The sequence below is a fragment of the Paenibacillus sp. URB8-2 genome (assembly GCF_013393385.1).
Taxonomy (GTDB): Bacteria; Bacillota; Bacilli; order Paenibacillales; family Paenibacillaceae; genus Paenibacillus_AQ.
Genome location: NZ_AP023239.1, coordinates 749730 through 807400 on the forward strand (window position 1 = coordinate 749730; position 57671 = coordinate 807400).

Sequence of the window (57671 nt, forward strand, 5' to 3'; positions counted from 1 at the left end):
CGTGTGGGGCAATATCGCTATTATAGCTGCCGTACTTTTGGCCGGGGTGTACTCGTTCCGCAAAGACAAAAAGGATCTGTCCAAGTCCTTCTTCATCGGTTTGGTTTTGATTGTGGTCATGTTTGTGGTCGGGACCAAAATGCATGAACGGTATATGTTCCCGGCGCTGGCCTTAAGCTTGTTCACCTTTATGGAGACCAGGGACCGGAGGCTGCTAACGCTGTTCTTCGGCCTGAGCTTGACCCAGTACATCAATGTGGCGTATGTGCTGCTGCATCTGAATGCGGGGCAGAATCCCGGCTCGGACGGCATCGTCCTCGTTACATCAATCACCAACATCGGGCTGCTGCTGTTTATGCTGTACATCGGGTGGGATATTTACTTTAGGGGAAAAGTTCTCCCGTTGGCTCCTCCGTATACCGAGGGGCAGCTTCGGGAAACCGACCTGGCGCTCGCCGGGGAACTCCGTCCCTTAAATCATATCCGCCCGGGCGGCATGATCCCACGTCTGGTGCGGAAGGATTGGCTATGGATGGGGGCTATTACCCTGCTCTATGGGGTGCTTTCTCTGGTCAATCTCGGCTCGACCTCTTCGCCGGAAACGGTTTGGGCGCCTTCGGCCTCAGGGGAGAGCTTCTATGTGGATTTGGGAGCCGCGAAGCAGCTGGACAAGGTAAGAATATTCGGAGGCGTGGGCACAGGTGAGTTTACGCTGGATTTTGGCGGCGACACTCCGCAAAGCTGGTCCGGACCCGTCAAGATTAACGAGGATGTCGGCAACGTCTTTATCTGGAAAAGCCAGCAGCTTAACGCCACGGCGAGGTACGTCAGAGTTTTTGTGAATAACCCGGGCTTCTATCTGCAGGAGATCGCCTTTTACGAGAAAGGAAACACCTCGCCGCTGGCCATTGCCGGAGTGTCACCCGATACGGGAGGAACTCCCAAAAAAGGCGAACCGGCCAACCTGTTCGACGAACAGCAGCTCATTCCGGCGGGCTCGGGCTTTATGAACAGCACCTATTTTGATGAGATTTATCATGCCCGCACCGCTTATGAATACGCCCATGGCATCGTTCCTTACGAGAATACGCATCCGCCGCTGGGCAAGCTGCTCATTTCAGTCGGAATGGCGCTGTTCGGCGTCAATCCGTTCGGTTGGCGGATCGTCGGCACGGTATTTGGAATCGCCATGCTGCCTGTCCTCTATATGATGGCGCTGAAGCTGTTCGGACGGACGCGCTATGCGGCGCTTGCGGCAGGGCTGTTCGCCCTGGACTTTATGCATTTCACGCAGACCCGGATTGCCACTATTGATGTGTACGGCGTCTTCTTCATCATGCTGATGTTCTATTTCATGCAGCGTTATACCGTCATGAATTTCTACCGCGATCCGCTGCGCAAGACGCTGTGGCCGCTCTTTTGGGCGGGTCTGTTTTTCGGCATCGGCGTCGCCTCCAAATGGATTGTGCTCTATGGAGGGGCGGGCCTAGCGATTATGCTCGGCATTTCCCTCTTTGACCGGTTCCGGCAGCACCGGGCGGCCCGTCGCCTGCTTGCCGACGGAAAGAGCGTAGACCAGGAACTGTCCGCCGCCTGCCAGAGAGCCGCTCGAACGTTCTGGAGCAAAACCGTCATCACGCTGGCGTGCTGCCTTGTCTTTTTTGTAGTCATCCCGGCCGTGATTTACAGTCTGTCGTTTATTCCCGTCCTATCCGTCACACCGGAAGGCTATACGCTCAAAGGGCTGCTCGAGGCGCAAAAGGACATGTATGATTATCACAGCCAGCTTGTTGCCACCCATCCGTTCTCTTCCCAGTGGTGGCAATGGCCGTTTATGAAGCGCCCGGTATGGTTTTTCAGCGGCGGAGAAGGGCTGCCGGCAGGCCAGGTTAGCAGCATCGTGACGATGGGCAATCCGCTGATCTGGTGGACCGGAGTTTTTGCCATCCTCGCCGTGCTTTGGCTGACGCTGAAGCGCCGGGAGAAGCCGCAATACGTCATTTGGATCGGCTATTTTTCACAATATGTTCCGTGGATGCTCGTACCGCGCGAGACCTTCCTTTACCATTATTTTGCCATGGTGCCGTTCTTGATTCTGGCGCTTGTCTACATGTTGAAGCTGTCGGACAGCCTATTCCCGGAATCCCGGTCCAGAGTCATCCGTTATGTGTTTGTCTCGGGAGCGGCGCTGCTCTTTGTTATGTTCTATCCCGTCTTGTCGGGGCTGCAGGTTAGCGGGGATTATGTGACGGGCGTCCTGCGCTGGTTCCCGACTTGGGTCTTCTAGAGTCAGGCCTGTCCACAATTTAGGAGGAAAAGAAATGAAAGCCAGATACAGCGTGATCGTCCCGATGTATAATGAAGAAGAGGTAATCTCCCATACGTATAAGCGTCTGAAAGAAGTAATGGACCGCAGCGGAGATGCGTACGAGCTGATTTTCGTGAACGACGGCAGCCGGGACCGCTCAGCCGAGATGATCCGGGAGATCGCGGACCGGGACGGACATGTGAAGCTGATCGATTTCTCGCGGAACTTCGGCCATCAGGTCGCGATTACCGCCGGCATGGACTATGCCCGGGGCGAAGCGGTCGTTGTTATCGACGCCGATCTTCAGGACCCGCCGGAAGTCATTCTTGAGCTGATTGCCAAATGGAAGCAGGGGTATGAGGTGGTGTATGCCAAACGGCTGAAGCGCCATGGCGAAACCTTCTTCAAAAAAATAACCGCCAAAATCTTTTACCGCCTGCTCAGCAGCATGACCAGCGTGGATATCCCGACCGATACGGGCGACTTTCGCCTGATCGACCGCAAGGTGTGCGATGTTTTGCGCGATCTGAAGGAGAAGAACCGCTATGTCAGAGGACTTGTAAGCTGGGTCGGCTTCCGCCAGACCATGGTGGAGTACGTACGAGAGGAGCGTTTTGCCGGGGAAACCAAGTATCCGCTCAAAAAAATGATCCGGTTCGCGCTCGACGGCATCACATCCTTTTCGCACAAACCGCTAAAGATTGCGTCTTACCTCGGTTTTTTGCTCTCGTTTTCCAGCTTTATTTTTTTGTTCTTCGTCTTGATGCAAAAATGGTTCACTTCCCGCACAGTGCCCGGCTGGGCTTCCATTGTAGGTGTGAATCTGCTGTTTAACGGAATTGTGCTTATGATACTCGGGGTAATCGGGGAATACATCGGCCGGATCTACGACGAATCGAAGGATCGGCCGCTATATATTGTCCGCCGGACCGTGGGCTACGGAAATCTGAAGGAAGAGGAAGCCGAGCTCCTTCGCGAGGAAGCCGGACTGCCGCGGAAGGGTGTGCCCTATGAATGACAAAAATTTGCGCGGCGATATCATCCAGTTCGTCAAATTTAATATTGTCGGTCTGCTGAATACGCTGGTTGATATGGCCGTGTTCGCGCTGCTGAATTCGCTCGGACTGTTCTATGTCGTGGCCCAGATTATCTCCTACGGTGCGGGAACGGCGAACAGCTTCGTTTTAAATAGCAATATAACGTTCAAGGACCGGAAGCGTTCCAAGGAGGAAGGCTTCGATCATAGGCAGCTGCTACGGTTTATTATTTTAAATTTGGTCGTACTGGGCATATCTTTGCTGCTGATGAGCCTTCTCATCGACCGCCTGGGACTGCAGGAACTGGTATCGAAGGTGTTGGCTACATTTGTTACGGTCATCATCAATTTTTTCGGCAGCAGAAAATGGGTGTTCGTGGACCCGAAGCAGCCCCTGCCCGTTTCAGGCGAGGTGGTCTCCGGAGGGGATGCGGACCAACGTTAGAGGGTGAGATGATTGCGCAAGCTGTCTTATATCATTATTATCGCAGGCGTTCTGCTGCTGCTGTACCCGAAGACCAGCGAATGGTTTGAGGACTGGCAGCAGCAGAAACTGCTGAAGGAAGCGGAACAGAACTTCGAACAAGGAACGGATACGGCTCAGACCTCCGCCGATCTCGATTTGCGGCTCAAATACGCCAAAGTGACACAACTGCTTGCGGAAGAATCGGCACTGGGCGACCAGGCCGGGCTCCCGGATGATAAAGGCAATTCAGACGCCGGCGAGAAGGCGATCGGGCTGATTGAGATCGGCACAATCGGTGTAAAGCTTCCCGTGCTTGAAGGAGCTACCAAAGCGAATATGAGGCATTCAGCCGTGCATTTGACGGAGACTGTTCCACTCGGGGAAGTTGGCAATGCGGCCATCGCCGCCCACCGCGCCCATACAAAGGGAAGACTGTTCAACCGTCTGAACGAGGTGAAGATCGGAGACACGATTACTGTTAGGACCAAAGGTCAGGTCTATAACTATACCGTCTATGATATTTTGATCGTTGATCCGACCGACGTATCTGTGCTGGAAGGCAATAACAAAGACCGGATTCTGACGCTCATTACGTGTGATCCGCTGATCAATCCTACACATAGGCTTATTATTCATGCAAAACTTCCGTGACCTTGGTGTATAAATGAAAAAAGAGGCCAATGAGCAGGTACAATTTCCTATTGTTCTATTGATGTTTCAGATGAATATGGTAAAATATATGAGAAAAGCTAAACACGATAACGGCAAACCTATCGAAAGGTAGGGACGCAAAGCTAAAGGGCCTTCCCATAAGGATGGCAGCCAGCTACCGAATGAAGAGGCTTTTTTATTTGGTTTTAAATATAAATTATGTCATTTATACTAGTTTTTATAATAGATAAAGCTTGTGCGACAAAGGCAAACCTGTCGAAAGGCAGGGACGCAAAGCTAAAGGGCCTTCCCGCGAGGATGGCAGCCAGCTACCGAAAGGAGTTTTATCCGTGAAGAAGTTTTATTTGTTGATCCTCACTTTATTTGTGATAACCGCTTCCGTTCAAGCTACCCCCGCAGCCGCAGCGAGCGCCGGTTCCGAATGGCTGGATGCCTCGGATTTAAGCCAAGGCGTTGTCGGCATTCAATATAATGCTCCCCAGAACAAACGCACCAAGCTGATGATCACCAAGAATGGCAGCAGCTATACCTACAACCTGTTCACATCGGAGCCTAATGAATCGTTCCCTCTTCAGCAAGGTGATGGCACCTACAAAATCTCCATTCTTGAGAACACCAGCGGCAACAAATACAAAGTGGTTTATACCGACTCTGTCGATCTCTCGCTGAGCGATCCCAACGCCGTATACCTGAGCTCCGTGCAGAACATTAATTGGAACCCGTCCGATAAAGCTATTCAAAAAGCGAAACAACTGACCCTGAATGCCGCCACCAACAAAGAAAAGGTAACCGCCATCTATAACTATATCGTTTCCAATGTGAAATACGACTACGCTTTGGCAGCTAACGTATCCAATGATTACGTACCGGACATCGACAATACGCTAGCCAGCAAAAAAGGAATCTGCTATGACTATGCTTCCCTCTTCGCCGCTATGCTTCGCAGCGTGAACGTTCCCGCCAAGCTTGTAATGGGGGAAAGCAGTTATGTAGCTCAATACCACGCATGGAATGAAGTTCTTATCGACGGCAAGTGGGTGACTATTGATACGACAGTTGATGCCGGATTAGGCAAGAGCAACAAAACAGCTACCCTGATTAAAAGTTCAAGTAAATACACAGGCGTGAAGTATTACTAACTCTATTGAGTTAAAAGGTTAAGATAGTGAATGGACAATCCGCTTAAATAATAAGTGGATTGTTTTTTTGTATTTTGGGGTTGAAATATTTGCTGAGAAGAGGTACTATAGGTGAGTCGCTCTCGGGAGACAACAAGCTGTTACAGACAAGTTAAAATAAACTTTTAAAAAAAGCTTGCGTTCCTGAAGAGTACATGATATATTATAAAAGTTGCTGCTGAGACATTAAGTTGAACGGCGGCAAACAAGTTTGATCTTTGAAAACTGAACAACGAGTGAGTGGGAATTCGCTTTAGCGAGTTCCAAAATGAAGAGAATGCAAATTCTCGTCAGATGTTTCAAAATGAGCGAATCGCTCTATCGATAAACTTTTCGGATGGTTATTTTCTCGGAGTGATTCGGGTGGTAATCGCACGAAAAAACCTTATTGGAGAGTTTGATCCTGGCTCAGGACGAACGCTGGCGGCGTGCCTAATACATGCAAGTCGAGCGGAGTCCTTTTGAGAGCTTGCTCTCAAAAGGACTTAGCGGCGGACGGGTGAGTAACACGTAGGCAACCTGCCCCTTGGACTGGGATAACTACCGGAAACGGTAGCTAATACCGGATAAGACCTTCTGGTGCATACCGGAAGGCGGAAAGGCGGAGCAATCTGCTACCAGGGGATGGGCCTGCGGCGCATTAGCTAGTTGGTGGGGTAACGGCTCACCAAGGCGACGATGCGTAGCCGACCTGAGAGGGTGAACGGCCACACTGGGACTGAGACACGGCCCAGACTCCTACGGGAGGCAGCAGTAGGGAATCTTCCGCAATGGGCGAAAGCCTGACGGAGCAACGCCGCGTGAGTGATGAAGGTTTTCGGATCGTAAAGCTCTGTTGCCAGGGAAGAACGTCTTGTAGAGTAACTGCTACAAGAGTGACGGTACCTGAGAAGAAAGCCCCGGCTAACTACGTGCCAGCAGCCGCGGTAATACGTAGGGGGCAAGCGTTGTCCGGAATTATTGGGCGTAAAGCGCGCGCAGGCGGCTGTTTAAGTCTGGTGTTTAAACCATGGGCTCAACCTGTGGTCGCACTGGAAACTGGGCAGCTTGAGTGCAGAAGAGGAAAGTGGAATTCCACGTGTAGCGGTGAAATGCGTAGAGATGTGGAGGAACACCAGTGGCGAAGGCGACTTTCTGGGCTGTAACTGACGCTGAGGCGCGAAAGCGTGGGGAGCAAACAGGATTAGATACCCTGGTAGTCCACGCCGTAAACGATGAGTGCTAGGTGTTAGGGGTTTCGATACCCTTGGTGCCGAAGTTAACACAGTAAGCACTCCGCCTGGGGAGTACGGTCGCAAGACTGAAACTCAAAGGAATTGACGGGGACCCGCACAAGCAGTGGAGTATGTGGTTTAATTCGAAGCAACGCGAAGAACCTTACCAGGTCTTGACATCCCTCTGAATCGTCTAGAGATAGGCGCGGCCTTCGGGACAGAGGAGACAGGTGGTGCATGGTTGTCGTCAGCTCGTGTCGTGAGATGTTGGGTTAAGTCCCGCAACGAGCGCAACCCTTGACTTTAGTTGCCAGCAGGTGAAGCTGGGCACTCTAGAGTGACTGCCGGTGACAAACCGGAGGAAGGTGGGGATGACGTCAAATCATCATGCCCCTTATGACCTGGGCTACACACGTACTACAATGGCCGGTACAACGGGAAGCGAAACCGCGAGGTGGAGCCAATCTTATAAAGCCGGTCTCAGTTCGGATTGCAGGCTGCAACTCGCCTGCATGAAGTCGGAATTGCTAGTAATCGCGGATCAGCATGCCGCGGTGAATACGTTCCCGGGTCTTGTACACACCGCCCGTCACACCACGAGAGTTTACAACACCCGAAGTCGGTGGGGTAACCCGCAAGGGAGCCAGCCGCCGAAGGTGGGGTAGATGATTGGGGTGAAGTCGTAACAAGGTAGCCGTATCGGAAGGTGCGGCTGGATCACCTCCTTTCTATGGAGAATCGTTTCCCGAGCGGAAACATTCAAATCGGAAGCTAAGCTTCCAAAACTCAGGTTTAGGCCTGTTGCTCACTCGTTGCTCAGTTTTGAGAGCTCAAACTCTCAATCTTGATCCTTGAAAACTGGATACCGAAACGAAAATTGCGTTTTAGAACATCTTTTAGCTGAACTTGTGTCAAGCGATTGATCAAGTGAAGTGAATAGTGGTTCATGATTTTCCCTAACGGGAAAACATGTGGTTAAGCTACTAAGAGCACACGGAGGATGCCTAGGCGCCAGGAGCCGATGAAGGACGTGGCGAACAACGAAAATGCCTCGGGGAGCTGTAAGCAAGCGTTGATCCGGGGGTGTCCGAATGGGGAAACCCGGCTGTGGTAATGCACAGTCACTCCTACCTGAATTCATAGGGTAGGTGGAGGCAGACCAGGGGAACTGAAACATCTAAGTACCCTGAGGAAGAGAAAACAAGAGTGATTCCGTCAGTAGCGGCGAGCGAACGCGGAACAGCCTAAACCAGGGAGCTTGCTCCCTGGGGTTGTGGGACGTCTCACATGGAGTTACAAAGGAACAAGATAGGTGAAGAGGTCTGGAAAGGCCCGCGATAGAGGTAAAAGCCCTGTAGCCCAAATTTGGTTCCCTCCGAGACGGATCCCGAGTAGTGCGGGGCACGTGAAACCCCGTATGAATCCGGCAGGACCATCTGCCAAGGCTAAATACTCCCTGGCGACCGATAGTGAAACAGTACCGTGAGGGAAAGGTGAAAAGCACCCCGGAAGGGGAGTGAAATAGTACCTGAAACCGTGTGCTTACAAGAAGTCAGAGCCCGTTATAGGGGTGATGGCGTGCCTTTTGTAGAATGAACCGGCGAGTTACGTTTAACGTGCAAGGTTAAGGCGAGAAGCCGGAGCCGCAGCGAAAGCGAGTCTGAATAGGGCGACTTAAGTACGTGGGCGTAGACCCGAAACCGTGTGATCTACCCCTGTCCAGGGTGAAGGTGCGGTAACACGCACTGGAGGCCCGAACCCACGCACGTTGAAAAGTGCGGGGATGAGGTGGGGGTAGCGGAGAAATTCCAATCGAACTCGGAGATAGCTGGTTCTCCCCGAAATAGCTTTAGGGCTAGCCTCGGTGATTAACAGTACTGGAGGTAGAGCACTGATTGGGTGCGGGGCCCGCAAGGGTTACCAAGCTCAGTCAAACTCCGAATGCCAGCTACTGATGCACCGGGAGTCAGACAGTGAGTGCTAAGATCCATTGTCAAAAGGGAAACAGCCCAGACCATCAGCTAAGGTCCCCAAGTGTGTGTTAAGTGGGAAAGGATGTGGAGTTGCACAGACAACCAGGATGTTGGCTTAGAAGCAGCCACCATTGAAAGAGTGCGTAATAGCTCACTGGTCGAGTGACTCTGCGCCGAAAATGTAACGGGGCTAAACACACCACCGAAGCTATGGCTTGATGCGTATGCATCAGGGGTAGGGGAGCGTTGTATGTGGGTTGAAGGTTGACTGTAAGGACAGCTGGACAGCATACAAGTGAGAATGCCGGTATGAGTAACGAAAAGATCAGTGAGAATCTGATCCGCCGAAAGCCCAAGGTTTCCTGAGGAAGGCTCGTCCGCTCAGGGTAAGTCGGGACCTAAGGCGAGGCCGACAGGCGTAGTCGAAGGACAACAGGTTGATATTCCTGTACCACCGTAATCCGCTATGAGCGATGGGGGGACGCAGGAGGGTAGTGACGCGGACTGATGGATGTCCGTCCAAGCAGCGAGGCTGGTGTATAGGCAAATCCGTACACCATTAAGGCTGGGCTGTGATGGGGAGCGAAAATTACAGTAGCGAAGGTCATGATCTCACACTGCCAAGAAAAGCCTCTAGCCAGGAGAAGGTGCCCGTACCGCAAACCGACACAGGTAGGCGAGAAGAGAATTCTAAGGCGCGCGGAAGAACTCTCGTTAAGGAACTCGGCAAAATGACCCCGTAACTTCGGGAGAAGGGGTGCCTCGGTAGGGTGAATAGCCCGAGGGGGCCGCAGTGAAAAGGCCCAAGCGACTGTTTAGCAAAAACACAGGTCTGTGCGAAGCCGCAAGGCGAAGTATACGGGCTGACGCCTGCCCGGTGCTGGAAGGTTAAGGGGAGCGGTTAGGGGTTAAACCCGAAGCTGTGAACCGAAGCCCCAGTAAACGGCGGCCGTAACTATAACGGTCCTAAGGTAGCGAAATTCCTTGTCAGGTAAATTCTGACCCGCACGAATGGCGTAACGACTTGGGCGCTGTCTCAACGAGAGATCCGGTGAAATTTTAATACCTGTGAAGATGCAGGTTACCCGCGACAAGACGGAAAGACCCCATGGAGCTTTACTGCAGCTTGATATTGAACTTGGGTACGATCTGTACAGGATAGGTGGGAGCCTTAGAAGCCGGAGCGCCAGCTTCGGTGGAGGCGCCGTTGGGATACCACCCTGATCGTATCTAGGTTCTAACCTGGCACCCTAAACGGGTGCGGGGACCGTGTCAGGCGGGCAGTTTGACTGGGGCGGTCGCCTCCTAAAGCGTAACGGAGGCGTCCCAAGGTTCCCTCAGAATGGTTGGAAATCATTCGAAGAGTGCAAAGGCAGAAGGGAGCTTGACTGCGAGACCAACAAGTCGAGCAGGGACGAAAGTCGGGCTTAGTGATCCGGTGGTACCGCATGGAAGGGCCATCGCTCAACGGATAAAAGCTACCCTGGGGATAACAGGCTTATCTCCCCCAAGAGTCCACATCGACGGGGAGGTTTGGCACCTCGATGTCGGCTCATCGCATCCTGGGGCTGAAGTAGGTCCCAAGGGTTGGGCTGTTCGCCCATTAAAGCGGTACGCGAGCTGGGTTCAGAACGTCGTGAGACAGTTCGGTCCCTATCTGTCGTGGGCGTAGGAAATTTGAGAGGAGCTGTCCTTAGTACGAGAGGACCGGGATGGACGTACCGCTGGTGCACCAGTTGTTCCGCCAGGAGCATGGCTGGGTAGCTACGTACGGACGGGATAAGCGCTGAAAGCATCTAAGCGTGAAGCCCCCCTCAAGATGAGATTTCCCAATTAGTAAGACCCCTTGAAGACGACGAGGTAGATAGGTTGGAGGTGGAAGTGCAGCAATGCATGGAGCTGACCAATACTAATCGGTCGAGGGCTTATCCAAAAATAAACGCAAGATTCGTTTCGGTTCCAGTTTTCAGGGAGCAAGGATTCTGTTGAATGCAGCTCTAGTAGTTGCGGTAAACAGAAGTTGCTATCAGCATTTGGCGATGCTGAAAACCTGATGTATGCATTTGTTCAAGCAAATGCCCGTTTGGTGGCGATGGCGGAGGGGTTCCACGCGTACCCATCCCGAACACGACCGTTAAGCCCTCCAGCGCCGATGGTACTTGGACCGAAGGGTCCTGGGAGAGTAGGACGCCGCCAAGCACATGAACCACTGCTGAATTTCAGCAGTGGTTTTTTGTGTTTTTAAGAGGAGAAGCTCTGAATTTTAACGGCGGATTTCATAAAACCTTCAGTAGATTCATAGTAATGATATGAGGCGGATCGTAACGATTAATCAGACAGGAGGATGATCATGATGGCGGCGACGATCGAAGAGGTATTGCAGCAGGAGAGTGATATGGAGCTTGATTCGTTCTCGGCGGCGGATGCCTTTACGTTGGGAATGAATGTACTGGAAATTGCCGGCGAACAAAGCAGTGGTCTCGTCGTTTCGGTCAGGCGCAATGGAAAGCTGTTATTTTACAAAGCCGGAACGAATACGGTTATTAATCAAGATGATTGTATTAGGCAAAAGACGAATGTCGTTAACCTGCATGGACACAGCTCGCTGTACCTTTTTCTAAAGTATGACGGTGATGAACAAGCCTACTGCCAAGTCAACGGCGTTAGTTCCGGGGATTATGCCCTTAATGGGGGCTGCTTTCCTATTAAGCTGCGAAATGCCGGAATGATCGGAACGGTGGCGGTTAGCGGGCTGACTTCGGAGGAAGAACATCTGCTATGCCTGAATGCCATTTCCCTCCTTAAGCGGCAGCAATACGAAGGAGAAGCATCATCCGTCAAATGATTACGCTGCGGGGATATACGCTCATACCAGCCGGCAGCTCCGGAATCGGAGTTTGACCGGTTTTTGTTATGTGCCCCATTTCCGTCTGCAATTGAGAGTTGCTTTTTAACCGGATGGGGCTATACAGTATAAAAAGACTGGATTTTTATTGAAATAAACATGGAATTATAATTTTCGTATATGGAACAGGGGTATGTTATGGACAAGTCAACTGCTCTCTTATGGGAGGAAAGTCAAAAGGTCTATGCCAGCGACACGGATTTTCGGGCGGGAGGCAAGCTTTCTTTTATCCTGGATATGATGCAGCATGCAGCCGATTCGGCCGTAGCCGGTATGGGAGTCAGTCTGGCAGAGATGCTGCGGATGAATATGGGATGGATGCTGATGACGTTGGATGTACAGATTGGGAGCCTTCCCCGGCAAGGAGATCAATTAGCGGTTCGTACTTGGTGTAAAGGAACTAAGGGGCCGTTGTGGCAGAGGGATTACCGCATTTATAATGGTCAGGGTCATGAGGCGGTGTCGGCAAGGTCAGTATGGGCGCTCGTTGATACCACGAAACGGAAGATTTTGCGGCCGAGCGCATTCCCTGCTGAAGTTCAGTTCTATACCGGCGATTCAGTGGGGGATATTCCCGAAAAAGTCGTCATTCCCCAAGAGATTGTGCTAACCGAGGCTTACCGGTATCAGGTCAGGTACAGCGGGCTGGATAATTACGGACATTTGAATAATGCGCGTTATGGGGATTTGTGCTGTGATGCGCTTCCGCTGACGGCTTTTGAAACGAAACAACTGCGGCGCTTCCGGATTACCTATTTGCAGGAGGCAACCTTTGGGGAGGAAATGGTTATTCAGGCGTCGGCTGAAACAAGTGAAGGCTTTTATGTGCGGGGCGTTCGGGAAAGTAAGGTGTATTTTGAAGCGAGTCTGGATTTCGATTCCGAATAGCGAGTGTCAATAAGGGCGGCTTATTCTTACCGGCGAGTGAGAGGAAGTCGTTTTTTTATGATAGCGGAAAGGAAGATGCTCCGATACCGGTGGATCGATAGACCTTCAAGCGGGCGTGCTTGTACCCGTCCCTCCGCGTAATGGTATAATAGTCCGGTATATGGAAAGGAGCGAGCTATGAAAGTATTGGTACTAGCGGAAAAGCCGTCGGTGGCGCGCGAAATTGCGCGGGTGATGGGCTGCCGGGAGAAGCAGAAGAGTTATATGGAAGGACCGGGGTATATAGTGACCTGGGCGCTCGGCCATTTAGTGGGTCTGGCGGAGCCCGAGGATTATGATCATAAATTTGCGACATGGGCGCTGGAGGATCTGCCGATCCTGCCGGACCGGATGAAGCTGAAGGTGCTACGGGAGACGGGCGGACAGTTTAAGGCGGTTCAGCATCTGATGAAGCGCCAGGATGTCGGAGAGCTCATTATTGCGACGGACGCGGCGCGGGAAGGGGAACTGCTGGCGCGGTGGATCATGTCCATGGCCCAGTGGAAAAAGCCGTTCCGGCGGCTGTGGATCTCTTCCCAGACGGACAAAGCGATTAAGGAAGGCTTTGCGTCGCTTAAGCCGGGCCGGGAGTTCGACCGGCTGTACGAGTCGGCGCGCTGCCGCGCCGAGGCCGACTGGATGGTCGGCCTTAATGTGACGCGGGCGCTGACCACAAAGTTCGGCGCGCCGCTCTCGGCGGGACGCGTGCAGACGCCGACGCTTGGCATGATCATGGACCGTGAACGGGAAATCATGAATTTCCGGTCCCAGGAATTCGACACGCTGATCGCGGACTTTGGGAATTTCCAGGCGCAGTGGAGAGCGGGCGGCGGGGATGGCCGGATTTTTGACAAGGACAAAAGCGCCGCGCTGGCTAAGCAGCTTGAGGGACGGAACGGTACGCTGACAAAGGTGCAAAAAAGCGAGAAGAGCGAGCCTCATCCGCTCGCTTACGATTTGACGGAGCTGCAGCGGGATGCGAACCGCAAATTCGGATTCTCGGCGAAGCAGACGTCGAGCGTGCTTCAGCGACTCTATGAGCAGCACAAGCTGGTCACGTACCCCCGGACGGACAGCCGGTATTTGACGGCGGATATGACGGGTACCTTGAAGGAACGACTGGATAGTGTAGCGGTCGGTCCTTATGCGGCGCTTGCCCGTCCGCTGCTGCGCAAGCCGCTGAATATTACGAAGCGGATCGTCGACGACAGCAAGGTGAGCGACCATCATGCGATTATTCCGACGGAGCAAACGGTCCTGCTGAATCAGCTCAGCACGGAGGAGCGGAAGCTGTACGACTTGATCGTGCGCCGGTTCATCAGCCTGTTCTATCCGCCGGCCCGTTACGATGCGGTAGCCGTAACGGTTACGGTGGACGGGGAAACCTTCACGGCCAAGGGTACGACCGTCAAGGACGCCGGCTGGCGCGAAGTCTACGGCGGCGACCTCAGTACGGACGATGACGAGGAGTCGGAGTCCGGGGGAGGCGAGGCGGAAGGGCGCGGCGTGACGCTGCCGGAGGTGCGGCAGGGCGATACGGTACCGATCCGCCGCTGCATGCTGCGCGGCGGCCGAACGCAGCCGCCGGGACGCTACAACGAGGCGGCGCTGCTGACGCAGATGGAGAAGCATGGCCTTGGTACGCCGGCGACCCGGGCGGACATTATTGAGAAGCTCGTATCATCGGATACAATCGAGCGGCAGGGCAATGTCCTGAATCCGACCGGCAAGGGCAAGCAGTTGATCGAACTGGTTTCACCGCAGCTCCGCACGCCGGACCTGACGGCCCGCTGGGAGGCCGAGCTGGAGCGGATTGCCCGCGGCCAAGGGAAGCCGGAGCCGTTCCTGCAGGGCATCCGCGGCATGGCCAAGGAACTCGTCGCCGAAGTCAAGAGCAGCGGCGCGGAGTACAAGCCGCATAATGTCTCCAGCAGTCACTGTCCACAGTGCGGCACGCGGCTTCTGGAGAAGAAGTCGAAGCGCGGCATGCTGCTCGTCTGCCCGGCAGACGACTGCGGTTATACCCGGGCAGGGGAGAAGCGGTTATCGAACCGCCGCTGCCCGCAGTGCCACAAGAAGATGGAGCTGAAAGAAGGCAAAGCGGGCTTGTTCGTTCAATGTCTCGGCTGCGGAATTACGGAGACCGTGAATAAGGACAGCAAGCATATGAACAAGCGGGAACAGCAGAAGCTCGTGCAGCAGTACAGCAAGCCGGAGAGCATCGGAACAAGCCTCGGAGATCTGCTGAAAGCTGCAATGGAAGGCAATAAAGAGGGGAAATAAGGGCGCGATAAGCGGATAAATGCCATAATACAAGTGAAAAAACTTCAGGATCTATCAGAAAAGGCCATGGACGGGAAACGTTCGTGGCTTTTTTGAAATATCAGAAAGGATAAGCTTCGCGCTTATCCTTAGCCTGATATTTTTACGAGAAACGGATGCCTTCCTCTTCCAGAGGACGGCGAAGCCGTTTCTTCTTAAATAGGCAAGCTGGCGGAATGGTATAATCCGCATGTTCCGTTCTATGTCGGCGCGGCATTTGTAACGGTTGCGGTAGGCGTCGTCCGAATGGGACGAGTGTTCCTGCGTTATGTGGACGCATCGTCCGGCAGACATTAAGCGGAATAAACCCGGGCACCCGCAGAGAACCGTCAATCGCGAATCAGAAAACTCCCGCAAAGCGGGTGGGATCGCCCACAGCCTTGACGGGAGTTTTTTGCAAGCTGGAAGGTTCTTGTCTGAGTACCCTCAAGCCGATCTATTCAAAATGCTCCAATACGATCTTCCCAACCGTCCGGCCCGTTTCGATCATGACATGCGCTTGGCGAAGATTTGCGGCGTTGATCGGTTCCAGTTTGTCGGTCAGGGTGGTACGGATCACTCCGGAGTCGATCAGGCGGGCGGTTTCATTCAGCAGCTCATGCTGCTTGACCATATCCGCGGTTTGGTACAGCGAACGGGTGAACATGAATTCCCACACGAAAGCTGCGCTTTTATTTTTGAGAAGATCCAGATCAAGCGGCTCGTCGGTTTCGACAATCGAGCAGATTTTGCCTTGTGGAGCAATGGCTTCGGACATATGCCCCCAGTGCTGCACAGTGGCGTTCAGGCACAAAATATAATCGGCATGCGAAAGTCCCGAGGCTTTCATTTGGGCAAGGAAAGGCTCGTAGTGGCTAATGATATAATCAGCCCCGAGGCCTTTGGCCCATTCGGAAGATTCGGAGCGGGACGCGGTGCCGATCACGGTCAAGCCAACATATTTGGCCAACTGAATCGCAATGGAGCCAACGCCGCCGGCGGCGCCGATAATGAGCAGCGTTTTGCCGGCATTATCCTCTTTGGACATCGAGACGCCCAGTCGATCGAACAGTCCCTCCCATGCGGTAATTGTCGTTAGCGGGAGCGCGGCCGCTTGGGCAAAATCGAGAGAAACGGGCTTTTGTCCAACGATCCGTTCATCGACAAGATGATATTCACTGTTCCCGCCCGGACGGTCGATGGCGCCTGCGTAATACACCTCGTCCTCCGGCTGAAACAGCGTGCAATCCGGCCCCGTCTGCTCTACAATGCCCGCGATATCCCAGCCCAGCACCTTCGGCGACGTTTCCGTCTTCGCTTTGGGAGCGCGAACTTTGACGTCGACCGGGTTGACGGATATGGCGTTGACTTTGACGAGCAGATCCCTGCCGGCGGGAACCGGCTTTTCGATGTCCAGATCGATCAGGCTTTCGGGATCGGCAATCTCAAGATACTTGTAAAGTCCTACGGCTTTCATCGTTTGCTTACTGCTGTTCATATGCTCTCCAACTCCTCGGTAAATTTTTTGTATGCAAAAGCTCAAAAAGGTTCTATGTTTATATTAAACAAATGGTATTAAAATAATAAGTACGCACATTTATGTTATGTAGTATCCAAATTGATACTAAGGAGGATTTGTATGCGAAACCGAAAAAACGGATATGGCGAATGCCCGAATGATCAGGGCTGCCCGGTTGAATATACGCTGGATGTGATAGGGGGAAAATGGAAGGGGGTTCTGTTGTACCACCTGATCGAAGGAACCAAAAGGTTCAACGAGTTCAGACGAATCTGCCCTGCCGTTACCCAAAGAATGCTGACCCTGCAGCTGAGAGAGCTGGAAGAAGACGGCGTGATCCACCGGGAAGTGTATCATCAGGTGCCGCCTAAGGTCGAATATTCGCTGACGGAGTTCGGGCGGACGCTGGTTCCGATTATTTTGCTGATGCGGGATTGGGGCGAGGTGTACAAAAAGAGACCCGGCTCCCCAAACGGGCAGCTTCCTTCTCAGTCGTAACCGGGGTTCCCAAATAACGAGGGCGTCCCGATACGCATTAAGGATATCAGATGATCTCCCGGAAGAACGGAAGATAGAGACAAGAAGACGACTGCAGATGAAGCGTCAGGAATGAAGGAAAGAGCGGGGAAATCGGCTTCCGCTGACGGTACTTTGTTGGTTTTTTGCCTGAAAGGGTAATATAATAGAGGTATAGGGCGGCAGGAGGAGAGGAGCCTGGAATGGTCAAGATTGTGGCGCTTTGGTTTGCAATTATCAACATTATCGGCTATATAGTCATGTCGGAGGACAAGGATAAAGCCCGCGGCAGAAGGGAACGTGTGCCGGAGAAAACGCTGTTTCTGCTGGCGGCGATCGGAGGGGCTCTCGGCGTGATGACGGCCATGTACCGCAGACGCCACAAGACACGGCATCTTTCCTTTGTCATCGGCATTCCGGTGCTGGTGCTTCTGAACGTCCTGATGTACAGCTATTTTTTGCAATAAACCTTTCATTAGGAAGGACAAATTGAAAAAAGAGGTGGCGTACATGTTATTCTCTAAAATCTTGCTCGCCTATGACGGATCGAAAGCGGCCAACAAAGCGTTGGACCGCGCCATCGAACTGGCCAAGGTAACGCCGGGGTCCTCCCTGCATGTCGTACACGCATTTGAATTCCCGCGGTTTTTTATCGGGGAAGCTCTCGCGCCTCTCCCGGCTTCGGTCAACAAGGATTATTACGATTTGGCGGTGCAGACGACAGAAGAAGTGAAACGGCGGCTTGCGGATGAGGGGCTGAACGCGAAGGTAGAGCTGCTGCAGGGGGCGCCTGCGGAGACGATTTTGAAATACGCCAAGGATCAGGCGGTGGACGTGATCGTGATCGGCAGCCGGGGCCTCGGAGGCATTCGCGAGTTCGTGCTCGGCAGTGTCAGCCACAATGTGGTGCAGAGTGCGCGGATTCCGGTATTGGTCGTAAAATAAAAACTTTGTAGTGAAAAGGAACGCTTCGGCGTTCCTTTTTTAATAACTAAGAGGGTACTACATTCCCGTACTTGCGAAAAGAGGCATGGAAACGAGTCTCTGCTCTTTTCGCGTTACGGTTCTATCGAGTTATTTACAAATTAACGATGATGTCTTCCAGTTTCCGCTTCGGCACATGATGAACGCCTTGTTCGTCACGCCAATATTTGATATCCTGCGGGTCCGTCACTTCTTCCAGGACAACAACTTCCTTCGGTTTGCCAAGCGCAATAACCAGTATAACCTCGTATCGCTCCGGAATGTGCAGCGCCTCTGCTAAAGCCTGCTTATTGCTTGCGCCGAACATGCAGCCCCCGAGCCCCTTCTCGCAAGCGCCCAACAGGATGCTTTGACAAGCGATTCCATGATCCCAGAAAGGGTTGCCGCTTATCTCCTTGTCGCCCAGCACCACGATATAAGCCGAAGGCCGCTCGCCCTCCTCCGGTCCATCCCAATCCGTCAAATAACCCGCCCATCTCAGATGCGGAAAGATTAGGCTGTTCTTCTCATCATCATGAGAAAGGATGTACTTCAGGGATTGCAAATTGCCGCCGCTGGAAGACAGGCGCGCCAGATCAATCAGTTCCTCCAAAGTTTCCCGCTCAATTTTAACATCCTCATAAAACCTTCTGTACGTTCGGTTTTTCTTGACAAGCTCCTTAATCACATTCGACAACCTCCATTTTATCGGCTCCATGTTCAGCCTGAGTAATCGACGGCCTTTAGCCGCCCGTCCTCGTAAAGAACACTTCATACTCTTAGTATTTCTATCAGTATACCATGTTTCACCTAGACTGGAATCTATAGCTTTCGCCCTTAACGGCCAGGGTAACGCGAACTTCTTGTTCAGAGGTGTCCAGGTTCTCGATGACAATGAAGTTGTCGCCTATCTGGACAAGGGGTCTTCGTCGCAACCGGGTATAACGTTTACCACAGCACCAACAAGTATTTCGGCTTCACGAAGGTGAACTCGTCGGCAATTACCGGTACGAGCTACAGCGCGGGCAGCTATGCTTCCGGCACGCATTATTTCCGGATTACCCCAATCGCCAACAACTATAAAGGGGGTACTCCAACGACGTTGTGGTTACCATCCCTTAAGTTCCGGAAGTGAATAAAAAATATCCCCGTAAGCATTCGCACTGCTTATGGGGAAGCTTAGAAATATTATGATTCTGCTGATAATTCTAGCAAAATTACGGCCTGATGTTAATATTGCGCAAGATAAAAAACGCGCGTGATGAAAACTAACACCCTGCACCGGATATGTCATGAGCAACTGATGATGATTGATCTTTCGCAACGCTTTTTGAACTGATGACATCAGTTCCGGTTCCCAGAATGCCGGCAATCAGCACTTCTCCTACTCTGACGGGGGCCTTCACCCGGAGTTCCTTGACCAGCCGCATCCATTCGCCAATCCGTTCCTTCGGCAGCGGCTCACTGGAGCGAACTGGAAGGCGTTTGCAGACACCGCCCTCAATTGGAACCGTAGTTGTCACAATGCGGGAGGGGCAGAGGATTTCATCATGCGCATACCGTTTTCCCCGCTCACAGGAATACCCGGATATGTAGGTCACAACCCGATCCAGCGTATAGACGTCCAGGGGGCATTCCTTAGGGCAGACAATGCATGTAAGAGTGCTCTGTTTCATCATCTGGCGATATGCCTCCCGTCTTGATGCTCGGGGTCGGACCCCGTCCGGCGGTACTTGTCAAGGATGAATCTGGCGGCAGAACGGCCGGCCAATCTTCCCTGGATGGTGACATAATCGGCCAGACTATGGATGGACACCGCGTTCCCGCAAGCAAAGATTCCCTCGGCGCTTGTCTGCAGCCGCTCGTCAACGGCCAGACCGCAATTATCTTCGTCAATGGCAATTCCGGCTTGAAGAGCCAACTCATTCTCCGGGATAAGGCCGACGGAGAGGAGCAGCGCGTCGCACGGGATCAACGTTTCCGTACCCGCAATTGGCTGCATCCGGCTGTCCACTTGAGCAAGCTGGACACCCTCCAGCCGGTCCTTCCCGATCGTGGAAGTGACGGTATGGCCGAGAAGGAGGGGGATGCCGAAATCGTCGAGGCATTGAATCACATTGCGGCCCAGACCGGAAGGAGCAGGCATGGCTTCGACAACAGCGACAACCTCGCTTCCCTCAAGCGTCAACCGGCGGGCCATAATAAGCCCGACATCGCCCGATCCAAGGATGACCACACGCTTGCCGATGCGATATCCTTCCAGATTCATATAACGCTGAGCGCTGCCGGCTGTAAAAATCCCGGCCGGGCGGTCGCCCGGGATGCCGATGGCTTCCCGCGTACGCTCACGGCAGCCGGTAGCCAGCACGAGCGCCTCCGCCCCAATCTCCATGAACCCGTCGGCAGCATTGACTGCCTTGACGGTTCGCTTCCCCGATATTTCAAGCACAGTTGTATCTGTCTTGTACACAATATCCGACTGCCTGACGGATTCAATGAAGCGTTCGGCGTATTCGGGTCCGGTCAGTTCCTCCTTGAAGAGATGCAGGCCGAATCCGCTGTGGACACACTGCTGCAGAATTCCGCCTAATTCCCGTTCCCGTTCAAACAGGATAATGCGCCCTATTCCACTCTTTCTCGCTTCCAGCGCGGCAGCCAATCCCGCAGGGCCGCCGCCGATGACCGCAAGCTCAAACCGTTCCATGCATTGCCTCCCGTCCGCCTGTCAAGGCATTGAATCAGACAAAAGCTCCGACCCGTTATTTTCATATAAAACCTCTTCCATGCGCCGGCCCAGCTCCTTAGCCAACAAGCTTGTAACCTTCGGCCCGCAGAAGCCGCCCTGACATCTGCCCATTCCGGCTCTCGTCCTGAGCTTGACGCCATTAACGGAACATGCTCCCGGCACTCGGTTGATAGATTCGCGGATTTCCCCTTCGGTGACCTGCTCGCATCTGCATACGATGCTTCCGTAGCCGGGATGCTGCTGAATCCATTGGTTCCTCTCGTCGTTCGGTATGGACTTGAAAGAGACGATGCCGCCGCGATTCGGAACAAAGGCGGAGTTGCGTTTAAGAGCAAGCCCCATTCTGTCATAAATGGAAGCGATCATGTCCGCGATGTAAGCAGCTATTGCCGGAGAGCAGGTGAGGCCGGGGTTGTTGATGCCGGCGGCATGGATCAATCCTGTCATCTCTTCCGATTCTTGGATCAGGAAATCGCCTGCGCTGCATTTGGCCTTTAGTCCCGCAAAAGAGCGAATGACCAGATGCTCCGGAATGCGGCTGGAGATTTTAAGAGCCGACTTCATCAGCTTTTCCATTTGTCCGGCCGTCGTTTTTTTGCTCGTACGGTCATCGGTTGGCTCCATGCTTGGCCCGATCATCACGTTGCTGTGAAGGGTGGGGATAAGGAAGACGCTTTTTTCTTTCTCGGACTTGCAGTGGGCTATGATGTGGCTGATCTGAAACTTGGCGCTGCGGTCGAGCACGGCGTATTGTCCACGCTTCGGCAGGATAGAAAAAGACTCCGAACCCGCCATCCGGTTAATAAGGTCCGTATTGATCCCGGCACAATTGATGACGGCCTTCGCTTCCAGTGTGCCGTCCGCAGTTTCAACTGCGATTCCGTCCTCCAGCGTCGCAAGTCCGATCACTTCTGTATTCAGTTTAAACTCCACACCATTCGCAGCTGCGTTCTCCGCCAGAGCGAAGCACAGCTCCCACGGATCAACGATTCCGCATCCCGGATTGAGCAGAGCCGACCCTACCCCTTCATTCAGGAAGGGCTCACGCTGCAAAGCTTCTTCCCTGCTGAGGACGCGGATGCCAGCAATGCCGTTGGCGGCTGCCCTTTTGCGAAGCTCCTCGATGGCAGCATCGTCTTCGTCGTCGAAACCGACAACCAGCATGTCGACGGGTTTGAACGCGACATCAAGCTCCCGGCACAGCGCCTCGAACATTTGCCTGCCCCGAAGAGTCAACCGCCCCTTAAGCTTGTCCGGCCGGGCGGTGTGCCCATTGTAGACGATGCCGCTGTTGGCCTTCGTCGCCCCGCAGGCAATCTCATTATTTTTCTCAAGCACGGTGATACGAAGCTGATATTTGGACAGTTCCCTGGCAACCGCGGTTCCAACAACTCCGGCACCTATGATGACGATATCGTACACGCGTTCTTTCCTCCTTTCCGTGAGCTAATCGGTGATTTCCGGCTTGCCGGCCATACAATGATAAGAATCGCTTGTCCATCGCCGAAAATAACAGTTTAGGCAGGATACAGGTTCGTCCGACACCCATTCCTCTTCTACATCGGGACGGAAGGAGGAGCAGCGCGATGCTTGTTCCACAGCCAGAAGGTCTTCGGATGAATAGGGGTCATGCTCATTCCCGCTCATTGGCTTATTCTCTGCAGCAGATGAATCTGCTGCTTGGAGCAGGTCTGCCAAACGGGCGCCTGTTCCCCGGTTTCCAGCGGCTGAACAGGAATGACCGCTTGGCCTTCGGACAAGATGGATTTCACCATATTTCCCACGACCACCGTTGCATCCCCGCCCAGAAGGGCTCCATCAAGGCTTCTGATCCCATCCACCCCGGCGAGCGCGCAAAGCTCGGCTGCAGTAAGAATGGTTCCCGGCTCTCCGACCTTATGCTTATCTTTGAACGACCCGTCGTTGCCCCCTAGGCGCAGTCCCGCTCCGGCCATCGCCCCGATTACGCCTTGTCCGGTTCCGCCGTGTTCCGACAGGTGAATTCCAAGCTCCGACGCCAGAACGTATGCATCATTCTTGTCCAGCACTTCCCGCTTGGCACGATAACCGTAGTCGATTAACCGCACAGGGTCTGCAAGCCGATCCGGGATTATGACGCATAGGCCGGGATCAGCCTCCGGCTCGCTCTCCGTTTCCAAATGCTGGACGCTGAAATCAATGACAGCCTGAAGATACTGAGGATCAATCTCCGCTTCAAAACACATCGAGCTGTTGTGTGAGGTATATGGGATGTCCTCATGGAGCAGGAGCTGATGCCGGGTAATTCTGCTGGAGTTACCCCAGCCGTTGGATTTAATGGCCCGGGCTATATTTTTCGCTAAATCTCCTGTTCCCTTTATTCCTTTGGTCGTAAAATTATCCGTATCGTCAATACTCACCAATATTCGCATAAGGTTCTCGCCTTCCATTGATTTTTAGTGTCTAAATATATCTAAATATATCTTAATATATTTAAATATGAATTATATCAGCAAACGACAATCCCAGAAGCGATAGGCTGCAACCGACACAATAATGTAATAAATCTTCCTATAAATAAGGAAGCAATTCTCACAAACCATTTTCAGGATGCAGACCAACTTCTTCAGGATATGGACAAGTTTTGAAGAAAGACATTCGCAATAAAGCGAAGAGAATCTGTCAAAAAGCGAACAATTTACCTGGAGGCTATGATAATGTTCGTGTTTAAGTTGACATACGGTGTAGGGGGTTGTTAAACTGAAGGCATAAACAGCTCGTATAAATCCGGGGATAGGGCCCGGAAGTTTCTACCTGGGAACCGTAAATTTCCGGACTACGGGGAATTAAAAGACATAAGGCGACATCGCTTACGGTTTGTCCGGGAGAGTCGATGCTGTCCTTTTTCCTGTCGCCCCTTGAGGGGAATGCCCGGAAAATGTCTATTATTTCCTCCGCAGTCCGAATTTCCCGCAAAATACGTTTGGGAATCGGGCTTTTTTTGTGCGAATTATGGAAAACTATAGAGAAATGGGTCAAGATAGAGACGAGAGCTGATTTACCATTCATATGAACGGAAGGCAGGTTGAACAATGTCGGTGCAGGTAGCTGTCATCATGGGCAGCAAATCGGATTGGGAAACAATGCAGCATGCGTGTGCAGTGCTGGAAGAGCTTGAGATATCCTATGAGAAAAAAGTGGTATCCGCCCACCGTACGCCGGATCTCATGTTCCGCTATGCGGAGGAGGCCGCGGAGCGGGGCATCCGCGTTATTATCGCCGGCGCCGGAGGCGCGGCGCATCTTCCGGGCATGGTGGCCGCGAAGACGATTCTGCCCGTTATCGGCGTGCCGGTGCAGTCGAAGGCGCTGAACGGGCTCGATTCGCTGCTCTCGATCGTACAGATGCCGGGAGGCATACCGGTCGCGACGGTAGCAATCGGCAAGGCCGGCGCGGTCAATGCCGGGCTGCTGGCCGCGCAGATCATCGGAACGTTCGATCCCGAAGTGCAGCGCCGGGCGCAGCGCCGCCGGGACGCTATCCGCGACGAAGTGCTGGAAGGCAGCGACGACCTATGAGCGGCGGAATAGGCGGAGGCGAGGGAGTGCCGGAGCGCGTTGAACGGACGCTCCGTCCGGGAGCGACCGTCGGCGTGCTCGGCGGCGGCCAGCTCGGACGCATGATAGCGCTGGCCGGCAGCGCCATGGGCTACCGCTTCGTGGCGCTGGACCCCGCGCCGGATGCGCCCTGCGGGCAGGTATCGCCGCAGATCGTCGCGGCGTACGACGACATCGCCGCGGCGCGGGAGCTTGCGCGCCGCGCGGATGTGATCACGTACGAGTTCGAGAACGTCGACGCGGGCGTGGCCGCGCTGCTGGCGGAGGAATCGTACGTGCCGCAGGGCAGCGCGCTGCTGTACACGACGCAGCACCGGCTGCGCGAGAAGGCCGCCATCGAAGCTGCGGGCGTCCCGGTGGCCCCGTACCGCAAGGTGGCAAGCCTTGCGGACCTCACGGCCGCGGCCGCGGAGCTCGGCCTGCCGGCGGTGCTGAAGACCGTCACCGGCGGATATGACGGTAAGGGACAGGCCGTCCTCCGGCGGGAGGACGAGCTTGAGGAGGCGTTCCGGCGGCTCGCGCCGGAACGGGCTGCCTCGGCCGTTCCGCCGCAAGACGGGCCGGCCGAAGGAGACGCCGGCTTCCCGGCGGGGGAAGACGCCCCGCTTGTGCTGGAGAAGTTCGTGCCGTTCCGGTGCGAAATTTCCGTCATCGCCGCCCGCAGCCCGCGGGGCGAGGTGAAAAGCTTTCCACCGGCGGAGAATATTCATGTGAATAACATTCTCCATCTGTCCATCGTGCCCGCCCGGGTGCCGGAGGCTATCCAGAGCAAAGCCCGCGAACTGGCGGAGAAGCTGATTGCGGGGCTGGACGCCGTCGGGCTGCTGGCGGTGGAGATGTTCGTGACGGAGGACGGCAAACTGTTCGTCAACGAACTGGCGCCCCGGCCGCACAACTCCGGTCATTACACAATGGATGCCTGCGCCACCTCGCAGTTCGAGCAGCATGTTCGGGCGGTATGCAATCTGCCGCTCGGCGATACGGAGCTGCTGACCCCCGCCGTCATGGTCAATGTGCTGGGCCAGCATCTGGAGGGGGCAGTCGAACGCTTTTGCAGCGATGATGAAGAGGCCAACCGGCTTGGAGTAATCCCCAAGCTTCATATATATGGCAAGACCGAAAGCAAGACAGGCCGCAAAATGGGCCATATCAACCTGCTCTGCAAGGATACGGCGGATGCGCTGGCCTGGGTAGAGCAAACTAACCTTTGGAGGAACTGAAATCACATGATCGAACGTTACAGCAGACCGGAAATGCGTGCTATCTGGACCGAAGAAAATAAATTCAAAGCTTGGCTCGAAGTGGAGCTGTGTGCCTGTGAGGCGTGGGCGGAGCTTGGCGTCATTCCGAAAGAGGATACGGTCAAGCTGCGGGAGAACGCGGAGTTCAATATCGACCGCATCTACGAAATCGAGCAGGAGACGCGCCACGACGTTATCGCCTTTACACGCGCGGTATCGGAGAGCCTCGGGGCGGAGCGCAAATGGGTGCACTACGGCCTGACCTCCACGGATGTCGTTGACACGGCGCTTGGATACCTGCTGCGCCAGGCCAACGAGATTTTAGAGAAGGACATTTTGAATTTTATTGATATTTTAAAAGACAAGGCAGTCGCCTACAAAGATACGCCGATGATGGGACGCACGCACGGCGTGCATGCCGAGCCGACAACGTTCGGTCTCAAAATGGCGCTGTGGTACGAGGAAATGAAACGCAATCTGGAGCGGTTCCGCCACGCAGCAAGCGGCGTACAGTTCGGTAAAATTTCCGGCGCGGTCGGCACCTATGCCAACATCGATCCGTTCGTCGAAGAGTTCGTCTGCCGCAAGCTGGGCACAAGCCCCGCGCCGATCTCGACGCAGACGCTTCAGCGCGACCGTCATGCCGAGTACATGGCGACTCTGGCGCTGATCGCCACTTCGCTGGACAAGTTCGCGACCGAAATCCGCGCGCTGCAAAAGAGCGAGGTGCGCGAAGTGGAAGAGGCTTTTGCCAAAGGACAAAAAGGTTCGTCGGCAATGCCGCACAAGCGCAACCCGATCGGCTGCGAGAATATTTCCGGCTTGTCCCGGGTCATCCGCGGACATATGGTAACGGCCTACGAGAACGTGCCGCTCTGGCATGAACGCGACATCTCGCACTCCTCGGTGGAACGGATCATTCTCCCGGATGCGACGATGCTGCTGAACTATATGCTGAACCGCTTCGGCAACATCGTGAAGAACCTGACCGTGTTCCCTGAAAATATGAAGCGCAACATGGAGCGTACCTACGGGGTTCCGTTCTCCGGCCGGGTTATGACGAAGCTGATCGACAAGGGCTTCAGCCGCGAGCAGGCTTACGATACGGTGCAGCCGCGCGCCATGCAGGCTTGGGAGACGCAGAAGCATTTCCGCGAAATTGTGGAGAGCACGCCGGAAATAACGGCGGTACTCAGCCCCGAAGAGATCGCGGACGCGTTCAATCCGTCGTGGCACCTCAAAAATGTCGATACGATTTTCAGCAAGCTGGGCTTGATCTAAACTCATTTCTTCAAGGGAGGAAAGACCATGACATACCCTGCCGTATCGACTGCGGTGGATTTGATCGACGCACCGCTGCTGTATAAAGGCAAAGTGCGCGAGCTGTACGATTTGGGAGAGCATATGCTGATCGTCGTGACGGACCGGATTTCCGCGTTCGACTATGTGCTGGAGCCGGCCGTGCCTGAGAAAGGCAATGTGCTGAACCGGCTGAGCGCCTTCTGGTTTGGGCAGACGAAGGAACTGTTGGAGAACCATGTTGTTCATATTGATGTGGACCGTCTGGGCAGCATTGCGAAGGAGCCGGAGCTGCTGAGAAATCGCATTATGGTTGTGCGCAAGGCCCAGCGGATCGATATGGAATGCGTCGTTCGGGGCTACATCACCGGAGGCGGCTGGCGTCAGTATCAGGCGACCGGCGAAGTGAACGGCATCAAGCTTCCGGAGGGTCTGCGCAAGAACGGGCAGCTTCACGAACCGATCTTCACCCCGGCGGCCAAGAACGACGTCGGACACGACGAGGACATTCCTTTTGCCAAAATGCAGGAGCTGATCGGCGAAGAGCTGGCGAACGAGCTTAAGGAGAAGAGCCTGAAGCTGTACGGATTCGCACGGGATTACTGCGCGGAGCGCGGCATTTTGCTGGCTGACTGCAAATTTGAGTTCGGTATCTTGGACGGCAAGGTCATCCTGATTGACGAAATTTTTACGCCGGATGCTTCCCGTTTCTGGGCCAAAGACAAGTACACTCTGGATGTTGAAATCGACAGCATGGACAAGGAGCCGGTGCGGGCTTATCTCGCTTCCTCTTCCTGGGACAAGAACAGCACTCCGGACCCGCTTCCGGAGGAAGTCGTTGCCGAGACGAGCCGCCGCTACCTGGATATTTACCACCGGATTACCGGCCATTCGCTGAACTGATTTTTTGGATATTGGGAAATATTTGGATATTGGGAAATTCAATATAAATTAAAATGCTTAACGGCATGAACATTTAGGAGGAACGACAAGGGTATGTTAAAAGCGACGGTATATGTCACCATTAAAAAAAGTGTGCTTGATCCCCAGGGTGTAGCTGTACAAGGGGCGCTTCATTCTGTAGGCTTCCAGGAAGTTGAAAGTCTGCGCATCGGCAAATATATCGAATTGACTCTGGATACGAACGACCGTGAAGAGGCCGCCAAACGGCTTAAAGCAATGTGCGAGAAGCTGCTCGCAAATACGGTAATCGAGGATTACCGATACGAATTGGAGGCGTGAATGTCATGAAATTTGCTGTCCTTGTCTTTCCCGGCTCCAACTGCGATATCGACTGCTACAAAGCGGTACAGGAAACGCTTGGCGAGCCCGTTGACTTTGTGTGGCATACGGCGACCGACCTGTCTGATTATGATTGCATCCTCGTTCCGGGAGGCTTTTCTTACGGCGACTACCTGCGCTGCGGCGCGATTTCGCAGTTCGCTCCCGTGATGAACGAAGTAGCCAAAGCGGCTGAGCAGGGCAAGTTCGTGCTCGGTATCTGCAACGGATTCCAGATTTTGACTGAGGCGGGACTGCTGCCGGGCGCGCTGCGACGCAATGAATCGATGAAATTCCGATGTCATGATACGACGCTTAAGGTCGTTAACAATACTACTCCGTTCACGACGGAGTATGCCAAGGATGAGGAGATCGTCATTCCGATCGCCCACGGCGAAGGCAACTATTACTGCGACGATGAGACGCTGGCTTCGCTTAAAGCGAACAACCAGATCGTCTTCACTTATTCGGACAATCCTAACGGCTCTGTCGCCGATATTGCAGGCATCTGCAATGAACGCGGCAACGTCGTCGGCATGATGCCGCATCCGGAGCGGGCGGTTAATACCCTGCTCGGCTCGGAAGACGGCAAGCGAATGTTCAGTTCTATTTTGAAGACATGGAGGGATACTCATGGCACAGCAAGTGTCCGCTAAGGAACCGACCCCGGAGCAAATTAAGGACCAGAAAATTTACAGCCAGTTCGGCGTGTCGGACAGCGAATACGAGCTGATCTGCTCGTTCATGGGACGCCTTCCCAACTATACCGAAATCGGCGTGTTCAGCGTTATGTGGTCCGAACACTGCGCGTACAAAAATTCGAAGCCGCTGCTTCGCCGCTTCCCTGTAAGCGGCCCCCGTGTCCTGATGGGACCGGGCGAAGGCGCAGGGATCGTGGACATCGGCGACAACCAGGCCGTTGTATTCAAAATCGAAAGCCACAACCACCCTTCGGCGGTCGAGCCATACCAAGGCGCCGCAACGGGCGTGGGCGGGATCATCCGCGATATTTTCTCGATGGGCGCAAGACCGGTAGCCATTCTGAACTCCCTTCGTTTCGGCAAGCTTGAGAGCGACCGGGTAAAATATCTGTTCGAGCATGTCGTGTCCGGCATTGCGGGGTACGGCAACTGTATCGGCATCCCGACCGTCGGCGGCGAAGTGATGTTCGACAACAGCTATGACGGCAATCCGCTCGTCAACGCCATGTGCGTCGGTCTCATTGACCACGACAAAATCCAGCGCGGTGTCGCCAAAGGCGTAGGCAACCCGGTATTCTACGTTGGACCGCCTACGGGACGCGACGGCATCCACGGTGCGACCTTCGCTTCGGTGGAGCTGAGCGAGGAGTCGGAAGCGAAGAAGACGGCGGTGCAGGTCGGCGATCCGTTCATGGAGAAGCTGGTTATGGAAGCCTGCCTCGAGCTAATCGACACCGGCATCGTCCTTGGAATTCAGGACATGGGCGCGGCGGGTCTGACCTGCTCGAGCTCAGAAATGGCGAGCAAGGCGGGCAACGGTCTGGAACTGTATCTCGACCAGGTGCCGCAGCGCGAGGAAGACATGACGCCTTACGAGATGATGCTGTCGGAGTCGCAGGAACGGATGCTGTTCGTTGTCGAGCCGAAGGATGAGGCGCAGGCACAGGAGATTTTCGACCGCTGGGGCGTTATCTGCTGCAAAGTCGGCAAGGTAACGGACGATGGCCGGTTGAAGCTGTTCCATCACGGTGAAGTAGTTGGTGATATGCCGGTAACGGCGCTGGTAGATGAGTGTCCGGTGTACGACAAGCCTTCTTCCGTACCGGCTTATTACGAGGAGAACGCGGCTGTCGATACGCTTCGCTATGAAGAAGTGACCGACCTTGGCGGCGCACTGAAGAAAGTGCTGGCTTCCCCGACGGTGGCAAGCAAAGCGTGGATTTATAATCAGTATGACTACATGGTTCGCACCAGCACGGCGGTTCGCCCCGGCTCGGACGCTGCGGTCGTGACGATTAACGGCACGCGCAAAGGCCTTGCGATGACGACGGACTGCAACGGCCGCTACGTATACCTCGACCCTGAAGTCGGCGGCAAAATCGCGGTCGGCGAAGCGGCGCGGAACATCGTCTGCTCCGGCGCGCAGCCGCTGGCGATTACGGATAACCTGAACTTCGGCAGCCCGGAGAAGCCGGATATTTTCTGGCAGATGGAGCGCGCCGTTGACGGCATGGCGGAAGCCTGCCGCGTGCTGGACACGCCGGTTATCGGCGGCAACGTCAGCCTTTACAACGAGAACGCAACGGGTGCCATCTATCCGACTCCGGTAGTCGGCATGGTGGGACTGGTAGAAGATACGGATCATATTACGACTCAAGCCTTCAAGAGCGAAGGCGACGCTATTCTGCTGCTAGGCGAAACGCTCGTGGAGCTTGGCGGCAGCGAGCTCCAGTATGCCGTGCACGGCGTAACGGAAGGCCGTCCGCCGCAGCTTGATCTTGCGGTAGAGCGCAAGCTGCTTGACGCCGTGCTTGGCGCCATCCGCAGCGGCCTTGTCCGCTCGGCGCATGACCTCTCCGAAGGCGGTCTGGCGGTTGCGCTGGCCGAGAGCTGCATCAGCGGCCGGATCGGCGCTAACGTTGAACTGGCTTCGAACGGCCTGCGCCGCGATGTGGCGCTGTTCAGCGAGAGCCAGTCGCGCATTCTGCTTACCGCTTCGAGCGACAAGGCTGAGGAACTGCGTGCGTATATCGCCGCTGCGGGCGTGCCGGTTCAGGTTATCGGCAGCGTAGGCGGCGACCGTCTGCGCGTAAATCTTGACGGTTCTTCCGCCCTGGACGAACCGGTGGCGGAGTTTACAACCATTTGGGAGGATGCTATTCCATGTCTTATGAAATAAAGACCGGGAACAAGCAGGCGGAACCCCTCCTGTGGACCGGCGACTTTTACAACGAAGGAACGGGCTCGGGAGATATATTTGATACATTGAAAGAAGAATGCGGCGTTTTCGGGGTCTTCGGACACCCGGAAGCCGCTTCCATGTCTTATTACGGCCTTCACGCGCTTCAGCACCGCGGTGAGGAAAGCGCGGGGATCTGCGTGGCGAACGGCCGGGATTTCAATTACCACCGCGGTATGGGACTGGTAAAAGAAGTGTTCGACAAAGATAAAATCCAGTCACTGGTCGGCGACATGTCCATCGGGCATGTTCGTTATTCCACCAGCGGCGACAGCCGGCTGACAAACGCGCAGCCGCTCATCTTTAAATACCGCGATGGCGATCTGGCGATTGCCACGAACGGCAACATCGTGAACGAGCCGCTGATCCGGCGTAAGCTTGAGAGCAGCGGCTCGATCTTCCAGACGACAAGCGATACCGAGGTGCTGGCGCATCTGATCGCGCGTTCGCTGAAGGATTTTGTGGAAGCGGCCAAAGAGGCCCTTCAGCAGCTCGTCGGCGGCTTCGCTTTTCTGCTGATGACCAACGACAAGCTGCTGGTTGCTTCCGACCCGAACGGCCTGCGGCCGCTCGTGATGGGGCGCGTTGGGGAAGCGTATATTTTCGCTTCCGAATCCTGCGCGCTGGAGACGATCGGCGCGGAGCTTGTCCGTGATATTCAGCCGGGCGAACTGCTTATTCTGGACGAGAGTGGCTTGACCGAGGACCGGTTCGCCGAGCCGCAGCGCAAAGCGCTGTGCGCGATGGAGTATATTTATTTCGCACGGCCCGACAGCGATATGAACGGAGCGAACCTGCATGCCGCCCGCAAGCGGATGGGCAGCCGGCTCGCGCTTGAAGGCTTTGTCGACGCCGACATCGTGACGGGCGTACCGGATTCCAGCATCTCCGCCGCCATTGGCTACGCGGAGCAGACCGGCATTCCTTACGAGCTTGGGCTGATCAAGAACAAATATACTGGCCGGACGTTCATCCAACCGAGCCAGGAGCTGCGCGAGCAGGGTGTCAAAATGAAGCTCAGCGCCGTCCGCCGCGTCGTGGAAGGCCAGCGCGTCGTCATGATCGACGACTCCATCGTTCGGGGCACGACCTCGCGCCGGATTGTGAATCTGCTGCGCGAAGCGGGAGCGACCGAGGTGCATGTGCGCATCACATCGCCGCCTTTCAAGAACCCTTGTTTCTATGGCATTGATACACCGGATAGACGCGAGCTGATCGCTTCTCATCAGTCGGTTGAAGAAATTCGCCGCGAGATCAACGCGGATTCGCTGGCGTTCCTATCGCCAACCGGACTAATTCAGTCCATCGGCGGTCTGAGCAGCGGAGATTACAAAGGCGGGCTGTGCCTGTCCTGTTTCGATAACGATTATCCAACGCAGGTTGACTTCGGCGGGGCGGAGAAGGAAGGGTGCGGCTGCTAAGGTGGGTCCATCCCCCTAAATCCCCCTTGCCAAGGGGGACCCCGGAGGGCCAGCCCTCCGGCCACCCGAAAGCTCGGCGTAACGGAGTTTGGTTTGAACTTGCTATGCGGGGATTGGCGCGGGCAGCCGCTTGTCGTCCCTTCCGCTTGCGCGGACGGCGGGACCCGCTTAACGGCGCTGCGGCTCCCGGCATCCGGCTTACAGCCGCCGCCGGGCGCAGGCGCACCGCTACTTCGCTTAGCGGTGCATAAGGGCTCGTCCAGCCCCAGCCTGTTCGCTGCGCGAATGCGCTGGCTTGACTCGCTGGGGCACGCGGGTCCACCGCCGCTTCGCATGGCGGTCCCTAAGGGCTCACCCAGCCCGTGCTGTCGCTTCGCGAAATCGCGGCTGGACTCGCCCCGGGCACGGGCGCCGGTTACATCGGCGCCCGGCCTATCCCGCTCCCCCTCGATTCCGGGAAGGCGTCATGAAGGGGAAGATTGGAACTGGAGAAGCGTAGCGTTCGCCCGAAAGCTTTCCGTAGGAAAGTTCGCATCGAAAGCATACGCTATGCTCGGATTTCAACCGCCAAGCGGTCCAATCAGGAATCCGAGCATAACAGCGATCGGAAGTCCAAGCTGTCCACGAAATGACGACTTAACCGGAATCTTTTGCTTAACTACATGAAATGAGGTGTCCAAGTGTCGGAAGCTTACAAAAACGCCGGTGTGGATATTGCGGCGGGCAATGAAGCAGTAGAACGAATGAAGAAGCATGTGAAGCGCACATTTCGCCCCGAGGTCATGACGGAGCTCGGCGGATTCGGTGCGCTGTTTGGCTTAAATAAAGATAAGTACGAGGAGCCCGTGCTGGTATCGGGAACGGACGGAGTCGGCACGAAGCTGAAAATCGCCTTCGCTGCGGACCGTCACGATACGATCGGCATCGACGCGGTCGCCATGTGCGTGAACGATATTGTAGTACAGGGCGCGGAGCCGCTCTTTTTCCTGGATTATCTGGCCTGCGACAAAGTGGTGCCGGAGAAGATCGAAGCGATCGTTTCGGGGATCGCGGAAGGCTGCCATCAGGCGGGCTGCGCGCTGATCGGCGGAGAGACGGCGGAAATGCCGGGCATGTATGCGGAAGGCGAATATGATATCGCAGGCTTTACGGTTGGTGTCGCCGATAAGGCCAAGCTGGTAACCGGAGCAAATATCGCGCCCGGCGATGCGGTGATCGGACTTGCCTCCAGCGGTGTGCACAGCAACGGATTCTCGCTGGTGCGCAAGCTTTTGCTGGACGGAGAAGGCGGGCATGGTCTGGATCAGGTGCTGCCGGAGTTGGGCGCGCCGCTTGCCGACGTGCTGCTGGCGCCGACCAAAATTTATGTTAAGCCGCTTCTCGCTCTGCTGGAACAGCTTCCGGTGAAGGGCATGGCGCATATTACAGGCGGCGGCTTCATCGAGAACATTCCGCGTGTGCTGCCGGATGGCGTCAATGTGGACATCCAGTACGGCTCGTGGCCGATTTTGCCGATTTTTGAGCTGCTTCAGCGTAAAGGCAGTGTGACCAACCGCGATATGTTCACGACCTTTAATATGGGTATCGGCCTGGTGCTGGTAGTGGGCGCGGATGACGCGGATAAAGCGCTGCAACTGCTGAAAGACAGCGGCGAGGAAGCGTATGTGATCGGCAAGGTCACGGAAGGAGAACGAAAGGTCACCTTTACGGGAGCGGATGTATGATGGATTACAGCCGGATCGCCGTGTTTGCTTCGGGGCAGGGCAGCAATTTTGCGGCGCTGGCGCAGGCGCAGCGTGAAGGGCGGCTGGGCGGTGGCACCATTGAACTGCTCGTGTCCGACCGGCCGGAAGCGCTTGTGGCGCGCCGGGCGCAGGAGGCCGGGGTTCCGGCCCTTCTGCTGCGGCCCAAGGATTTTGACAGCCGCGAGCAGTACGAAACGCGGATTGTAGAGGAGCTTCAGCAGCGCGGGATCGGCCTTATTGTGCTGGCGGGGTATATGCGGCTCATAACCCCGGTGCTGCTGTCCCCCTATGAGGGACGCATCATTAATATTCATCCGTCGCTGCTGCCGGCTTTCGCCGGGAAGGATGCCATCGGACAGGCGCTGGCTTACGGAGTAAAGCTGACGGGAGTGACGGTGCATTTTGTCGATGGAGGCATGGATACGGGGCCTGTCATTGCCCAGCGGGCGCTTGCGGTAGAGGACGACGATACGGCGGATACTCTCGCTGAGCGCATTCACCGGATCGAGTACGAGCTTTATCCGGAAGTGGTCGCCGCTTTTGCAGCCGGAAAAATCGAACTGGACGGAAGAAAAGCAACGGTTCGGCAATAGCGGCAGGGCGGTTCAGTCGTCAGCTTCATTCGACATTTGAATGATGGAGCCCTTGGATTTTGATATTTCTCGGGAAATATTGCACAAGCGGTGAGAAATGTCGGATAGGCGGGCCCTTGAACCTGAAATGGGACATATTAAGCAGCAAGAGCCATCAAACGGCGAGCGGCTGCCGGAAACCCCAAATAAAAAGTTTAAAAATAGAAATATTCATGCAGTCAATGTTTTACCCAATTAACCGTAAGTCAATATGGAGGAGGACTATACAAAGTGAGTATCAAAAGAGCGCTGGTCAGCGTATCGGATAAACGGGGCATCGTGGTCTTTTGCCGCGAGCTGTCGGCATTGGGCGTAGAAATCATCTCCACGGGCGGAACGAGCACCCTTTTGGCAAAAGAAGGCGTGCCGGTTATCGGTATCTCCGACGTGACGGGCTTTCCCGAAATCATGGACGGGCGCGTCAAAACGCTGCATCCCGCCGTTCACAGCGGTCTGCTGGCGGTTCGGGACAACGAGGAGCATACGCGCCAGATGACCGAACTCGGTCTGGATTACATCGACCTGGTTGTCGTGAATCTGTACCCGTTCGCGGAGACGATCGCAAAGCCGGATGTAACATACGAGGAAGCGATCGAGAACATCGACATCGGCGGACCGACCATGCTGCGTTCGGCGGCGAAGAACCATGCGTTTGTAAGCGTGGTGGTGGATGCCGACGATTACGCGAGCGTGCTTGAAGAAGTGCGCGCGGGCGGCGACACGACGCTTGAAACCCGCAAACGGCTTGCGGCAAAAGTATTCCGCCACACGGCGGCTTACGACGCTCTGATCTCCGACTATCTGTCCAATGTGACCGGCGAACCGCTGCCGGAGCGCTACACGGTAACTTACGAGAAAATCCAGGATCTGCGCTATGGCGAAAACCCGCATCAAAAGGCGGCATTCTATCGTACACCGCTGGCGGCTCAGGACACGCTGACCGGCGCCGAGCAGCTGCACGGCAAGGAATTGTCCTACAACAACATCAACGACGCCAACGCGGCGCTGCAAATCGTCAAGGAGTTCAATGAACCGGCGGTTGTGGCGGTGAAGCATATGAATCCATGCGGTGTCGGCATCGGCGAGAGCATCTTGGAAGCTTACCAAAAAGCTTACAACGCCGATCCGGTCTCCATCTTCGGTGGCATCGTGGCGGCTAACCGCTACATCGATTCCGATACGGCGAATCTGCTCAAGGAAATTTTCCTGGAAATCATTCTGGCTCCCGGATTTACGGACGAAGCGCTGGAAATTTTATCGAAGAAGAAAAATATCCGTCTGCTGAAAATCGGCGGGCTTGGCGCGGCCGCAGAGCGGAAGAGCAGCTTTGTCGTCACAACGGTTGAGGGTGGCATGGTCGTACAGGAAAGCGACGTTCACTCCATTAACCCGGACGATCTTAAAGTCGTAACCGACCGCAAACCGACCGAAGAAGAACTGAAGCAGCTTCTGTTCGGCTGGAAGGTTGTCAAGCATGTGAAGTCGAACGCTATCGTGCTTGCAGCGGACGACATGACAGTCGGCGTGGGCGCGGGACAAATGAACCGCGTGGGCGCTGCGAAGATTGCCATCGAGCAGGCCGGAGACAAAGCCAAAGGCGCGGTGCTGGCTTCAGACGCATTCTTCCCAATGGGCGATACGCTAGAATTTGCAGCTAAAGCGGGCATTACGGCAGTCATCCAGCCGGGCGGCTCCGTCCGGGACGAGGAATCGATCAAGGTTGCGAATGAGCACGGAATCGCTATGGTCTTTACCGGCGTCCGTCATTTCAAACACTAGAACGGACCGGAGGTTTTATAAGGTATGGATATTTTGGTGATTGGCGGCGGCGGACGGGAGCATGCAATATGCTGGAGCCTGTCCAAGAGCCCCAAAGCGGATAAAATTTACTGCGCGCCGGGCAATGCTGGGATCGCGGAGGTTGCGGAATGCGTGCCAATCGGCGTATTTGAGTTCGATAAGCTGGCCGCGTTCGCGAAGGAAAAAGAGGTCGGTCTTGTCGTCGTGGGACCGGACGACCCGCTGGCTGCGGGTATTGTAGACGTTCTTGAAGGAGAAGGGCTCAAGGTCTTCGGGCCGCGCAAAAACGCGGCCGAGATTGAAGGCAGCAAGGCGTTCATGAAGGACCTGCTGCATAAATACAATATTCCGACGGCGGCTTACCGTAAATTCAGCGACCACAGCGAGGCGCTGGCATATTTGCGGGAGCAGCCGCTGCCGATTGTCATCAAGGCGGACGGCCTTGCGGCGGGCAAAGGCGTAACCGTTGCCTATTCCCGCGAGGAAGCGGAGAAGGCGCTGGAGGATATGATGGTATCCCGCATCTTCGGAGAGTCCGGCAGTCAGGTCGTAATCGAAGAGTTTCTGGCGGGACAGGAGATGTCGATTCTGGCCTTCGTGGATGGCGAGACGGTGCGTCCGATGCCGGCGGCGCAGGACCACAAGCCGGTCTTTGACGGCGACAAAGGTCCCAATACCGGCGGGATGGGCACCTACTCTCCGCTGCCGCATATCGATGATTCCATCATTCGCGAAGCGGTGGAGAAGATTATCGTCCCCACGGCCAAGGCCATGGTCTCCGAAGGCCGGCCTTTCCGGGGCGTCCTGTTCGCGGGATTGATGATTTCGCCGGACGGTACACCCAAAACCGTCGAATTCAACGCCCGCTTCGGCGATCCGGAGACTCAGGTCGTCCTGCCGAGGCTGAAGAGCGATCTGCTGGAGATCTTCCTGGCGGCGGTGGAAGGCCGTCTGGAGAGCTTGGATATCCAGTGGACCGACGAGGCGGCCGTCTGTGTCGTATTGGCTTCGGAAGGATACCCGGGTACCTATCCGAAAGGCGTGCCGATCACCGGGCTGGGCGAAGGCGGACGTGAAGGGCTCATTTTTCATGCCGGTACGGCATTTGGTCCTGACGGCGGCATCGTGACCAGCGGCGGACGGGTGCTCGGCGTTGTCGGGCTCGGTGCCGGGATCGCGGAAGCGCGGGAAGCCGCTTATGCGAACGCGAACCGGATTTCCTTTGACGGCAAGCAGAACCGGACCGATATCGCAGCCAAAGCGTTATTAAGACAATAGTCGGATTTTAGTTCGGGAGAACCCACAAATTTTTATGTTAAATGTCCTAAAAAAGGACTGACAAGGCGTGAGAGAAGTGCTATAATACATCTCGTACGGGGGAAAATGTACGGATATATACAGAAGAAAGGGTCTTTCCGGTGACGGAGGGACCCTTTTTAAATGCCGGAAATGCTATAATGTTTTCATGGACAGTCACGCGGAAGCGTAGCTTAAGCAAATGTGCGGGCTGTTTACTTTTTGGCGTGCTGCAGATTTAAGGAGGAATTTGTTTTGATCAAGATTGGAAGAAACGACCTGTGTCCGTGCGGAAGCGGCAAAAAATATAAAAAGTGCTGTCTCGGAAAAGAACGGGACGCCGCAATTCCTGTACTCAGCCTGGTGGGTGCGGCAGCTGAAGCGACTGTGCAGGGCACGATCGTGCAGCCCCCCGCGGAGGAGCAACCCGCTTCAGGGAGGAAGTCCGCTTCCAAAGGGGACAAGCTGACGCTTCCCAAGCTTAGAAAATTAGTTACGCGCGACCTGCAGTGGGAGAGTCCGGCGCATGAAAGCCTGGCTCTCACGCTGATCGAGCAGATGAGATATGAGTATGACAAGGAACTGATCGCGGAAGCGCTGATGCTGTGGAACGGCTTTTCACGAATCGTGAAGCCGACCGTGAAGAAAGAAGGAGCCTTTTGCTCGGCAATAGAATATTTTCTGTCCGAGGAATACGGCTTCATGCTGACCCAGGGCGAGCTTGCCGGGAAATATGAAGTAACCCAAGCCACGATTGCCCGCAGATTTAAGGAACTGTGTGCCTTTGTGGAGGAGCATACGGTTGGAGGAACGAATGAGATGCTTCCGCCTGAAATTGTCATCGGGTCGCTCAAGGGCAGCGATAAGGAGAAGGCGGAAGAACTGGTATACAGAGCGATGGAGGCCGGCTCGCCTAAGTCAAGATCGCAGTTGGCCAAAGCCGCGCTTGAATTTGATCCGGACAGCGCCGGCGCGTATCTTATACTGGCCGATGAGGCGGAAAACGAGGATGAGGCGAGAGCTCTCTTAAAAGCGGGAATGGAAGCTGGCAGGCGGGAGCTGGGCAGCGCCTTCTTCGCTGAGAATAAAGGGTATTTCTGGGGGATTCCCGAGACCCGTCCTTATATACGGCTGTGCACAAGCTATGCGGATTCGTGCTGGTTCGCCGGGGCTGCGGACGAAGCCGCCAAAGTCCTGGAGCATATTCTGGAGCTCAATCCAAATGATAACACAGGCGCGCGTTATCTACTGCTTGCCGTTTATCTGTACAGCGACCGTCTGAAAGAGGCGGACAAGCTCTTGAAAGCATACGGAGAGGAAGATGGTGCCGCTTCGTTTGCCTATGACCGGATGGTGCTCGAATTCAAACGCCATGGCGTAACCTCCCGCCTGAAAATGCTGTATCGCGTAGCAAAGGGCGTGAACAAGCATGTCCCGGATTATCTGCTCGGCGCCAAAATTCTTCCCCACAATCTGCCCGATTTTATCGGGATGGGCGATGCCAACGAAGCAATCGAGTACGTGATCATGCATTCGCGGCTGTGGGCGAGCGTACCGGAGCTGCTGAAGTGGATGCTGAAGCAGTAGAATAAGCCTTTCATTAGAGCCTTTACTCCCTGTACACAGGAGTGAAGGCTTTTTTGATGCATAAAAGTCCAAATTTCGACATCGACATATAGCTGACATATTTTTTGATAGAAAACCTGACATTCCCCTAAATAACTCCAAAATGAAATCCGATAGCAAGTATAAAGGCATTTTCTGAAATCGGACTTTCATTTCTTCACACTTTGTTCGAATGTCGTTGTTAAACGGTAAAGGAGTAAAGTAGAATTTTGTAGAAATAAGTCGAAAAAGAGATATTCTTTCTCAGAAAACAAACAAGTATGTTTATAATTTATGTTGAAGGCGGGATCATCATGGTACAAAAATTATCTCCTAATGAAAAAAAAGAGTCGGCTTCCAAGCCGTTAGAGGAGAGTCACTCTGCAGACAATCGCAAACCGTGGTCAAAAGGAATGATCCCGTCAAAGCTGAAGCTTCGCTGGCCGAACAAACGGCAGCCTAAAGGGCTGTCTAAACCTATGGCGGAAGCGGCGCAGTCAGGAGAGCGTGCGGAAGAAAAGGCGGGATTCAAGGGCTTAGCCGGTAAATTACTGCACGGTTTCTCCGACATGGGGATCAGAGGCAAGTTGTTTTTGTCCGTTATCGTGTCCGTCGTTATCATCTTTACAATCATGGCATCCGTCATTTACGTCAACGCCAAAAAGGTTATCGTCAATGATTTGCGCCAATCGCTTGATTATGAGAAAGGCCTGATCTCATCAAAAGTGAACGATCTGCTGCTGCCGGCCGGCGACAGTGTGCAGCTGCTGGGCGTCAACGCTTTTGTGAGAGACTACATCGCAAGCGTACCTTCGCCGGACCAAGTCAAGACGACGGAAGGATACACCGAACTTGTTCGCACACTGAATCTTACCAAGGGCAACAACAAGAATCTGCAGAACGTATATATCGGTCTGGATGGCGTCAACAAGGTCATAACCCAGGATGAATTCGAGCCTCCGGCTGACTACAACATGAAGGAGCGAGCTTGGTATACCACAACGGTTAAGAACAACCGTCTTACGGTGACAGACCCTTATATTGACGCCGGCTCCGGCAAAATGGTTGTTACTCTTAGCGCTCCGATTCTGGACGACAGCGGCAAGCTGATCGGCGTGGCGGGTGCGGACATTTCCATTGAGCAAATCACGAAGGAACTGAAAGATTTCAACTACAGGGGCAGCGGATTTGCGCTGCTGGTCAACAAGACGGGCACCTTCATGTACCACCCGAACAGCGACTATATCCTGCTTAAGAAGATCGGCGAACTGGGTGCGGACTGGAAAGCGGTCGGCGACAAAATGGTACAATGGGGCGCAAATGTTATGAAGACGGATATTGACGGCCGCTCCAATTATGTTTCTTATGCTCCCGCAGTAGACCATCAATGGGCGGTAGCGCTTGTCGTGCCTTCGGGGGACGCGGAGAGCGCCCTGAAAACTTTCCAGCTTATTTTCATTTTGTCGATTCTGGCTTCGATTGTCATTCTGGGCCTCCTGCTGTATTTCGTTTCCGGCAGTCTTTTGAAGCCGATTCCGGTCTTGACCTCCGCCTTCGGGGCCGCGATGAACGGGGACCTGTCGGTACGAGCCAATTTCAAGGCCGTAGGGGAAATGAAGCTTTTGGCCATGGGCTTTAATGAAATGATCTCCTCCCAGCAAATTATGATTGGAGAAATCATGCGAACCTCGCGCAGCATTTCGAGTGCGGTGGAAAATACGGAGAAAAATATCTTCGCTCTGGACGAGAACATTGCGGACGTGTCCGCCACGACCGAAGAATTATCGGCGGGAATGCAGCAAACGGCTGCCTCCATGGAGGAAATGAACGCCAGTACGCTGGAGATCGAGAGCGCCATTAATAACATCGCCTTGAAGGCGCAGGAAGGCGCAGGGTCGGCCAGGGAGATCAATGAGCGCGCCGAGCGGCTTAAGCAGTCGGCCATCGAGTCCCGCCAGGCGGCGGACCGGCTCTACGGGCAGAGCGAAGAGAAGCTTCGGAACGCGATCGAGCAGTCCCGGTCGATCGAACAGATCAAGGTTCTGACGAAAGCTATACTGGAGATTTCCGCGCAGACGAACCTGCTGTCGCTGAACGCCTCCATCGAGGCGGCGCGGGCTGGAGAAGCGGGGCGGGGATTCGCCGTGGTCGCTGAGGAAATCCGCAAGCTGGCGGAAAATTCCCGGGAGGCCGTAGGAGAAATTATGCAGGTCACTGGCTCGGTTGTTACGGCGGTGGGCAGTCTCGTCGAAGGGGCAGAGGATATCCTGCAATTTGTGGACAAGCAGGTCCTGCACGATTACGACGCCATGCAGCAGACGGGCTCACTGTACAGTGAAGACGCCAAGTATGTAGAAGATCTGGCGACGGATTTCAGCGCCACTACGGAGGAACTGCTTGCCTCTATCCAAAATATGCTGAGCGCCATCAGTGAAACGACGATAGCCACGAACGAAGGCGCCGAGGGCGCGGGCAGCATTGCCGAAAGATCGGAGCAGATTATCAGCCAATCCAGCGGCATTGTGACGGAGATGGAAGAGATCCGGCAGAGCGCGTCGGCGCTGCTGAATACTGTGTCCCGTTTTAAGGCATAAACTGTAAATCATTGCGCCAGCATCGTTCGGCCCCGGCGATTACTAAACGCCGGGGCCGTTTTTGCGCCCCCAATGCTTGAAAAATTTCCGCCGGGGGAGTATGTTACAAGAAGGCTACGAAATGCTAACAAGATAGTGAAGCGAGGAGAATTCATGAAGGAAAGCGACAACCGGATCGTGGGGCTGGAAGACATCGTGCGGGCGCATCACATGCTGCGGGAAGTCATTGTCCGGACTCCGCTGCAGCGCGACGCGGTGCTGTCGGCCAAGTACGATTGCAATGTATATTTAAAGCGCGAGGACCTTCAGGTCGTGCGCTCATTCAAAATCCGCGGGGCTTACAATATGATCCGCAGCCTGTCCGAAGAGGAAAGAAACCGGGGGATCGTCTGCGCCAGTGCGGGCAACCATGCGCAGGGCGTCGCCTTCTCCTGCCGTGCGCTCGGTATTCACGGCAAAGTGTATATGCCCAGCACCACTCCCAATCAGAAGGTGAAACAGGTTCGGCGGTTCGGCGGTGATTATGTCGAAGTGGTGCTCAAGGGAGATACGTTCGACGACGCCTACGAAGAAGCGATGCAGGCCTGCGTTGAGCACGGCATGACGCTCATTCATCCGTTCGACGAGCCCAAGATCATTGCCGGCAACGGAACGATTGCGATGGAAGTGATGGAGAGTATGAGCGAACCGGCCGATTTTGTGTTCGTGACGATCGGCGGCGGAGGGCTGGCGGCGGGCGTGGGTTCCTATGTGAAGACGGTCAGCCCTTCTACCAAGGTTATCGGCGTGGAGCCGTCGGGAGCTGCCTCCATGAGCGAGGCGTTCAAGCGGGGAGAGGTCGTTACGCTGCCGGAAATCGACAAGTTCGTCGACGGCGCGGCGGTGAAGCGGGTTGGAGGACTTACGTACGATATCTGTTCCCGCGCGCTGGACGACATCGTCAAGGTGCCGGAGGGCAAGGCCTGCACAGCGATATTGGAGCTGTATAACGAGAATGCCATCGTGGTGGAGCCGGCAGGCTCGCTGCCGGTCGCGGCACTGGACCTGTACCGAGATCAGATCCGGGGCAAGACGGTCGTCTGCATCGTGAGCGGCGGCAATAATGATATCGACCGGATGCAGGAGATTAAAGAGCGCTCGCTGATCTATGAAGGATTGAAGCATTATTTTATGATTAACTTCCCCCAGCGGGCGGGCGCGCTGCGCGAATTTTTGTCAGAGGTGATCGGTCCCGAGGACGATATTACCCGGTTTGAATATACGAAGAAGAACGACAAGGAGAACGGTCCGGCCCTCGTCGGCATCGAGCTGCTGTCCAAGGAAGCCTACGAGCCGCTTCTTGAGCGGATGAAGCTCAAGGGCGTGGATTATGTAGAACTGAACAAGGACTTGAATCTGTTCAATATGCTGATCTAGTCATTAGCATGCACAAACAGCCCCGCGGAAAAGTCCGCGGGGCTGTTCTGACTGGATGAAGAGGGGAAGCTCCTGTTTCCAGCTTGGGCATTGACCATGTCCATTTCAACAACCGTAACGTCAGGATCGATAATCCCGAATGTAAAATGTCAACCATATTTGTGGAGCTTAGTCACGACAAGAAAAGAGAAACCGAAAAGAAACTCCAGGGGCTATAAAGCCTATTCAGATAGCTTTGTATTTATCGCCCCATTGATCGTTTCTCAGAGATGGACGTTTGCGGGTAGGCGGACAACTCCTGAGGCGCCGCCTGCCTGCGGTATAGCTCGATTTCATCGGTCAGCTTGTAGTCATGCTCCTTCGCCAGCTTCATGAAGCCGTCCAGCTTCTCCAGATAAGCGCTTTTGCCGGTGCTCTTGGCCAGAATCATGCCGTAGGCTTTCTGCGCTTCCAGATCCATCTCCTGATTGTCGTAATGAAACAGCGGCGTGTTGTTCAGGCCATAGAACGTATCGGTCTCGTACATCCGGTACAGCTGCTTTACGGTCCCCAAACGGTTGGACCGGGGATAATCGGCAATGAAGGCTTCCTGAGCCAACGCTCGGGATACCACCTCGGCCCAGGCAATGACAAGACCATTATCCTTGTTGGACGGGAAATTCGATTCGACTGCCATAATGGAAATATAGTCGCGTATGTCACCTGTGACATACGACTTGTATTTCCGATAAGCGTCATAATCGATAACCGGGAAGAACGAACCTTCGGCGGTCTCCAGCTTGTATCCGCATGCTGCGGCCCGCCGCAGCATCAGACGCAGGTTCACATTCTTCGTCTTGTCCGCCAGCTGCGCAAAACGGTCTCCAGGCTCATAAATATCCGTCAGCTTGCGCTGAACTACGGAATTGTAAAATTTATCTTCCCAAGCTGGCAGCGCGGCCTTTTGGGCATTTTCAAGCCTAAGAGTCATGATCGCAGCCCGATAAGAACCGACCGCGTACATATTGGCGTTTAGGTAAGAGATTGCCTCAGGCAGCTTGTTCGGGGACAGGAGCAGCGGCAGCGAAGCTTTGTAGACGGCTTCCGCATGGCTTGTGCCCGCCGTAATGGACGCCGCCGCGGTTGTTCCCGCAGAGGAAGAGCCGGCGCCAAGGACGGAGACCGGTTCGGCTATCGTGAACAGCAGTGTAAGGACGGAGGCCAAGGCAGCCGTCAAAATAGAATGTTTCTTAGTCAATTGAACTCCTCCAGTCTATGCATGAGGCAGAGGTTATTTGCGGCGGAACAACAGTCTCTGGCCGATCAGCCCTGCCGTGAATACAATCAGGCTGACCCACGGGGATAGGGGGAACGTCGGCAGCCATTTGCCGAGAAGAAGACCGGCGGTAACGATGATAACGGCGACGGCGACATAGGTGCCGAGAGACTTCAAATCGAATTTTCCGGCCTTGGGCGCGTCGTCTTCCGACAAGGAACCGAGCCATTTCATAATCAGTCCCACAAAAATAATCGATCCCAAGCCGACGCCGATTAACGTAAACAGGCTGATTTGTCCGAACATGCCGGCGGTTCCCGTAAACCATAGGGAGATCAGGCCGCCGGCCGCTAGAACCCCGAACAGCCAGGTCAGGGCAACCCAGGGAATCATGAGCACTATTTTTTGCCTGCTAAACGCAGGGCGTTCGGGTGTTTCATCCATGATCTTTCTAAAATATTCTTCGGGTTTGTCCCCGAATACCTGCTTCGCGTTTTTCCCCCGGGCCTGGGCTTCGAGCAGGGTATGGGCGGCTTCCAGCAGAAGCTCTTCCGTGCGCAGCTTATCGATCCGGCTTGCCCGCAGCGCGATAATCATATCCTCCATATAGGAGCGGTTGAAGGGCGTCATTTGTTCCCGCAAACGGTTATTTTCTTTAATCATATCTTTCACTTTCATGCTCTTAACGCCAACCTCCGTGTGATGAATCGGTTTGTCTCCACTACCCAAAGTATACGGCCCCGCCGGCGGACAGTGCAAGGATATGCGCTTTGCGGCTGCTTCCGCGCCTCAGCTCCAGGCTTCGACCATCAGTCAACGGAGCGGGCATTGCTGCAAGCGCCGGTCTCCTGCGTGTATAAACGCATCTGAACGGTTAACACTGATAGGACGCCGCGGAGGCGGCGATAACGGCAAAAGGAGGATGCTTTATGGAGCCCGTGAATCCAAGCGGCATGGAAGAGAATGCGGGGAGCGGAACCGCGCCCCGGAACGGTATCACCGATTGGGGAGGCTCGGACGGGTTCAGTCTATTGAACTCAGCCGCCGACGCTCCAAGGGAAAAGCTTCAGAGCACGGAAGCCGGACAAGAGACCGGCGATGCCTCCGACAGCGGCTATGAATAATCAACATTAGGTTGTTTGCGATATTTTGCCCATGAATAGTCTCTCCTTAAAGAGCGCACACTGACTGTTGAACGGCGCCTGAGAAGGTTCGCTCAAAAGAAAGGCGGGATGAAACGTGGAACAACGGCGTGACAAGGCGGGGAGTGGGCAGCCGAAGAAGAACCCTGCGGAAGAAATGTCGGTCGGTCATGCGGAATTGCCCGAGGAGTGCTCGGCCAGCTTATGGGAATGCGCCCCCGGCGCTCCTGAGGAGTGGCTGAAGGGCTGGGAAGGCAGACAAGAAACGCACGACATGTTCAAATACAGCTACGAATAGCTGGCCGTTTAAGGACGGACGTCCCGTGAAGACCCTTTTTGTCCTTCAGGATAAAAGGGGTCTTTTCTATTGACAACAGCAGGATGCAGGGGGTAAGATGAGTATATATAATTCATACTAAATTAATCGGATTTATGTGAAATTGAATATACAATGAAGTTGGAATAAACAATGTACAGGGAGGATTCTCGTATGGAACGGGCTATCGTCATCAGACATAATCAAGAGGAGCTGACCGCCAGCATTCACTATCCGTCAAAGGTGCAGGGAGCGACCGGACGGTGTAAGGACCGGGTCCCGCTCGCCGTCATCTGCCACGGGTTCGTCGGCAGCCGTATCGGTGTGGATCGTCTGTTCGTCAAGGCCGCCCGCGAGCTGGCGAAGGACGGCTATATGGTGATCCGCTTTGATTATATCGGCTGCGGTGAAAGCAGCGGCAGCTACGGCAGCGAAAGTCTGGAATCCATGATCGCGCAGACTCGGACTGTGCTTGATTACGGCCTGAGCTGCACCGATGTCGATCCGACTCGTGTGACGCTGATCGGGCACAGCCTGGGCGGAGCGGTAGCCCTGCTGACGGGAGTCCGCGACCGCCGGGTGAAGACTCTGGTGATGTGGTCGGCGGTCGGGTATCCTTTCAATGATATCGTCAAAATCGTCGGGCGCGAGGCTTACGACATGGCGGTGAAGACGGGCTCGGCGGATCATGCGGGTTATGCCTTCACCCCCGTATACTTCAATTCGCTGGCCGAATTTCAGCCTTTTCAGGAAGCCGACAAATTCAGCGGCGATGTGCTTCTGGTTCACGGTACCTCCGACGAAGTCATCCCGGTGGATTATGCCTTCCTGTATCAGAAGCTGTTCTGGAAACGTCCGGAAGGCCGCTGCGACAAAGAGATCATATTCCAGGCCAATCACACGTTCTCCTCGGGCGACGCGCAGTCCCAGGTCATCGGAGCAACGCGGGAGTGGATGAACCGGCAGGAGCAAATCCAGCAGGAATGGCAGAACTGGATGATATAGGGCAGGGCGGTATGCTCGCAATAGCAGGCAAGAAGCGGTAAAATAAAGATGCAGACCACATACTGGTTACGGAGGTAGGCATCGATGAAAATACCGGCATTTTTTATCGCGCACGGTTCCCCGCTGCTCGCCCTCGAGGATAACGAATATACCCGCTTTCTGGAGCGGCTCGGCGCAGATTTACCCAGGCCCCGGGCTATTGTCGTCTTCTCGGCGCATTGGGACAGTCCGCATCAGCTGCTTACGGCCGACGAGCATTACGAAACGCAGCATGATTTCTACGGCTTTCCGGAAGATATGTACCGGCTGACTTATCCTGCTCCGGGAGATCCCGAGCTGAGCCTGCGGATTCGTGAGTTGTTCACGAGCCATAACCTGCCCCACCAGCCCGTGTTGGGCAGGGGGCTTGATCATGGGGTCTGGGTAATTTTGAAGAAAATGTTCCCGCAGGCCGACATCCCGGTTGTCGCGCTGTCCGTCGATTCCCTGCGCTCCCCGAAGGAGCAGTATGAGATTGGGCGAATGCTTTCGCCTCTCAGAGAGGAAGGCGTGCTGTTCATCGGCAGCGGAGGTCTTGTCCATAATCTTCGGCTGCTTATCAACAGCGATCAGCCCGGAGAATGGGCGCTGAAATTCGACGCCTGGATTGCGGAAGCGCTGGAGTCCTGGAATCTTCAGGAGCTGTTCAATTACGACAAGAAGGCGCCTCACGCCAGGGAAGCGGTCCCGTCCTACGGCAAAGAGCATTTTGTCCCGCTATTCTACGTTTTGGGAACGGCGGCCAAAGGCACGAAGGCGCAGCGGATGTTTCAGGCGTACCAATACGGAACACTTAGCCTGAACTGCTGGAAATTCGAATAATATAATAGATGATTGAAAGCTATGCTGAACAGTAACCCGTAAGATGAACACTTGAAAAAGTGATTCTCTTACGGTTTTTTTTGTTGCGGATTTTCAGAAGTGGTTCCGTCTCTATCCGGTTTATGGAATACTTTACCTCCACAGCTTTACAAAGCTTGAAGCCCCCGTTAATCCTCGGTAAACAATCTGACGTTAAAGTTGGTTTTGTGGGACCGATCCCACGTTATTTCATAAGAGGGGAGGCGTATGATGCTGCTGAACGTGAGCGGACAGCTTGCTCCTATTGATACCAAGCATCATATCACACATAAATTTCGGTTGGACAAGCCTGCTGCAGCCATCCAAATTCGGTTCGCCTACGAGCCCAAGCTACTGGAGGACGACGGACAGGCCATGGATTTAATTATGCAATCTATCGACTCCTATATTGCTCCTGAGTATCAGAGCCCGGTCCGGGAAGGCTGGAAACGATTTTTGCCGCTCAAAAATCTCCTCACCCTGTCGATAGACGATCCTAACAGATATAGAGGCGCGTGTCACAGACATGATGCGGAACAAAGTCTTTTTCTGTCGGAACAGGAAGCGTCCGAGGGACTATTATCCGGGAAATTGGCTTTAGGAGAGTGGAGCGTTACGATCAGCGTTCACTCCGTCGTAACGGAACATTGCTCTTATGAATTGTCAATTTGGACGGAGGAGGCGGATACGGCATGAGATGGCTGGCTTCCGAACTTCATACACATACCTTTCACAGCGACGGCAGACAGTCACTGCTGGAACTGGCTTCAGGTGCGGCGAAGCTGGGCTTCGACTGCATCGCGCTTACCGATCATAATACGATGTCGGGGCTTGGAGACAGTGAGCTAATCGAGCGGGAAACGGGTGTCGTCATCATACCGGGCATGGAGTGGACGACCTTCTACGGGCATATGGTAACGATCGGCCTGCAGGATTTTGTGGATTGGCGCAAGACGGGACAGTCTGAGATTCACGAAGGAATCTCCATGGTTCACGGGCGGGGCGGGCTTGCCGGAATGGCGCATCCTTTTCGGATCGGAAATCCCGTCTGTACCGGTTGTTACTGGGAATATGAAATCAAAGATTGGAACGACCTTGATTACATCGAAGTGTGGTCGGGAACGTTCGCATCCGTCAAGCCCGAGAATCGGCGGGCCTTCGCTTTGTGGACGGACCGGCTGAACGCCGGTATCCGCATCGCGGCTACATCCGGACGGGATTGGCATGAGCAGGCGAACACGGACGAGCCTCTCTCGGTCACTTATCTGGGACTGGACGACGAGCCGGGAACTATCTCGCAAAAAGCGGTTCGGGCGCTTGCGCAGGGGAGGGTCTCCGTAACGGTCGGTCCGCTGGTAACGATGGAGGCAGAGGCCGCCGGCGCATTGTACAGTATCGGCGAATCGGTCTCCGTGCGAAATGAAGCAGACACAATTCAACTCCATGTGAAGCTCGACTTTTCCGTTAGACAGACGTTGTGGGAACTGCCGAAACAGGATTTTACGTTAAAGATTATGGGTAATTCGGGCACACTCGCACAATGCGCCGCAGGTTCCGCCGATCAGCTCTACGGGTTCAGCATCCCGGCATACGGGTTGATCTGGGCGAGGGCCGAATTATGGGGAGTTGTAAAAGGCGTGCGAACGATGATCGCTTTTACGAATGCCACTTACTTTGATACCGTCTCTACTAAAATAAGGGGGATGAAAGAGTGAATGCTGTTCCGCTTGTTACCGCGCATACCGGATGTATGAATACGCCCGATAACTCTCTGCTCTCGATCGAGACGGGTCTTGCGAACGGTGCGGATATTATTGAAGACGACATTCGGGTTACCCGCGACGGCGTACCCGTGCTCAGCCATGATAATGAGGTCCGCCTCGCAGACGGCTCCGTGGGCAGCCTTTCCCAAATGACGATTTCGGAGCTGAATGAGAGTCTTTCCATTCCGATCGTCAAGCTGGAGCAGGCTTTGCATTTAGTGCGGTGTGCTGGGAAGACGATGAATCTCGACCTGAAGACGGATGACTGCCTTGAGCCGGTATCCGAGTTGGTTGAACAGCTTGGCATGATCGACCGCACATTTCTATCGGGCTGCGAGGTAGACAGGGCCCGCAAAGCCAAGCATAGCAACTCTAGATTGCGTAAGCTTCTCAATGTGGATGCCAGCCTGTTTCTTGCCCGGAGCTATACTGAAGCCGTCTTGCAGACACTTCAAGATGCTGAAAGCGCCGGCTGCTTCGGAATTAACGTACCTTACCGTTTAGTCGAATCGTATCTGCTGGAGAAGGCGGCTGAATACGGGTTTCAAATCTACATCTGGACTGTTGATCGGGAAGAAGAGATGAGACTATACGCGGCTATGGGCGTGCATTCCATCACTACAAGAAACGTTGCCGACCTCGTTCGGGTTAAAAAGGAAATGTTGGCGGAAGGAAGTTGACCGTGGGCTATAACATAAAAGAAATCGCCTCATTGGCAGGCGTCTCCAAATCGACTGTTTCCAGAGTGATCTCGGGCTCCGGCTACGCCAGTCAGGAAGCGCGCGAACGCGTAATGAAGGTGATCGAAACACTGCAATACAAGCCGAGCGCGGTGGCGAGAGCGATGGTGGCGCAGCGGACACACAATATCGGCGTTATCATTTTCCGGGAGCAGCAGCCAATCGTGTCCCATCCGCTGTATGGAAAAATTGTTGACGCCATCCTGATGGCCGCCGGGGCAAAGGGCTATTCCGTGTTCCTTACCACCGACCATGAGATGTCGCTGCGTTCCACCGATTTTATGCTGGAAAAGCGGGTTGACGGATTAATTCTGATCAGCCGGCTTCGTCAAAATGTCATTGATTACGTAAAATCATTCAATATTCCGTATTTGATGGTCAACGGATCGACAGACGATCCGGAAGTCGTTCAGATCGTAAGCAAGGACGAAGAAGGAGGGGAGCGCGCCGCCTCTTACCTGTACCAGCTCGGGCATCGTCAAATCTTTGTAATCGCTGGTCCGCAGGAGCACAGAAGCCATAATTTACGACTGAAAGGTTTTTGCAGCAGTATGGAAAGATTGGGCAACAGCGGAGGACTGACTGTAGTTTCCTCGCCGGAATCCAGCTTTGATATGGGCTACCGGGTCATGCTGGAGCATTGGGACTTTTTCATGCAGGGAGCCTATACGTCTTTATTCGCAACGAACGACATGCTAGCTCTCGGAGCAATGAAGCTTCTGGCCGAGAGATCGGTCCGGGTACCTGAGCAAATCGCAGTTATGGGCTTTGACGATATCGATTTCGCTTCCATGTATTCTCCTTCGCTGACAACCGTGAGGGTGGAGAAGGATAAAATGGGACAGGATGCGATATGGATGCTGGACCGGTTGATCCGGAAGGAAGACGGCCTCCCCAAGCTGAACGAGTATGCGAGCGAACTGATTATTCGACAGTCTACCTAATGCCGCGTATGCTTTACCGTTTATGTAATTTCGGATAATACTGCTCAAATACTAAGAAATTAAAATAAACATGGGAACGGTCTCACATTGAGACATTCATCCCGGAAAGGAGCTTTACAGGGACATGAGTTGGTACTTTAGAGCCATCGGTTTTCGGAAAATATTCGAGTTCCTGCTGCTTGTCGCTTTTGTCGTCTTCTTCGTCGGCCCGCTCTTGAATCTCGCCGTGCTTGCTTTCAGCAGCAAGTGGAATTATCCCGACCTGCTGCCGCGGCAGTGGTCCTTGCAGTGGTGGCGCTTCGTACTCCAGGAGGAGGATATCGCCAAATCCATCGGACTTTCGTTTCTGATCGCCGCGTTAGTTACGGCATTGTCCATCGTCATTTGCATCCCGGCCGCTTATGCCTTTGCCCGAATCCGATTCCCGCTGAGCCGCTTCTTTCTGTTTTCCTTTCTGCTAACGCACGCTTTTCCAAAAATGGGGCTGTATGTCTCGATTGCCGTCCTTTTTTATAAACTGGGGCTAATGAATACGCTGCTCGGCGTAGTCCTGGTTCATATGATTAACGTTCTGATGTTTATGACCTGGATTCCGACGGCAGCCTTCCGAAATGTTCACACCGCCCAGGAAGAATCGGCGAGGGATGTGGGGGCAACGCCGTTCCGCGTATTCCGCAGTATTACGCTGCCGATGGCGATGCCGGGTATTCTGGTCGCTTCCATCTTCACTTTTCTGAACTCTTTGGACGAAGCCCAGGGCACTTTCCTGGTCGGTATTCCCGATTTCAAGACGATGCCGATCGTCATGTACTCGATAATCGCCGATTTTCCCAGCAGCGCCGGCGCCGTATTCTCAATCATTCTTACCGCTCCGACCATTATTCTGCTGTTAGCCGCCCAGCGTTTTGTCAGCGCGGATATTATGGCCAGCGGTTTCCAAGTTAAATAACAGTCCCGGGACAATAACCGGATTAATATCCGGATCACGGAGGAATTACATGAGTACACAGCTTTCGATTCGCAATTTGACCAAACGTTACAAGACGGGTGAGGGCGTAACCGATATTTCGCTCGACGTTAAAAAAGGTGAATTGGTCACCCTGTTAGGCCCTTCCGGCTGTGGCAAAACAACAGTGCTGAGAAGCATCGGCGGCTTTCTTGAGCCCGATTCGGGCGAAATTATGATTGCAAGCCGGAATGTGGTCAAGCTCCCCCCGGAGAAACGGCCAACCTCGATGGTCTTTCAGGGATACAATCTGTGGCCGCATATGTCCATCTACGAAAATCTCGCATTCGGGCTCAAAATTCGCAAGACGCCCAAAGCGGAAATCAAGAGCGCCGTTGAGGATGCGCTTCGGCTTGTGCGGCTGCCCGGCGTGGAGAAGAAGTTCCCCAGCCAGCTTTCGGGCGGACAGCAGCAGCGAATCGCCGTCGCCAGATCCTTACTGCTGAAGCCCGAGGTATTGCTGCTGGACGAGCCTTTCTCTGCGCTGGATGCCAAGCTTCGTCATGAGATGAGGGAAGAGCTGCGCGAGATTCAGACGGAGACCGGCCTGACGATGGTATTCGTCACTCATGACCAGAAGGAAGCCCTGTCTCTATCCGACCGGATCGTCGTGATGAATCAGGGGAATATCGAGCAGATCGCGGCGCCTCAGGATATATACGATTCGCCGGATACGCTGTTTGTCGCTCAGTTTATCGGCAAAATGAACTTTTTGGAGGGGGTGGTGGAAGAGGACAAGCTGCGAATAGGAGGTTTGGTCTTTCCGAATACGAAACGTCTTGCGGGGTCAATCGTCATCGCCGTCAGGCCGGAAGATGTCATGATAGGTCTGGATTCCGGAGACGGAGACGGCTTGAATGGAACAATCAAACAAATGATGGTGCTCGGCCATTATGCCGAGGTGTCGGTTGAACTTGACGGGCACGGCACCATTCGGGCGTTTCAGCCGAGAGATAAGGTGAAGGAACTTTCGATGGGTCAACATGTGACCGTCGCTTTTGCCAAAGTGATCGCATATCCGAACAAGTAAGGACAAACAAGGGAGGAAATTTTACATGTTTCGTATGAAAAAACGTTTCACTATGCTGTCGGCGCTGGCATTGTCGTTCGCGGTTCTGGCAGGCTGCGGCAGTGCGGCGAATAACAATTCAGCGAGCTCCGCCGCAAATTCCAATTCCACAGCAGCAAGCAATTCCGCCTCTTCCGCACCGGTAGAAATTCAATTTTATTTTACAGGTTCCCAGAACGTAAAAACCCTGTGGGATGAACTCACGCCCATGTTCGAGGAAAAAAATCCGGACGTTAAGGTGAAGCTCGTGTACATTCCCTCCGGTACCGGCGCCCAACCGACCTATGACCGTATTTTGGCCGCCAAGCAAGCAGGCAAGGGATCGGGCGATATTGACCTCTATGAAGACGGTCTGCCTTTCGTCACCAGAGGCCAGGATGATGATCTCTGGGATACACTGAGCACAAGCTCCGTTCCAAATCTCGCAAAAGTAAACTCAAAAACGATGGAAGATGTTGCGAACCTAGCGGTGCCTTACCGCTCATCAGCCGTCGTACTTGCTTATAACAGTGAGAAGGTGACTGCGCCTCCGACCACGCTGGACGAGGTATTTGACTGGATTAAGAAGAATCCCGAGCGCTTTGCTTATAACGACCCTTCCACCGGGGGCTCCGGCAGTTCCTTCGTAACGACGACCCTTTATAAAGATCTGCCTGAAGATGCGATTCATAGCGACGATCCGGCCATTGAGAAGGATTGGGCCAAAGGCTTTACGACGCTGAAGGAACTCGGCCCTTACCTGTACGGAAAAGGCATTTACCCGAAAAAGAATCAAGGCACGCTTGATCTGCTGACGAGCGGAGAGGTGGACATGATCCCCGCCTGGTCCGACATGGTGCTTGAACAGCTGGATAAAGGCCAACTGCCGACAACGACCAAAATGCAGCAAATTACACCGGGCTTCAATGGCGGACCGACCTATCTGATGGTGCCGAAGCTGTCCGAGAAGAAAGAAGCGGTCTATAAATTCCTGGACTTTGTTCTGTCGCCCGAGGCGCAGGCTGTCATGGTGAAGACGATGCACGGCTTCCCGGGAATCGAGCTGACGAGCATGCCGCAGGATATTCAGGATTCTTTTAAAGGCGTTTCGGAAGGCTTCCGTAATTTCAACGTCGGCGAGCTCAGTAAAGAGATCAACAAACGCTGGCAGAGCGACGTGGCAGCCCAATGAGGAAAGAAGTGAAAATGGGGATATTCGGACTTTGTCTGGTTATCCCCTCCTTTCTCTTGCTGTCGGTGATCGTAGTTATTCCGATTATATTATCTTTCATAGAAAGCCTTCGGGATGAATCCGGCGGTTATGGCCTCAGCCGTTATGTGTATTTGTTTACCGACGCGGGGATGCGGGCAAATATCGTGTTTACCCTTCAGGTGACGATTGTTTCCTGTGTGATTGTGCTGGCGGTCAGCTACGCATTGGCGGTATACATGCGCTTCAGTACCGGCAGGCTGGTTGATTTAATCCGCAAAACCTATATGATTCCGATATTTATTCCCGGGGTTATCGCAACCTACGGCTTGATCAACCTTCTGGGGAACCACGGCTGGCTGTCCCGATGGTTGCTGTTGTTCGGAGGAACGCTTCCGCGCATTATTTTTGATCAGAAGGGCATTATCATTGCGAATCTCTGGTTCAATATCCCGTTTACGGCAATGCTGCTCAGTTCGGCGCTGGCGGGAATCCCGAATGCGGTCATAGAGAGCGCCAAAGATATCGGGGCGGGCCGGTTGCGTATCTTTTTCCGGATCATACTTCCGTTATCGTACAAAACGTTTCTCGTTGCGGTCACCTTCGTATTCATGGGTGTCATCGGTTCGTTTACCGCTCCGTTCCTGGTCGGTCCGAATGCTCCCCAAATGCTCGGCGTTTCGATGGAGCAGGTATTCAGCGTCTTCCAGGAGCGCGAACAGGCTGCGGCGATTTCATTCTTCACGTTCCTGCTGTGCTCGCTGCTAGGTTACTTCTATATCCGTTCTATGGTTAAAGAAGAGACGGTCAGGCCATGATTGAAATCTATACGCATGAATGGAAGTCGGTCAGCGCGAAATTGGCCGGGGCGATGCGGGATGGAAAAGTTACCGTCCAGGAAACATGCGCCACTATCATTCCCGTGCTAGATCTGATGCGCAGCGTATTTCCGGATGACGCCGAAATCCCGGCAAGGCAGGGAGAATACTATCATCTCGACGGGCAGCTCCGCCGGGCGGGACAAGCCTATCGGAGGGCGCTGGAGCTTGAACCCCTCCTTATGCTTACGGAACGGGAAGCCGCCGCGATCCGCCGCCATTGCCCGCTGCTGCTCACAACCGAGGCGGAATGCTTTCCCCTGAAGGATATCGCAGCCGTCCATCATCCCGCGAAGCCGCTCATTGGTTATCATCTGTTCTGGGAGGATGATTTCGACTTTCCGGATGATTATGAGCCTTGCGATCACGAAGAGATATGGGTGGAGTACGATCCTGCCGAGGAGACGGTCACCCAGGTTATGACGTTCTTCCACAGCTCGGTAATCTCCTCGGAGGAGGCTGTACAGGAAGCCAGGGAGCATGGGGAACGGCCGATTATCCGAATCGAGTGGGGGAAACACGGGTCGCTGCTCAAAGGTTGGGAAACAATCGACATTCCAATGAAGAACATGACCATGCAGGATTGGATGCGGCAAACGTATGAGCATGTGAAGGCGGGCGGGCGCCTGCCGGACCATCCGCTGAAGCGTTTTTGGCCGCGGGGGTACGAAGGCTCCTACGAGTCTTATATTGAATTCCCGGTTCCGGTCGATCCGCTGCTTTATTTGGATCGCAAGCCGCTTATGTTCAAGTCGCTCCATGCGAATGCGGTTTTGTTTACACAGGCCATCCCCTATAATTTTCACCCGAAAATGGAATGGCCGGACCGGTTCGCCCGGGCATTACTGGATTAGGGAACACCGGATTTGCACTTAAACAGGCACTGCCGTGCCGCCCGCAGATGATGAAATCATGCATCGCGGGAGGATGACGGCGGTGCCTGTTTATTCATTACGGTTGTTGTAATACCCTGGTCTGTTCTATTATAGGGGGGTCCCCGTAAAGTACCGGAGTATACTACATAGCCAGCTCTTCACATTGGGGATTATATGAAGGGTAGGCATGACTTGAATAAGGAGGGACTCACCCTTTTATGATCAATCGTACTCATTCCCTGCTGCTCGGCAGCATTCTGCTGGCTTCGCTTCTGCTCTCCGCCTGCGGTCCGCAAGATGAAGGCGGCAGCGTTCTACCTACGGCTGAACCTGTTATCGCCACTCCGCAGCAGACCGCTTCGGCCGAGCCGTCGCCCGCCACCAACCCATCAGCTGTGGCCCTGTCAGGACTCACCGGCCTTCCGGTCACAGAATCGCCGCTTCCCCGGCCGCTTGCCGTGATGATCAACAATGCTCCGCCCGCCCGTCCCCAATCGGGACTGACCCGGGCCGACATCTTGTACGAGGTACTGGCCGAGGGGGGCATAACACGGCTGATCGCGATTTATCAGAGCCAATCGGGAATAGATAAAATCGGGCCGGTCCGCAGCATTCGTCCGTATTTGATCGATATCGGCGAGTCTTATAGCGGCGTTACCGTACATGCTGGCGGCAGTCCGGCTGCTTATGCCATTTTGCAAAGCGGGAAGAAGGACGATATGGACGAGATTGGCCGGGCCGGCGCCTATTTCTGGCGGGACAAGGACCGTAAGGCGCCCCATAATCTGTACACGAGCGAAGAGAAGCTCCGGAAAGGAGCGGAGAAGCTCGGATACGCCGGAGCGGTGAATGTTCCCGACTATACGTTTACCGATCCGGATTATGTGCCGATAGGCGGAGAAGCCGCCGCCGGTTTCAATGTGCATTTTCTGCTCAAAAGCTATGCGGTCGATTACAAGTACGATTCCGCTTCGCGCACCTATGCAAGATGGGTTAACGGGAAGCCGCATCTGGACCGGG

49 protein-coding genes, 3 rRNA genes and 3 riboswitches (2 of these 55 cut by a window edge) are annotated in these 57671 nt (G+C 54.4%); of the genes, 43 read left to right on the forward strand and 9 right to left on the reverse strand.

The window, feature by feature from the left end:
- From PUR_RS03490 to PUR_RS03540, 11 genes are all read left to right on the forward strand, one after another.
- On the forward strand, positions 1-2287 hold the 3' portion of the coding sequence (locus PUR_RS03490; protein ID WP_179034046.1) for a glycosyltransferase family 39 protein. The gene continues 1541 nt to the left of window position 1, outside the view; the window shows 2287 of its 3828 coding nt (coding positions 1542-3828); its start codon lies off the left edge, out of view; it ends in the stop codon at positions 2285-2287.
- Between the two features lie 34 nt (positions 2288-2321).
- The gene (locus PUR_RS03495; RefSeq protein ID WP_179034047.1) at positions 2322-3326 is read left to right on the forward strand and encodes a glycosyltransferase family 2 protein; all 1005 of its coding nucleotides are present in this window, start codon (positions 2322-2324) and stop codon (positions 3324-3326) included.
- A complete protein-coding gene (locus tag PUR_RS03500) occupies positions 3319-3789 on the forward strand; it encodes a GtrA family protein (RefSeq protein WP_124698002.1) in 471 nt (156 codons plus the stop codon). Before PUR_RS03495 ends, PUR_RS03500 begins: the two co-directional genes overlap by 8 nt.
- Before the next feature lie 12 nt (positions 3790-3801).
- Positions 3802-4461 carry a class D sortase gene (locus PUR_RS03505; RefSeq protein ID WP_179034048.1) on the forward strand — a complete coding sequence of 220 codons (660 nt, stop codon included), beginning with the start codon at positions 3802-3804 and terminating at the stop codon, positions 4459-4461.
- 102 nt (positions 4462-4563) lie between these two features.
- Positions 4564-4644, forward strand: a riboswitch (cyclic di-GMP riboswitch).
- Positions 4645-4717: 73 nt separating this feature from the next.
- A riboswitch (cyclic di-GMP riboswitch) is annotated at positions 4718-4798 on the forward strand.
- 13 nt (positions 4799-4811) lie between these two features.
- Complete coding sequence (locus PUR_RS03510) at positions 4812-5621, forward strand: transglutaminase-like domain-containing protein (RefSeq protein WP_179034049.1); 810 nt, start codon at positions 4812-4814, stop codon at positions 5619-5621.
- 424 nt (positions 5622-6045) lie between these two features.
- A 16S ribosomal RNA gene (locus PUR_RS03515) occupies positions 6046-7602 on the forward strand.
- 245 nt (positions 7603-7847) lie between these two features.
- Positions 7848-10780: ribosomal RNA gene (locus tag PUR_RS03520) — 23S ribosomal RNA — on the forward strand.
- A 149-nt stretch (positions 10781-10929) separates the two neighbouring features.
- A 5S ribosomal RNA gene (gene rrf / locus PUR_RS03525) occupies positions 10930-11046 on the forward strand.
- The 16S, 23S and 5S rRNA genes sit together here, the layout of an rRNA operon.
- 151 nt (positions 11047-11197) lie before the next feature.
- Positions 11198-11692, forward strand: a complete 495-nt coding sequence (locus PUR_RS03530) for a heme-binding protein (RefSeq protein ID WP_179034050.1) — start codon at positions 11198-11200, stop codon at positions 11690-11692.
- Positions 11693-11890: 198 nt separating this feature from the next.
- Positions 11891-12640 carry an acyl-[acyl-carrier-protein] thioesterase gene (locus PUR_RS03535; RefSeq protein ID WP_179034051.1) on the forward strand — a complete coding sequence of 250 codons (750 nt, stop codon included), beginning with the start codon at positions 11891-11893 and terminating at the stop codon, positions 12638-12640.
- Between the two features lie 177 nt (positions 12641-12817).
- Positions 12818-14962: a DNA topoisomerase III gene (locus PUR_RS03540; RefSeq protein WP_179034052.1), complete on the forward strand. Its 2145-nt coding sequence runs from the start codon at positions 12818-12820 to the stop codon at positions 14960-14962.
- Positions 14963-15437: 475 nt separating this feature from the next.
- On the opposite strand, the gene PUR_RS03545 is transcribed toward PUR_RS03540, so the two are convergent.
- Positions 15438-16478 carry a zinc-binding alcohol dehydrogenase family protein gene (locus tag PUR_RS03545; RefSeq protein ID WP_179034053.1) on the reverse strand — a complete coding sequence of 347 codons (1041 nt, stop codon included), beginning with the start codon at positions 16476-16478 and terminating at the stop codon, positions 15438-15440.
- 141 nt (positions 16479-16619) lie between these two features.
- On the opposite strand from PUR_RS03545, the gene PUR_RS03550 reads away from it, so the two are divergent.
- The 3 genes from PUR_RS03550 to PUR_RS03560 all read left to right on the forward strand — a co-directional run bounded on the left by PUR_RS03550 (position 16620) and on the right by PUR_RS03560 (position 17960).
- On the forward strand, positions 16620-16997 hold the full coding sequence (locus PUR_RS03550) for a winged helix-turn-helix transcriptional regulator (protein ID WP_179034054.1): 378 nt from the start codon (positions 16620-16622) through the stop codon (positions 16995-16997).
- A gap of 221 nt (positions 16998-17218) precedes the next feature.
- On the forward strand, positions 17219-17482 hold the full coding sequence (locus PUR_RS03555) for a DUF1294 domain-containing protein (RefSeq protein ID WP_179034055.1): 264 nt from the start codon (positions 17219-17221) through the stop codon (positions 17480-17482).
- Between the two features lie 43 nt (positions 17483-17525).
- On the forward strand, positions 17526-17960 hold the full coding sequence (locus tag PUR_RS03560) for a universal stress protein (protein ID WP_179034056.1): 435 nt from the start codon (positions 17526-17528) through the stop codon (positions 17958-17960).
- A gap of 133 nt (positions 17961-18093) precedes the next feature.
- Here PUR_RS03560 and PUR_RS03565 read toward each other — a convergent pair whose 3' ends face one another.
- From PUR_RS03565 to PUR_RS03590, 6 genes are all read right to left on the reverse strand, one after another.
- Positions 18094-18666 carry a nitroreductase family protein gene (locus PUR_RS03565; RefSeq protein WP_179037725.1) on the reverse strand — a complete coding sequence of 191 codons (573 nt, stop codon included), beginning with the start codon at positions 18664-18666 and terminating at the stop codon, positions 18094-18096.
- A gap of 580 nt (positions 18667-19246) precedes the next feature.
- Complete coding sequence (locus PUR_RS03570; protein WP_179034057.1) at positions 19247-19657, reverse strand: DUF1667 domain-containing protein; 411 nt, start codon at positions 19655-19657, stop codon at positions 19247-19249.
- A complete protein-coding gene (locus PUR_RS03575) occupies positions 19654-20682 on the reverse strand; it encodes an NAD(P)/FAD-dependent oxidoreductase (protein WP_179034058.1) in 1029 nt (342 codons plus the stop codon). Before PUR_RS03575 ends, PUR_RS03570 begins: the two co-directional genes overlap by 4 nt.
- Positions 20683-20703: 21 nt before the next feature.
- Positions 20704-22146 (reverse strand): NAD(P)/FAD-dependent oxidoreductase, encoded by a 1443-nt coding sequence (locus PUR_RS03580; protein ID WP_179034059.1) that lies wholly within the window; start codon positions 22144-22146, stop codon positions 20704-20706.
- 24 nt (positions 22147-22170) lie between these two features.
- Positions 22171-22371 carry a hypothetical protein gene (locus PUR_RS03585; protein WP_179034060.1) on the reverse strand — a complete coding sequence of 67 codons (201 nt, stop codon included), beginning with the start codon at positions 22369-22371 and terminating at the stop codon, positions 22171-22173.
- Entirely contained in the window at positions 22368-23135 is a 768-nt protein-coding gene (locus PUR_RS03590; RefSeq protein ID WP_179034061.1) for a hypothetical protein, read from the reverse strand. Before PUR_RS03590 ends, PUR_RS03585 begins: the two co-directional genes overlap by 4 nt.
- A 325-nt stretch (positions 23136-23460) precedes the next feature.
- Positions 23461-23562: riboswitch (purine riboswitch) on the forward strand.
- A 233-nt stretch (positions 23563-23795) separates the two neighbouring features.
- On the opposite strand from PUR_RS03590, the gene purE reads away from it, so the two are divergent.
- From purE to ilvA, 15 genes are all read left to right on the forward strand, one after another.
- Entirely contained in the window at positions 23796-24281 is a 486-nt protein-coding gene (gene purE, locus PUR_RS03595; RefSeq protein ID WP_179034062.1) for a 5-(carboxyamino)imidazole ribonucleotide mutase, read from the forward strand.
- Entirely contained in the window at positions 24278-25540 is a 1263-nt protein-coding gene (locus PUR_RS03600) for a 5-(carboxyamino)imidazole ribonucleotide synthase (protein ID WP_179034063.1), read from the forward strand. The genes purE and PUR_RS03600 overlap by 4 nt, the downstream gene beginning before the upstream one ends.
- Before the next feature lie 6 nt (positions 25541-25546).
- Positions 25547-26842, forward strand: coding sequence for an adenylosuccinate lyase (gene purB, locus PUR_RS03605; protein WP_179034064.1), 1296 nt, complete (start codon positions 25547-25549; stop codon positions 26840-26842).
- A gap of 27 nt (positions 26843-26869) precedes the next feature.
- Complete coding sequence (locus PUR_RS03610) at positions 26870-27763, forward strand: phosphoribosylaminoimidazolesuccinocarboxamide synthase (protein ID WP_179034065.1); 894 nt, start codon at positions 26870-26872, stop codon at positions 27761-27763.
- Positions 27764-27856: 93 nt separating this feature from the next.
- Positions 27857-28102, forward strand: a complete 246-nt coding sequence (purS, locus tag PUR_RS03615; RefSeq protein WP_124696273.1) for a phosphoribosylformylglycinamidine synthase subunit PurS — start codon at positions 27857-27859, stop codon at positions 28100-28102.
- Between the two features lie 5 nt (positions 28103-28107).
- On the forward strand, positions 28108-28797 hold the full coding sequence (purQ, locus tag PUR_RS03620; protein ID WP_179034066.1) for a phosphoribosylformylglycinamidine synthase subunit PurQ: 690 nt from the start codon (positions 28108-28110) through the stop codon (positions 28795-28797).
- The gene (gene purL, locus PUR_RS03625) at positions 28775-31021 is read left to right on the forward strand and encodes a phosphoribosylformylglycinamidine synthase subunit PurL (RefSeq protein WP_179034067.1); all 2247 of its coding nucleotides are present in this window, start codon (positions 28775-28777) and stop codon (positions 31019-31021) included. Before purQ ends, purL begins: the two co-directional genes overlap by 23 nt.
- Positions 31006-32502, forward strand: a complete 1497-nt coding sequence (gene purF, locus PUR_RS03630; RefSeq protein ID WP_179034068.1) for an amidophosphoribosyltransferase — start codon at positions 31006-31008, stop codon at positions 32500-32502. The genes purL and purF overlap by 16 nt, the downstream gene beginning before the upstream one ends.
- A 680-nt stretch (positions 32503-33182) precedes the next feature.
- On the forward strand, positions 33183-34226 hold the full coding sequence (gene purM, locus PUR_RS03640) for a phosphoribosylformylglycinamidine cyclo-ligase (protein ID WP_179034070.1): 1044 nt from the start codon (positions 33183-33185) through the stop codon (positions 34224-34226).
- Positions 34226-34840, forward strand: coding sequence for a phosphoribosylglycinamide formyltransferase (purN, locus tag PUR_RS03645; RefSeq protein WP_179037726.1), 615 nt, complete (start codon positions 34226-34228; stop codon positions 34838-34840). Before purM ends, purN begins: the two co-directional genes overlap by 1 nt.
- 270 nt (positions 34841-35110) lie before the next feature.
- Positions 35111-36658: a bifunctional phosphoribosylaminoimidazolecarboxamide formyltransferase/IMP cyclohydrolase gene (gene purH / locus PUR_RS03650; RefSeq protein ID WP_179034071.1), complete on the forward strand. Its 1548-nt coding sequence runs from the start codon at positions 35111-35113 to the stop codon at positions 36656-36658.
- Positions 36659-36682: 24 nt separating this feature from the next.
- Positions 36683-37957 carry a phosphoribosylamine--glycine ligase gene (gene purD / locus PUR_RS03655; protein WP_179034072.1) on the forward strand — a complete coding sequence of 425 codons (1275 nt, stop codon included), beginning with the start codon at positions 36683-36685 and terminating at the stop codon, positions 37955-37957.
- Between the two features lie 273 nt (positions 37958-38230).
- Positions 38231-39562, forward strand: a complete 1332-nt coding sequence (locus PUR_RS03660; RefSeq protein WP_179034073.1) for an SEC-C metal-binding domain-containing protein — start codon at positions 38231-38233, stop codon at positions 39560-39562.
- Between the two features lie 332 nt (positions 39563-39894).
- Positions 39895-42174, forward strand: a complete 2280-nt coding sequence (locus tag PUR_RS03665; RefSeq protein WP_179034074.1) for a methyl-accepting chemotaxis protein — start codon at positions 39895-39897, stop codon at positions 42172-42174.
- Between the two features lie 153 nt (positions 42175-42327).
- On the forward strand, positions 42328-43590 hold the full coding sequence (ilvA, locus tag PUR_RS03670) for a threonine ammonia-lyase IlvA (protein WP_179037727.1): 1263 nt from the start codon (positions 42328-42330) through the stop codon (positions 43588-43590).
- Between the two features lie 241 nt (positions 43591-43831).
- Here the strand turns inward: ilvA and PUR_RS03675 are convergent, their stop codons facing one another.
- Entirely contained in the window at positions 43832-44827 is a 996-nt protein-coding gene (locus PUR_RS03675; RefSeq protein WP_179034075.1) for a hypothetical protein, read from the reverse strand.
- 33 nt (positions 44828-44860) lie between these two features.
- Entirely contained in the window at positions 44861-45523 is a 663-nt protein-coding gene (locus PUR_RS03680; RefSeq protein ID WP_179034076.1) for a DUF1129 family protein, read from the reverse strand.
- A 251-nt stretch (positions 45524-45774) separates the two neighbouring features.
- On the opposite strand from PUR_RS03680, the gene PUR_RS03685 reads away from it, so the two are divergent.
- The 14 genes from PUR_RS03685 to PUR_RS03750 form a co-directional block, all read left to right on the forward strand.
- The gene (locus PUR_RS03685) at positions 45775-45969 is read left to right on the forward strand and encodes a hypothetical protein (RefSeq protein ID WP_179034077.1); all 195 of its coding nucleotides are present in this window, start codon (positions 45775-45777) and stop codon (positions 45967-45969) included.
- A gap of 115 nt (positions 45970-46084) precedes the next feature.
- Positions 46085-46285 (forward strand): hypothetical protein, encoded by a 201-nt coding sequence (locus PUR_RS03690; RefSeq protein WP_179034078.1) that lies wholly within the window; start codon positions 46085-46087, stop codon positions 46283-46285.
- 192 nt (positions 46286-46477) lie between these two features.
- Entirely contained in the window at positions 46478-47308 is an 831-nt protein-coding gene (locus PUR_RS03695; RefSeq protein WP_179034079.1) for an alpha/beta hydrolase family protein, read from the forward strand.
- 84 nt (positions 47309-47392) lie between these two features.
- Positions 47393-48169, forward strand: coding sequence for a dioxygenase family protein (locus PUR_RS03700; RefSeq protein ID WP_179034080.1), 777 nt, complete (start codon positions 47393-47395; stop codon positions 48167-48169).
- Between the two features lie 246 nt (positions 48170-48415).
- Entirely contained in the window at positions 48416-48883 is a 468-nt protein-coding gene (locus tag PUR_RS03705; protein WP_179034081.1) for a hypothetical protein, read from the forward strand.
- Entirely contained in the window at positions 48880-49902 is a 1023-nt protein-coding gene (locus tag PUR_RS03710) for a CehA/McbA family metallohydrolase (RefSeq protein ID WP_179034082.1), read from the forward strand. The genes PUR_RS03705 and PUR_RS03710 overlap by 4 nt, the downstream gene beginning before the upstream one ends.
- Positions 49899-50630, forward strand: coding sequence for a glycerophosphodiester phosphodiesterase (locus PUR_RS03715; RefSeq protein ID WP_179034083.1), 732 nt, complete (start codon positions 49899-49901; stop codon positions 50628-50630). Before PUR_RS03710 ends, PUR_RS03715 begins: the two co-directional genes overlap by 4 nt.
- A gap of 2 nt (positions 50631-50632) precedes the next feature.
- Positions 50633-51634 carry a LacI family DNA-binding transcriptional regulator gene (locus PUR_RS03720; RefSeq protein WP_179034084.1) on the forward strand — a complete coding sequence of 334 codons (1002 nt, stop codon included), beginning with the start codon at positions 50633-50635 and terminating at the stop codon, positions 51632-51634.
- Positions 51635-51758: 124 nt separating this feature from the next.
- Positions 51759-52583 carry an ABC transporter permease gene (locus PUR_RS03725; RefSeq protein ID WP_179034085.1) on the forward strand — a complete coding sequence of 275 codons (825 nt, stop codon included), beginning with the start codon at positions 51759-51761 and terminating at the stop codon, positions 52581-52583.
- A 49-nt stretch (positions 52584-52632) separates the two neighbouring features.
- Complete coding sequence (locus PUR_RS03730; protein ID WP_179034086.1) at positions 52633-53670, forward strand: ABC transporter ATP-binding protein; 1038 nt, start codon at positions 52633-52635, stop codon at positions 53668-53670.
- Between the two features lie 25 nt (positions 53671-53695).
- Positions 53696-54880, forward strand: a complete 1185-nt coding sequence (locus tag PUR_RS03735; RefSeq protein ID WP_179034087.1) for an extracellular solute-binding protein — start codon at positions 53696-53698, stop codon at positions 54878-54880.
- Positions 54877-55716, forward strand: a complete 840-nt coding sequence (locus PUR_RS03740; protein ID WP_179034088.1) for an ABC transporter permease — start codon at positions 54877-54879, stop codon at positions 55714-55716. Before PUR_RS03735 ends, PUR_RS03740 begins: the two co-directional genes overlap by 4 nt.
- Entirely contained in the window at positions 55713-56630 is a 918-nt protein-coding gene (locus PUR_RS03745; RefSeq protein ID WP_179034089.1) for a hypothetical protein, read from the forward strand. The genes PUR_RS03740 and PUR_RS03745 overlap by 4 nt, the downstream gene beginning before the upstream one ends.
- 239 nt (positions 56631-56869) lie before the next feature.
- Positions 56870-57671, forward strand: partial view of a DUF3048 domain-containing protein gene (locus PUR_RS03750; RefSeq protein ID WP_179034090.1) — the 5' portion only. The gene runs 284 nt beyond the window's last position; the window shows 802 of its 1086 coding nt (coding positions 1-802); its start codon is at positions 56870-56872; its stop codon lies beyond the right edge, outside the window.

What these genes read in the sequence shown, in the direction of transcription:
- PUR_RS03545 (WP_179034053.1), bottom strand. Translation starts at nt 16,478, where the DNA reads ATGAACAGCAGTAAGCAAACGATGAAAGCCGTAGGACTTTACAAGTAT.
- PUR_RS03600 (WP_179034063.1), top strand. Translation starts at nt 24,278, where the DNA reads ATGAGCGGCGGAATAGGCGGAGGCGAGGGAGTGCCGGAGCGCGTTGAA.
- PUR_RS03695 (WP_179034079.1), top strand. Translation starts at nt 46,478, where the DNA reads ATGGAACGGGCTATCGTCATCAGACATAATCAAGAGGAGCTGACCGCC.
- purN (WP_179037726.1), top strand. Translation starts at nt 34,226, where the DNA reads ATGGATTACAGCCGGATCGCCGTGTTTGCTTCGGGGCAGGGCAGCAAT.
- purB (WP_179034064.1), top strand. Translation starts at nt 25,547, where the DNA reads ATGATCGAACGTTACAGCAGACCGGAAATGCGTGCTATCTGGACCGAA.
- PUR_RS03725 (WP_179034085.1), top strand. Translation starts at nt 51,759, where the DNA reads ATGAGTTGGTACTTTAGAGCCATCGGTTTTCGGAAAATATTCGAGTTC.
- PUR_RS03560 (WP_179034056.1), top strand. Translation starts at nt 17,526, where the DNA reads ATGTTATTCTCTAAAATCTTGCTCGCCTATGACGGATCGAAAGCGGCC.
- purE (WP_179034062.1), top strand. Translation starts at nt 23,796, where the DNA reads ATGTCGGTGCAGGTAGCTGTCATCATGGGCAGCAAATCGGATTGGGAA.
- PUR_RS03665 (WP_179034074.1), top strand. Translation starts at nt 39,895, where the DNA reads ATGGTACAAAAATTATCTCCTAATGAAAAAAAAGAGTCGGCTTCCAAG.
- PUR_RS03730 (WP_179034086.1), top strand. Translation starts at nt 52,633, where the DNA reads ATGAGTACACAGCTTTCGATTCGCAATTTGACCAAACGTTACAAGACG.
- PUR_RS03530 (WP_179034050.1), top strand. Translation starts at nt 11,198, where the DNA reads ATGATGGCGGCGACGATCGAAGAGGTATTGCAGCAGGAGAGTGATATG.
- PUR_RS03685 (WP_179034077.1), top strand. Translation starts at nt 45,775, where the DNA reads ATGGAGCCCGTGAATCCAAGCGGCATGGAAGAGAATGCGGGGAGCGGA.
- PUR_RS03610 (WP_179034065.1), top strand. Translation starts at nt 26,870, where the DNA reads ATGACATACCCTGCCGTATCGACTGCGGTGGATTTGATCGACGCACCG.
- PUR_RS03535 (WP_179034051.1), top strand. Translation starts at nt 11,891, where the DNA reads ATGGACAAGTCAACTGCTCTCTTATGGGAGGAAAGTCAAAAGGTCTAT.
- purQ (WP_179034066.1), top strand. Translation starts at nt 28,108, where the DNA reads ATGAAATTTGCTGTCCTTGTCTTTCCCGGCTCCAACTGCGATATCGAC.
- PUR_RS03710 (WP_179034082.1), top strand. Translation starts at nt 48,880, where the DNA reads ATGAGATGGCTGGCTTCCGAACTTCATACACATACCTTTCACAGCGAC.
- PUR_RS03700 (WP_179034080.1), top strand. Translation starts at nt 47,393, where the DNA reads ATGAAAATACCGGCATTTTTTATCGCGCACGGTTCCCCGCTGCTCGCC.
- ilvA (WP_179037727.1), top strand. Translation starts at nt 42,328, where the DNA reads ATGAAGGAAAGCGACAACCGGATCGTGGGGCTGGAAGACATCGTGCGG.
- PUR_RS03740 (WP_179034088.1), top strand. Translation starts at nt 54,877, where the DNA reads ATGAGGAAAGAAGTGAAAATGGGGATATTCGGACTTTGTCTGGTTATC.
- PUR_RS03745 (WP_179034089.1), top strand. Translation starts at nt 55,713, where the DNA reads ATGATTGAAATCTATACGCATGAATGGAAGTCGGTCAGCGCGAAATTG.
- purS (WP_124696273.1), top strand. Translation starts at nt 27,857, where the DNA reads ATGTTAAAAGCGACGGTATATGTCACCATTAAAAAAAGTGTGCTTGAT.
- PUR_RS03575 (WP_179034058.1), bottom strand. Translation starts at nt 20,682, where the DNA reads ATGGAACGGTTTGAGCTTGCGGTCATCGGCGGCGGCCCTGCGGGATTG.
- PUR_RS03495 (WP_179034047.1), top strand. Translation starts at nt 2,322, where the DNA reads ATGAAAGCCAGATACAGCGTGATCGTCCCGATGTATAATGAAGAAGAG.
- PUR_RS03550 (WP_179034054.1), top strand. Translation starts at nt 16,620, where the DNA reads ATGCGAAACCGAAAAAACGGATATGGCGAATGCCCGAATGATCAGGGC.
- PUR_RS03540 (WP_179034052.1), top strand. Translation starts at nt 12,818, where the DNA reads ATGAAAGTATTGGTACTAGCGGAAAAGCCGTCGGTGGCGCGCGAAATT.
- purD (WP_179034072.1), top strand. Translation starts at nt 36,683, where the DNA reads ATGGATATTTTGGTGATTGGCGGCGGCGGACGGGAGCATGCAATATGC.
- PUR_RS03555 (WP_179034055.1), top strand. Translation starts at nt 17,219, where the DNA reads ATGGTCAAGATTGTGGCGCTTTGGTTTGCAATTATCAACATTATCGGC.
- purL (WP_179034067.1), top strand. Translation starts at nt 28,775, where the DNA reads ATGGCACAGCAAGTGTCCGCTAAGGAACCGACCCCGGAGCAAATTAAG.
- purF (WP_179034068.1), top strand. Translation starts at nt 31,006, where the DNA reads ATGTCTTATGAAATAAAGACCGGGAACAAGCAGGCGGAACCCCTCCTG.
- PUR_RS03570 (WP_179034057.1), bottom strand. Translation starts at nt 19,657, where the DNA reads ATGATGAAACAGAGCACTCTTACATGCATTGTCTGCCCTAAGGAATGC.
- PUR_RS03590 (WP_179034061.1), bottom strand. Translation starts at nt 23,135, where the DNA reads ATGCGAATATTGGTGAGTATTGACGATACGGATAATTTTACGACCAAA.
- PUR_RS03500 (WP_124698002.1), top strand. Translation starts at nt 3,319, where the DNA reads ATGAATGACAAAAATTTGCGCGGCGATATCATCCAGTTCGTCAAATTT.
- PUR_RS03680 (WP_179034076.1), bottom strand. Translation starts at nt 45,523, where the DNA reads ATGAAAGTGAAAGATATGATTAAAGAAAATAACCGTTTGCGGGAACAA.
- PUR_RS03735 (WP_179034087.1), top strand. Translation starts at nt 53,696, where the DNA reads ATGTTTCGTATGAAAAAACGTTTCACTATGCTGTCGGCGCTGGCATTG.
- PUR_RS03705 (WP_179034081.1), top strand. Translation starts at nt 48,416, where the DNA reads ATGATGCTGCTGAACGTGAGCGGACAGCTTGCTCCTATTGATACCAAG.
- PUR_RS03585 (WP_179034060.1), bottom strand. Translation starts at nt 22,371, where the DNA reads ATGAGCGGGAATGAGCATGACCCCTATTCATCCGAAGACCTTCTGGCT.